General features: G+C 70.9%; 51 protein-coding genes and 1 riboswitch (1 of these 52 running past the window's edge). Of the genes, 31 read left to right on the forward strand and 20 right to left on the reverse strand.

All coding sequences use genetic code 11. The features are described from left to right. The first annotated feature begins 169 nt into the window (after nt 1–169). Nucleotides 170–394, forward strand: coding sequence for a (2Fe-2S)-binding protein (locus F7R91_RS17730; protein ID WP_150949895.1), 225 nt, complete (start codon nt 170–172; stop codon nt 392–394). 6 nt (nt 395–400) lie between these two features. On the opposite strand, the gene bfr is transcribed toward F7R91_RS17730, so the two are convergent. Continuing rightward, nucleotides 401–880, reverse strand: coding sequence for a bacterioferritin (bfr, locus tag F7R91_RS17735; protein WP_150949897.1), 480 nt, complete (start codon nt 878–880; stop codon nt 401–403). A gap of 188 nt (nt 881–1,068) precedes the next feature. On the opposite strand from bfr, the gene F7R91_RS17740 reads away from it, so the two are divergent. Further along, nucleotides 1,069–1,701 (forward strand): sulfite oxidase-like oxidoreductase, encoded by a 633-nt coding sequence (locus tag F7R91_RS17740; RefSeq protein WP_150949899.1) that lies wholly within the window; start codon nt 1,069–1,071, stop codon nt 1,699–1,701. Between the two features lie 18 nt (nt 1,702–1,719). On the opposite strand, the gene F7R91_RS17745 is transcribed toward F7R91_RS17740, so the two are convergent. From F7R91_RS17745 to thiO, 6 genes are all read right to left on the reverse strand, one after another. After that, a complete protein-coding gene (locus F7R91_RS17745; RefSeq protein ID WP_150949901.1) occupies nt 1,720–2,250 on the reverse strand; it encodes a DUF4396 domain-containing protein in 531 nt (176 codons plus the stop codon). 96 nt (nt 2,251–2,346) lie between these two features. Continuing rightward, nucleotides 2,347–3,225, reverse strand: a complete 879-nt coding sequence (locus F7R91_RS17750) for a deoxyribonuclease IV (protein ID WP_150949903.1) — start codon at nt 3,223–3,225, stop codon at nt 2,347–2,349. Nucleotides 3,226–3,259: 34 nt separating this feature from the next. Beyond that, nucleotides 3,260–5,194, reverse strand: a complete 1,935-nt coding sequence (pknB, locus tag F7R91_RS17755; protein ID WP_191971534.1) for a Stk1 family PASTA domain-containing Ser/Thr kinase — start codon at nt 5,192–5,194, stop codon at nt 3,260–3,262. Between the two features lie 112 nt (nt 5,195–5,306). Beyond that, the gene (locus F7R91_RS17760; RefSeq protein WP_150949905.1) at nt 5,307–6,101 is read right to left on the reverse strand and encodes a thiazole synthase; all 795 of its coding nucleotides are present in this window, start codon (nt 6,099–6,101) and stop codon (nt 5,307–5,309) included. Nucleotides 6,102–6,104: 3 nt separating this feature from the next. Next, nucleotides 6,105–6,305, reverse strand: coding sequence for a sulfur carrier protein ThiS (thiS, locus tag F7R91_RS17765; RefSeq protein WP_150949906.1), 201 nt, complete (start codon nt 6,303–6,305; stop codon nt 6,105–6,107). Beyond that, complete coding sequence (gene thiO, locus F7R91_RS17770) at nt 6,302–7,483, reverse strand: glycine oxidase ThiO (RefSeq protein ID WP_150949908.1); 1,182 nt, start codon at nt 7,481–7,483, stop codon at nt 6,302–6,304. The genes thiS and thiO overlap by 4 nt, the downstream gene beginning before the upstream one ends. After that, a riboswitch (TPP riboswitch) is annotated at nt 7,481–7,592 on the reverse strand. It overlaps the preceding gene by 3 nt. A gap of 52 nt (nt 7,593–7,644) precedes the next feature. Between thiO and F7R91_RS17775 the strand changes: the two genes are divergently transcribed. The 6 genes from F7R91_RS17775 (at nt 7,645) to F7R91_RS17800 (ending at nt 12,525) form a co-directional block, all read left to right on the forward strand. After that, complete coding sequence (locus tag F7R91_RS17775) at nt 7,645–7,986, forward strand: hypothetical protein (protein WP_150949910.1); 342 nt, start codon at nt 7,645–7,647, stop codon at nt 7,984–7,986. 45 nt (nt 7,987–8,031) lie between these two features. After that, nucleotides 8,032–9,261 carry an NAD(P)/FAD-dependent oxidoreductase gene (locus F7R91_RS17780; protein WP_150949912.1) on the forward strand — a complete coding sequence of 410 codons (1,230 nt, stop codon included), beginning with the start codon at nt 8,032–8,034 and terminating at the stop codon, nt 9,259–9,261. A gap of 99 nt (nt 9,262–9,360) precedes the next feature. Then, nucleotides 9,361–9,726 (forward strand): Rv2175c family DNA-binding protein, encoded by a 366-nt coding sequence (locus F7R91_RS17785; protein ID WP_150949914.1) that lies wholly within the window; start codon nt 9,361–9,363, stop codon nt 9,724–9,726. Between the two features lie 96 nt (nt 9,727–9,822). After that, entirely contained in the window at nt 9,823–10,476 is a 654-nt protein-coding gene (gene thiE / locus F7R91_RS17790) for a thiamine phosphate synthase (protein WP_150949915.1), read from the forward strand. 142 nt (nt 10,477–10,618) lie between these two features. Next, the gene (gene metF / locus F7R91_RS17795; protein WP_150949917.1) at nt 10,619–11,542 is read left to right on the forward strand and encodes a methylenetetrahydrofolate reductase [NAD(P)H]; all 924 of its coding nucleotides are present in this window, start codon (nt 10,619–10,621) and stop codon (nt 11,540–11,542) included. A gap of 56 nt (nt 11,543–11,598) precedes the next feature. Then, nucleotides 11,599–12,525, forward strand: a complete 927-nt coding sequence (locus F7R91_RS17800; protein ID WP_150949919.1) for an SCO2102 family sporulation regulator — start codon at nt 11,599–11,601, stop codon at nt 12,523–12,525. A gap of 30 nt (nt 12,526–12,555) precedes the next feature. Here F7R91_RS17800 and F7R91_RS17805 read toward each other — a convergent pair whose 3' ends face one another. The 4 genes from F7R91_RS17805 to F7R91_RS17820 form a co-directional block, all read right to left on the reverse strand. Then, a complete protein-coding gene (locus tag F7R91_RS17805) occupies nt 12,556–14,067 on the reverse strand; it encodes a phytoene desaturase family protein (protein WP_191971535.1) in 1,512 nt (503 codons plus the stop codon). A gap of 399 nt (nt 14,068–14,466) precedes the next feature. After that, a complete protein-coding gene (locus tag F7R91_RS17810; protein ID WP_150949921.1) occupies nt 14,467–15,096 on the reverse strand; it encodes a TetR/AcrR family transcriptional regulator in 630 nt (209 codons plus the stop codon). 62 nt (nt 15,097–15,158) lie between these two features. Next, on the reverse strand, nt 15,159–17,243 hold the full coding sequence (locus F7R91_RS17815; protein WP_150949924.1) for a YhgE/Pip domain-containing protein: 2,085 nt from the start codon (nt 17,241–17,243) through the stop codon (nt 15,159–15,161). Then, nucleotides 17,215–17,973 (reverse strand): ATP-binding cassette domain-containing protein, encoded by a 759-nt coding sequence (locus tag F7R91_RS17820; protein ID WP_225320686.1) that lies wholly within the window; start codon nt 17,971–17,973, stop codon nt 17,215–17,217. Before F7R91_RS17820 ends, F7R91_RS17815 begins: the two co-directional genes overlap by 29 nt. A gap of 201 nt (nt 17,974–18,174) precedes the next feature. On the opposite strand from F7R91_RS17820, the gene F7R91_RS17825 reads away from it, so the two are divergent. The 3 genes from F7R91_RS17825 (at nt 18,175) to F7R91_RS17835 (ending at nt 20,376) form a co-directional block, all read left to right on the forward strand. Beyond that, nucleotides 18,175–18,738 (forward strand): SAV_6107 family HEPN domain-containing protein, encoded by a 564-nt coding sequence (locus F7R91_RS17825; RefSeq protein ID WP_150949927.1) that lies wholly within the window; start codon nt 18,175–18,177, stop codon nt 18,736–18,738. Between the two features lie 159 nt (nt 18,739–18,897). After that, nucleotides 18,898–19,662 (forward strand): methyltransferase, encoded by a 765-nt coding sequence (locus F7R91_RS17830; protein ID WP_150949929.1) that lies wholly within the window; start codon nt 18,898–18,900, stop codon nt 19,660–19,662. Between the two features lie 318 nt (nt 19,663–19,980). Next, nucleotides 19,981–20,376, forward strand: coding sequence for a DUF3040 domain-containing protein (locus F7R91_RS17835; RefSeq protein ID WP_150949931.1), 396 nt, complete (start codon nt 19,981–19,983; stop codon nt 20,374–20,376). A gap of 104 nt (nt 20,377–20,480) precedes the next feature. On the opposite strand, the gene F7R91_RS17840 is transcribed toward F7R91_RS17835, so the two are convergent. The 4 genes from F7R91_RS17840 to F7R91_RS17855 all read right to left on the reverse strand — a co-directional run bounded on the left by F7R91_RS17840 (nt 20,481) and on the right by F7R91_RS17855 (nt 26,094). Continuing rightward, nucleotides 20,481–22,868, reverse strand: coding sequence for a transglutaminase TgpA family protein (locus tag F7R91_RS17840; RefSeq protein WP_150949933.1), 2,388 nt, complete (start codon nt 22,866–22,868; stop codon nt 20,481–20,483). Further along, nucleotides 22,865–24,265 carry a DUF58 domain-containing protein gene (locus F7R91_RS17845; RefSeq protein WP_150949935.1) on the reverse strand — a complete coding sequence of 467 codons (1,401 nt, stop codon included), beginning with the start codon at nt 24,263–24,265 and terminating at the stop codon, nt 22,865–22,867. The genes F7R91_RS17840 and F7R91_RS17845 overlap by 4 nt, the downstream gene beginning before the upstream one ends. Beyond that, nucleotides 24,265–25,308: an AAA family ATPase gene (locus tag F7R91_RS17850; RefSeq protein ID WP_150949937.1), complete on the reverse strand. Its 1,044-nt coding sequence runs from the start codon at nt 25,306–25,308 to the stop codon at nt 24,265–24,267. Before F7R91_RS17850 ends, F7R91_RS17845 begins: the two co-directional genes overlap by 1 nt. A gap of 237 nt (nt 25,309–25,545) precedes the next feature. After that, nucleotides 25,546–26,094 carry a beta-class carbonic anhydrase gene (locus F7R91_RS17855; RefSeq protein ID WP_150949939.1) on the reverse strand — a complete coding sequence of 183 codons (549 nt, stop codon included), beginning with the start codon at nt 26,092–26,094 and terminating at the stop codon, nt 25,546–25,548. A 420-nt stretch (nt 26,095–26,514) separates the two neighbouring features. On the opposite strand from F7R91_RS17855, the gene rsmH reads away from it, so the two are divergent. The 16 genes from rsmH (at nt 26,515) to F7R91_RS17935 (ending at nt 44,213) form a co-directional block, all read left to right on the forward strand. Next, nucleotides 26,515–27,471 carry a 16S rRNA (cytosine(1402)-N(4))-methyltransferase RsmH gene (rsmH, locus tag F7R91_RS17860; RefSeq protein ID WP_150949941.1) on the forward strand — a complete coding sequence of 319 codons (957 nt, stop codon included), beginning with the start codon at nt 26,515–26,517 and terminating at the stop codon, nt 27,469–27,471. A 42-nt stretch (nt 27,472–27,513) separates the two neighbouring features. Beyond that, complete coding sequence (locus F7R91_RS17865) at nt 27,514–28,077, forward strand: FtsB family cell division protein (protein ID WP_191971536.1); 564 nt, start codon at nt 27,514–27,516, stop codon at nt 28,075–28,077. Nucleotides 28,078–28,082: 5 nt separating this feature from the next. Further along, entirely contained in the window at nt 28,083–30,032 is a 1,950-nt protein-coding gene (locus F7R91_RS17870; RefSeq protein ID WP_331000570.1) for a peptidoglycan D,D-transpeptidase FtsI family protein, read from the forward strand. Nucleotides 30,033–30,193: 161 nt separating this feature from the next. After that, nucleotides 30,194–31,723, forward strand: coding sequence for a UDP-N-acetylmuramoyl-L-alanyl-D-glutamate--2,6-diaminopimelate ligase (locus tag F7R91_RS17875; protein ID WP_150950178.1), 1,530 nt, complete (start codon nt 30,194–30,196; stop codon nt 31,721–31,723). Nucleotides 31,724–31,727: 4 nt separating this feature from the next. After that, nucleotides 31,728–33,158: a UDP-N-acetylmuramoyl-tripeptide--D-alanyl-D-alanine ligase gene (locus tag F7R91_RS17880; protein ID WP_150949945.1), complete on the forward strand. Its 1,431-nt coding sequence runs from the start codon at nt 31,728–31,730 to the stop codon at nt 33,156–33,158. Then, on the forward strand, nt 33,155–34,228 hold the full coding sequence (mraY, locus tag F7R91_RS17885) for a phospho-N-acetylmuramoyl-pentapeptide-transferase (protein WP_150949947.1): 1,074 nt from the start codon (nt 33,155–33,157) through the stop codon (nt 34,226–34,228). Before F7R91_RS17880 ends, mraY begins: the two co-directional genes overlap by 4 nt. After that, entirely contained in the window at nt 34,210–35,643 is a 1,434-nt protein-coding gene (gene murD, locus F7R91_RS17890) for a UDP-N-acetylmuramoyl-L-alanine--D-glutamate ligase (RefSeq protein ID WP_150949949.1), read from the forward strand. The genes mraY and murD overlap by 19 nt, the downstream gene beginning before the upstream one ends. Before the next feature lie 75 nt (nt 35,644–35,718). Next, nucleotides 35,719–37,074, forward strand: coding sequence for a putative lipid II flippase FtsW (gene ftsW, locus F7R91_RS17895; protein ID WP_150949951.1), 1,356 nt, complete (start codon nt 35,719–35,721; stop codon nt 37,072–37,074). 6 nt (nt 37,075–37,080) lie between these two features. Continuing rightward, complete coding sequence (murG, locus tag F7R91_RS17900) at nt 37,081–38,178, forward strand: undecaprenyldiphospho-muramoylpentapeptide beta-N-acetylglucosaminyltransferase (protein ID WP_150949953.1); 1,098 nt, start codon at nt 37,081–37,083, stop codon at nt 38,176–38,178. Nucleotides 38,179–38,203: 25 nt separating this feature from the next. Next, complete coding sequence (locus F7R91_RS17905; protein ID WP_150949955.1) at nt 38,204–38,998, forward strand: cell division protein FtsQ/DivIB; 795 nt, start codon at nt 38,204–38,206, stop codon at nt 38,996–38,998. 276 nt (nt 38,999–39,274) lie between these two features. Beyond that, nucleotides 39,275–40,465 (forward strand): cell division protein FtsZ, encoded by a 1,191-nt coding sequence (gene ftsZ, locus F7R91_RS17910; protein WP_150949957.1) that lies wholly within the window; start codon nt 39,275–39,277, stop codon nt 40,463–40,465. A 26-nt stretch (nt 40,466–40,491) separates the two neighbouring features. Next, nucleotides 40,492–41,199: a peptidoglycan editing factor PgeF gene (gene pgeF, locus F7R91_RS17915; RefSeq protein WP_150949959.1), complete on the forward strand. Its 708-nt coding sequence runs from the start codon at nt 40,492–40,494 to the stop codon at nt 41,197–41,199. A gap of 6 nt (nt 41,200–41,205) precedes the next feature. Beyond that, nucleotides 41,206–41,925, forward strand: coding sequence for a YggS family pyridoxal phosphate-dependent enzyme (locus F7R91_RS17920; RefSeq protein WP_150949961.1), 720 nt, complete (start codon nt 41,206–41,208; stop codon nt 41,923–41,925). 128 nt (nt 41,926–42,053) lie between these two features. Continuing rightward, a complete protein-coding gene (locus tag F7R91_RS17925; protein WP_150949964.1) occupies nt 42,054–42,695 on the forward strand; it encodes a cell division protein SepF in 642 nt (213 codons plus the stop codon). A 62-nt stretch (nt 42,696–42,757) separates the two neighbouring features. Beyond that, on the forward strand, nt 42,758–43,042 hold the full coding sequence (locus F7R91_RS17930) for a YggT family protein (protein WP_033318070.1): 285 nt from the start codon (nt 42,758–42,760) through the stop codon (nt 43,040–43,042). Between the two features lie 46 nt (nt 43,043–43,088). Continuing rightward, entirely contained in the window at nt 43,089–44,213 is a 1,125-nt protein-coding gene (locus F7R91_RS17935) for a DivIVA domain-containing protein (RefSeq protein WP_150949966.1), read from the forward strand. A 261-nt stretch (nt 44,214–44,474) separates the two neighbouring features. Here the strand turns inward: F7R91_RS17935 and ileS are convergent, their stop codons facing one another. Then, the gene (ileS, locus tag F7R91_RS17940; RefSeq protein ID WP_150949968.1) at nt 44,475–47,612 is read right to left on the reverse strand and encodes an isoleucine--tRNA ligase; all 3,138 of its coding nucleotides are present in this window, start codon (nt 47,610–47,612) and stop codon (nt 44,475–44,477) included. Nucleotides 47,613–48,204: 592 nt separating this feature from the next. On the opposite strand from ileS, the gene F7R91_RS17950 reads away from it, so the two are divergent. From F7R91_RS17950 to F7R91_RS17960, 3 genes are all read left to right on the forward strand, one after another. After that, nucleotides 48,205–49,821 carry a TraR/DksA family transcriptional regulator gene (locus F7R91_RS17950; protein ID WP_331000572.1) on the forward strand — a complete coding sequence of 539 codons (1,617 nt, stop codon included), beginning with the start codon at nt 48,205–48,207 and terminating at the stop codon, nt 49,819–49,821. A gap of 70 nt (nt 49,822–49,891) precedes the next feature. Next, nucleotides 49,892–50,491: a signal peptidase II gene (gene lspA / locus F7R91_RS17955; RefSeq protein WP_150949970.1), complete on the forward strand. Its 600-nt coding sequence runs from the start codon at nt 49,892–49,894 to the stop codon at nt 50,489–50,491. A gap of 64 nt (nt 50,492–50,555) precedes the next feature. Then, entirely contained in the window at nt 50,556–51,500 is a 945-nt protein-coding gene (locus tag F7R91_RS17960) for an RluA family pseudouridine synthase (protein ID WP_150949972.1), read from the forward strand. 31 nt (nt 51,501–51,531) lie between these two features. Here the strand turns inward: F7R91_RS17960 and F7R91_RS17965 are convergent, their stop codons facing one another. After that, nucleotides 51,532–52,644 (reverse strand): mechanosensitive ion channel family protein, encoded by a 1,113-nt coding sequence (locus F7R91_RS17965; RefSeq protein WP_150949974.1) that lies wholly within the window; start codon nt 52,642–52,644, stop codon nt 51,532–51,534. A 107-nt stretch (nt 52,645–52,751) separates the two neighbouring features. Between F7R91_RS17965 and F7R91_RS17970 the strand changes: the two genes are divergently transcribed. Next, a complete protein-coding gene (locus F7R91_RS17970) occupies nt 52,752–53,321 on the forward strand; it encodes a dienelactone hydrolase family protein (RefSeq protein ID WP_150949976.1) in 570 nt (189 codons plus the stop codon). 33 nt (nt 53,322–53,354) lie between these two features. Here F7R91_RS17970 and F7R91_RS17975 read toward each other — a convergent pair whose 3' ends face one another. From F7R91_RS17975 to F7R91_RS17985, 3 genes are all read right to left on the reverse strand, one after another. Further along, nucleotides 53,355–54,344, reverse strand: coding sequence for a zinc metalloprotease (locus F7R91_RS17975; RefSeq protein ID WP_150949977.1), 990 nt, complete (start codon nt 54,342–54,344; stop codon nt 53,355–53,357). Between the two features lie 267 nt (nt 54,345–54,611). Continuing rightward, complete coding sequence (locus tag F7R91_RS17980; RefSeq protein WP_150949979.1) at nt 54,612–56,291, reverse strand: alkaline phosphatase D family protein; 1,680 nt, start codon at nt 56,289–56,291, stop codon at nt 54,612–54,614. Between the two features lie 91 nt (nt 56,292–56,382). Continuing rightward, nucleotides 56,383–57,088, reverse strand: partial view of a thioredoxin domain-containing protein gene (locus tag F7R91_RS17985; RefSeq protein WP_150949981.1) — the 3' portion only. Its footprint extends 134 nt past the window's final position; the window shows 706 of its 840 coding nt (coding positions 135–840); its start codon lies beyond the right edge, outside the window; the stop codon is at nt 56,383–56,385.

Genomic DNA, 57,088 nt, shown 5'->3' on the forward strand with positions numbered 1-57,088 from the left:
CCCCTTGGGGGGTCTGCCCCACTTTTACCTATGGGGGGGGGGGGCGCCCCACCCCCCCCCCCCCCCCCCCACTCCACTTTTGCGACAGCTGGGTGCCGGGTAAGGTTAGGTTAGCCTCACCGATCATGGGGACGGCACCACTTTTCGATCCCGCCGGGAGGTGAACCGCATGTACATCTGCAGTTGCTTCGGCATCACCGAGCAGCAGGTGAAGCAGCATGCGGAGGGCGGGGCCTGCACGCCTCGCCAGATCGCCTCGGCCTGCAAGGCGGGCACGGACTGCGGATCGTGCGTCCGCCGTATCCAGGCGCTGCTCGGCCGGGGCGAGTGCCCCCGCCGCGAACTGGCGGACCAGGGCAAGCCGGTTCTCGGCGAGCTGGACGAGGCGGCCTAGAGCGGGTCAGCTGTCCGGCTGCTCGATCAGCTGGGCGATGTAGAGCGCCTCGCCGAGCTTCTCCAGCAGTTCCAGCTGGGTGTCCAGATAGTCGATGTGGTGCTCCTCGTCCGCGAGAATCGACTCGAAGATGTTCGCGGACGTGATGTCACCCTTGGTGCGCATCACCTCGATACCGCGCCTGAGCCGGTCGATGGCCTCGACCTCGATCTGCCGGTCGGCCTCGAACATCTCCTGGACGGTCTGGCCCACCCGCACATGAAAAAGCCGCTGGTAGTTCGGCAGCCCTTCGAGGAAGAGGATCCGGTCGGTGAGCACCTCCGCGTGCTTCATCTCGTCGAACGACTCATGTCGCGTGTACTTCGCGAGCTTCGTCCAGCCGAAGTTCTCCTGCATCTTGGCGTGCAGAAAGTACTGGTTGATCGCGGTGAGCTCGGCGGTCAGCTGCTCGTTGAGGAATTCGATGACCTCGGGATCGCCCTGCATCGTTCGGGTTCCTTTCCAAGCGGGTTTCCAAGCGGGGGAAAACTGCCAGATGAAGCGCATGATTCCACCGGCGATGAAGATCGTCCAGTAAGTCTTCACTTAGTAAGTAAGTGTTGGCTTAGTCGGAATTGCCTGTATTGCATGGGGGCTGGTCCAGTGCACCGCCTCGGGTCTGTCAGGATGGAGGCATGGGTCAGTCGGTGGAGAGCGAGTCAGGAGCAGCAGCACACTCCGAGCTCCCGCCGGGGCAGCGCGTGCAGCGCGGCTGGCCGGTCACGCACTACGGTCCGGTCCCCAAGTTCCGGCCCGAGCGCTGGGAGTTCCGGGTCTTCGGCGCCACCGCCGACGGTGAGAAGCACTGCTGGACCCATGAGGAGTTCACGACCCTGCCGTACACCACGGTCGTGTCCGATCTGCACTGCGTCACGAAGTTCAGCATGCTCGGCGCCGAATGGGGCGGTATTCCGGCTCGTACGATCCTTCAGACCGCCCCGCCCGCACCCGGTGTCACCCATGTGATGGTATGGGCGGAGTACGGCTTCAGCTCGAATCTGCGCCTGTCGGACTTCGCCTCCGAGCGCACGATCTTCGCCACCCACAAGGACGGCGAGCTGCTGACCGCGGAGCACGGTTTCCCGCTCCGTCTGGTCGTTCCCCATCTGTACGCCTGGAAGGGTCCCAAGTGGGTCCGCGGCGTGGAGTACATGACCGCCGACCGCCGCGGCTTCTGGGAGGAGCGCGGCTACCACAACATCGGCGACCCGTGGAAGGAGCAGCGCTACTCCTACCAGGAAGAACCCGGGGACGGCCCCGAGTTCTGATCCCGGTGTCCGCGCAGCTCAGTGGTGGTACTGGTGCACCACCGCGTGCCCCTTGCCGCGGCCGATCATCCACTTGTTGACCGGGGTGGTGACCAGGAAGGCCGCCGCGAGCGAGATCGCCAGCGCGCCCCAGAACAGCACGTCGCCCAGCTCCGCGTCCATCGCGCCGGGCCACAGCGCGATCACGCCGTTGTCGATCAGTTCCATCACGGCGATGGACAGGGTGTCCGCGGCCAGGGCCACACGGATGGCGCCGCGCAGGCCGACGCCGGCCTTCAGCACCCCGCGCAGGGTGAGCGCGTAGCCGAAGAAGAAGGCGAGCGTGATCGCCAGGACCAGCGTGGGCGTGTTGCCCCAGCCGAGTGCCGTGCCGATCACCATGCCGAGCACCTCGCCGATGGCACACCCGGTGAGGCAGTGCAGGGTGGCCTGGACGGCCATGGCCCAGCTGGCGGGGCGCCCCGCGTGTCCTGTGTGCCCCGCGTGCCCCTCGTGTCCCGCGTATCCCTCGTGGCGCTGAACGTGCTGCGTGTGCGTCTCGTGCTGCATGGGTGCCCCCAAAGCCAGGTGACGGTTCCTGCGTCCATCACCAGGAACCGTATACCCCCCAGGGGTATTCCTCCATGCATCGGATTGTTCGCGGGGCTATCCGTCCCGCAGCTTCTTCAGCCGTTCCACGTCCGCCGCGTGCCCCTCCTTTCCACCGGGCGTCTCGATGATCAGCGGAACGCCCTCCGTGGCGGGGTGGGTCATCAGCGCCCGGAACGGGTCCTCGCCGATATGGCCCGCGCCGATGTTCTCGTGCCGGTCCCTGCGCGCGCCGACCACGTCCTGGGAGTCATTGGCGTGGATCAGCTTCAGCCGTCCCTCGCCGACCGTTTCCACCAGCAGGTCCAGCGTCCCGTGCATCCCGCTCGGCCCGGTCAGATCGTGCCCGGCCGCGAAGATGTGACAGGTGTCCAGGCATACGCCCAGCTTCGGATGGGCGTCCAGCGCCTCGAAGTACGGCCCGAAGTCCCAGGTCCGCGAGCAGAGCGACGCACCCTGCCCGGCGGTCGACTCCAGGAGCAGACAAGGGTCGTCGTCCCGGGTGAGTTCGTCCAGCAGCGGCAGCATGCGCTCCCGTACCTGCCTCAGGGCCACGGACCGGTCCCGGCCGCCGGTCGCGCTGCCGGTGTGCACGACCACGCCCAGCGCCCCGATCTCGCGCCCGCGCCGCAGCGAGTGCCGCAGCGACCGGACCGAGTTCTCCACCGTCGCCTCGGTGTGCGAGCCGAAGTTGATCAGATACGGGGCATGCACATACGCCGGGATCGACTCGGCCTCGCAGACCGCACGGAACTCCTCGTCCTGCCGCGGGTTCCCGGCGGGCGTGGCCCAGCCGCGCGGGTTCGCGACGAAGACCTGCACGGTCTCGGCCTTGAGGTCGTGGGCGTAGGCGATACCGACGGAGTGCAGTCCGCCGGCCACGGGGACATGACTGCCGACCGGGTTGCGGGAGGGACCGGGGTGCTGGCTCTTCACCCGTTCAGGGTGTCACGCGGCGCGGCGTGTCCCCTCACCGGATCTCGATGGTGATCGTCGATCCCTTCGGGGCCGTGTCCCCGCCCTCCACGGACTGGCTCTTGACAGTGTCGCCGAACAGCCCCAGCAGACCGCGGTCCTCGTCCACCTCGAAGCCGGCGCCCTCCAGCGCCTCCCTCGCGTCGCCGACGCTGTCGCCGACCACGTCCGGGACCTCGACCATCTCCGGTCCCTTGGACAGCGTCAGCGTCACCGTGTCGCCGTCGGCAGCCTGGCTGCCGTCGGCCGGTGTCTGCTGGGCGACCTTGCCCGCGTCGAACTCGGAGTTGACCTGCTCGGCGGCGACCTTCACCTTCAGGCCGGCCTCCTCCAGCTCCGCCTGCGCGTCCTGAAGGTCCTCACCGGTGACGTCGGGGACGTCCACCGGGGAGCCCTTGCTGACCACGAGGGCGATCGCCGACCCCGCGTGCCGGGTGGTCCCCGCCTCGGGGGCGGTGCTGATCACCAAGCCCCTGATGACATCGTCGCTGAACGCCAGGGTCACCATGCCCGGCTCCAGCCCCTCGTTCTTGAGCCGCGCCTTCGCCTTGTCCAGGCGCAGACCGTTCAGTTCGGGCACCTTCACCGTCTCCGGTCCGCGGGAGACGGTCAGCGTCACCGAGTCGTTGTCCCGGATGCGGCTGCCCGGTGCCGGGTCCGTGCTGATCACCGAGCCGCGCTTGACGGTGTCGCTGTACGCCTGCTTCGACCTGCCGGCCTCCAGCCCGGCCGCCTCCAGCCGCGCCGTCGCCTGCGCCTCGGTCTGACCCAGCACGGTCGGGACCCGGGTGAACTGGCCGGCGTTGATGTACCAGACGCCCGCGCCCACACCGAACACCAGCAGGACGGCGGCGACCACCGTGAACAGACCGCGGCGGGGCAGCGGGCCGCGGCGCGGGGGCAGCGGCGGGGGAGTCTCCAGCCGGCTGGTCCGGTTGAACCCGTCCACGGGCTCGTCCTCGTTGACCGGGTTGACCGGCAGCAGCCGCGGCACCGTCAGCGAACGCGGGATCACGCTCGTACGGTCCTCGGCGATGTCGTGCGCCGCGGTGATCGCCTGCGGCGGCATCGCGTCCAGCTGCTCCCCGCCGAGCCGGCCCCGCGCGTCCCGCGCCTGGGCGAGCAGCGCCACCGCGTCCTGCGGACGGACACCGGGGGTGCGCGCGGTCGCGGAGGCGACCAGCTCGTCCAGCTCGTACGCCAGCCCCGGCACGGCGGCCGAGGGCGGCGGCACGTCCTCGTGGAGGTGCTTGTAGAGCACCACCGCGGGGGAGTCGCCGTCGTGCGGCTTCTCGCCGGTCAGCATCTCGTACAGGACGACGCCGCACGCGTACACATCCACCCGGGGGTCGGCGGTGCCGTTCTCGATCTGCTCGGGCGCGAGATACGAGACGGTGCCGAGGACGGCTCCGGTGGTGCTGGTCACGGTGTCCACGGACCGGACGAGCCCGAAGTCGGCGACCTTGACCCGTCCGTCGTCCCCGATCAGCACGTTCTCGGGCTTCATGTCCCGGTGCACGAACCCGGCGCGGTGCGCGGCGCCGAGCGCGGCCAGCACCGGCTCCAGGATGTCCAGGGCGGCGCGCGGCTGCAGCGCCCCGCGCTCGCGCAGCACGTCGCGCAGGGTGCAGCCCGCGACGTACTCCATGGCGAGATAGACGTACGCCCCGTCGGTGCCCTGGTCGAAGACCTGAACCACGTTGGGGTGCGCGAGCCGGGCCACGGACTTGGCCTCGCGGATGAACCGCTCGACGAAGGAGCCGTCGGCCGCGAGTGTGGGGTGCATCACCTTCAGCGCGAGCACGCGGTCCAGCCGGGTGTCCAGGGCCCGGTAGACCGTGGCCATCCCGCCGACCGCGATCCGTGCGTCGACGCGATAACGGCCGTCGAGCACCTGCCCGACGAGGGGGTCCTGAAGGGTCGTATCCACGCAGGTGAGTGTACGAGCCGCCGCCGACAGGACCCCCGATTCCGCCGATCCGGGGACGGAATGCAGCAGACCTGTGACTCTTGCGCGACCAGGGCCGCTTCGCCGACAGCCTCTAGAACGCCGGGCGTTCGGGATCCAGTCGTGCCAGGCCCTCGGACGGGGAGGACGCCTCGGCGAAGTGACGCCGCGGAATCCGCCCCGCAAGCCGGGCGAGTCGCCCCGCTTCCACCCCGCTGCGCATGGCCGCGGCCATCAGCACCGGCTCCTGAGCCCGTGTCACCGCCGAGGCGAGCATCACCCCCGCGCACCCCAGCTCCATGGCCAGCGTCACATCCGACGCCGTACCGGCTCCGGCGTCCAGGATCACCGGTACGCGCGCGTGTTCCACGATCAGCTGGAAGTTGTGCGGATTGCGGATGCCCAGCCCCGATCCGATCGGCGAGCCCAGCGGCATGATCGCTGCACACCCGACGTCCTGAAGCTTCCGTGCCAGCACAGGGTCGTCGTTCGTGTACGGCAGCACGGTGAACCCGTCGTCGACCAGCGTCTCGGCGGCCTCCAGCAGCTCGACCGGGTCCGGCAGCAGAGTGCGTTCGTCGGCGATGACCTCCAGCTTGACCAGCTCCGTGCCCAGCGCCTCCCGCGCCAGCCGGGCCGTCAGCACCGCCTCGCCGGCGGTGAAGCAGCCCGCCGTGTTGGGCAGCACCCGGATGCCCAGCCGCTCCAGCACCGACAGCACGGAGCCCTGCACCGAAGGGTCGATGCGGCGCATCGCGACCGTCGTCAGCTCCGTCCCGGAAGCCACGAGCGCGCGCTCCAGCACATCCAGGCTGGGCGCACCGCCGGTTCCCATGATCAGACGGGACGTGAACGTCGTACCGCCGAGGACAAAGGGATCGTCGGCCATGGGTCAGCCTCCTTGGACGGCCGTGAGGACTTCGACGCGGTCTCCCTCGGCCAGGGGCGTGGCGGACCACTGCGCGCGCGGGACGACGGTTTCGTTGAGCGCGGCGGCCACACCGGAGGGCGCCGCGGTCAGGGAGCGCACGAGCGTGTCGAGCGCCGTGCCCGGTGCGATCTCCCGGCGCTCCCCGTTGACGGAGATGTTCATACGGGCTGCTCCGTGAGCGCGGGCCGCTCCGTCAGGGCGGCGGCGAAGCGCCGGGGCGTGAAGGCGCGGGCCTCGTCCGGGAGTTCACCCGTGGTCAGGGCGTGCGCCAGGGCGTCGCCGGTGACCGGAGTGAGCAGCACGCCGTTGCGGAAATGCCCGGTGGCCAGCAGCAGTCCCGGCAGTTCGGTGGGGCCGAGCAGCGGAGCGTTGTCGGGGGAGCCGGGGCGCAGTCCGGCCTGTGTCTCGGTCAGGGGCAGTTCGGTGATGCCCGGCACCAGTTCGTGCGCGTCGCGCAGCAGCTCGTACACCCCGCCCGCGGTCACCGTGGTGTCCCAGCCCTGCTCCTCGCTGGTCGCGCCGATCACCAGCTCACCGTTCTCCCGCGCCACCATGTAGACATGGCTGCCGCGCACCATGGCCCGCACGGTCCGGCTCAGGAACGGGGCGTACGGCTTCGGCACGCTCAGCCGCACCACCTGCCCCTTCACGGGCCGTACCGGTGGCACAACGTCGTCCGGAACGCCCGCGAGGCGCCCGCTGAGGCTGCCGCCCGCCAGGACCACCTGGGCCGCGCCCAGGGTCTCGCCGTCGCGGGTGACGACACCCGCCGCCCGGTCCCCCACGACGGACAGCCGCTCGGCCCAGACCCGGTGGAAGACCACGCCCGCCCGCTCGCACGCGGTCACCAGGGCGCCTGCCAGCCGCCGCGGGTCGATCTGGTGGTCGTCGCAGGCCAGCAGCCCCCCGCGCACGCCCGGTGCCAGCATCGGCTCCAGGCGCCGGCACTCCCGCCCGGACAGCCACTGCGAGTCGAGCCCCGACTGCCGGTGCAGCGTGTGCAGTTCGCGCAGATGGGCGCGGTCGTCGGCGTCCAGCGCGACGGCGAGCGTGCCGCACTGGCGGTGCCCGACGTCCTGGCCGGTGACCTCGGTGAGCTCGGCCACGAACTCCGGATAGCGACGGGCCGAGGCGAGGTTGAGGCCCAGGAGGGTCTGCTCGCCGTAGTGCAGTTCCGTGACGGCGGCCAGCATGCCGGCCGCCACCTGCGCGGCCCCGCCGCCCGGTTCCGGGTCGACCACGGCCGTGGCGAGCCCGCGCTGCGCGGCCCGCCAGGCCGTGACCAGGCCGATGATTCCGCCCCCGATGACGAGGACGTCTGAGGTACGTGGAGACGACATGGGCGTCCAGCCCCTCCCTTCGCCGGCATGACCCGGATCAGGTTCGTACGGTCGGAGGCCGCCAGCCTCCCTCTCAGCCCGGTGCGTCCGGGCTCCCGCGAGTGCTCTACGGTGGCCACCCTAGCCCCTGGTTCCACGCCTCTGTAAGGGAGCCTCCCGCGATGCCCCGCTCGCTCGACGGCCTCGTCCTCGCCCCGGTCGCCGATCAGGCCCCGGGCCAGGTGGGTCCGCGGACCCGCTTCACGTACCACGAGAAGGACGGCGAGATCTGGGCGCAGTACACGGGCGGGGACGTGGTGCGCGGGCATCTGGTGGGTACCCGGTCGGGAGACCGGCTGGACTTCCGGTACGTGCAGCTCGGGCGGGACGGGACGACGGCCTGCGGGCACTGTGTGTCGACGGTCGTGGAACTGCCGGACGGGCGGGTGCGGCTGGAGGAGACCTGGGAGTGGGAGTCGCGGCCCGGCAGCGGGACGAGCGTTGTGGAGCAGGTCACTGAGTGAGCACGGCCGGTGACTGACTGATTGTCAGTTGTCTATGGTGATCAGGTGAGCGAGCAGACGCAGGAATCCGGCACGTCACGGCCGCGGCGCGTGGTCGTCGTGGGCGCGGGCATGGCCGGCGTGCAGACCGCGGTGGCCCTGCGGGAGCAGGGTTTCCAGGGCGCCGTGACCCTGATCGGCGCGGAGCCCCACCAGCCTTACGACCGGCCGCCGCTGTCCAAGGCCGTGCTGCTCGGCAAGGCCGAGGGCTCCGCCTTCGACGTCGACTTCGAGGCACTCGGCATCGAACTGCGGCTGGGCAGCGAGGTGCTGGGCGTCCGCCCCTACGACCACGAGCTGGACACCGCCGAGGGGCCCGAGCCGTACGACGTGCTGGTCCTCGCCAGCGGTGCCGAACCGATCCGGCTGCCGGGCGTGGAGGGCGTGCCCGGTGTGCATCTGCTGCGCACCCTGGACGACGCCGAACGGCTGCGCCCGGTGCTCGCCCGGCAGCACGACATCGTGGTCGTCGGCGCGGGCTGGATCGGCGCCGAGTTCGCCACGGCCGCGCGTGAGGCGGGCTGCTCGGTGACGGTCGTCGAGGCCGCCGACCGGCCGCTCGCGGGCGCGCTGCCCGCCGAGGTGGCCGCTCCGATGACCGCCTGGTACGCCGACAGCGGTGTGGTCCTGCGCACCCACGCGCGCGTGGAGCGCGTCGAGGCCGGCGCGGTCGTCCTCGACGACGGCTCGCGGCTGCCCGCGGGGGCCGTCGTGGTCGGCATCGGCGCCCGCCCCGCCACGGACTGGCTCACGGGCTCCGGCGTCGAGCTCGGGCCGCGCGGCGACGTGGTGGCCGACGACCATCTGCGCACCTCCGTGCCGGACGTCTACGCGGTCGGCGACTGCGCCTCCTTCCCCTCGGGGCGGTACGGCGAGCGGCTGCTGGTCCACCACTGGGACAACGCCCTGCAGGGCCCGCGCACCGTGGCCGCGAACATCATCGGCGAGACCCCCGGGGTCTACGACCCGGTCCCGTACTTCTGGTCCGAGCAGTTCGGCCGTTTCGTCCAGTACGCCGGTCATCACGAGTCGGCCGACACGACCGTGTGGCGGGGCGATCCCGCCGGTCCGGCCTGGACGGTGTGCTGGCTCCGTGAGGGCCGCCTGGTCGCCCTGCTGGCGGTGGGCCGCCCCCGTGATCTGGCCCAGGGACGGCGGCTGATCGAGGCGGGCACGCGCATGGACCCGGCGCTGCTGGGCGACCCGGCGAGGCCTTTGAAGGCGGCGACGGCGTAGGCCCGCGGCCCTGGTGCGCGCGAGGCCGGAGGGGTGCGAAGCCGCAGGTCGGGCGGGCCTGCCTTCCGACTGTCAGTCCGGGATGGCACGCTTGATGCCGTGACCGAGATTGACGCAAAGACCGATGCTCTCGTCCCCGCCTGGCTCACCCTCCCCGACATCGCGGAAATGCTCGATGTCGAGGTGACACGTGTGCGGCAGCTGGTCAAGGAGGGCCAGCTCATCGCCGTACGCCGTGGTGAGAACCGCGCACTGCACGTCCCCGCCGCCTTCATCGACGGGGACAAGGTCGTCAAGGGCCTGTCCGGGACCCTGACGCTGCTGAGGGACGACGGCTTCACCGACGAAGAGATGCTGGAGTGGCTCTTCACCCCCGACGAGAGCCTGCCCGGCACCCCCGCACAAGCGCTGAGCGAGAATCGCGGCACGGAGGTGAAGCGCCGGGCCCAGGCGCTCGCCGTCTGACCTGAACAGCCACCCTGCGTACGGGCCGCGGCCGGCCATGGCCGCGGTCACGGCTGGCCGCGGCCCGTACACCACCGAGACCGGGGGACCACCCGCATGCCCGACACCGCCACCGCACGCGACCGCCTCGCCGACGCCCGCGTCTACCTCTGCACGGACGCCCGCAGACGCCAGGGCGACCTCGCCGAGTTCCTGGACGCCGTCCTGGCCGGCGGGGTCGACATCGTGCAGCTGCGCGACAAGGGCATGGAGGCGGCCGAGGAGCTGGAGCACCTTGAGATCTTCGCCGACGCCTGCGCCCGCCACGGCAAGCTCCTCGCGGTCAACGACCGCGCGGACGTCGCCCACGCCGCCGGTGCCGACGTCCTGCACCTCGGACAGGGCGACCTCCCGGTCCCCGCGGCCCGCGCGATCCTCGGCGACGACATCCTGATCGGCCGCTCCACCCACGCCGAGCCGGAGGCGGCCGCGGCGGCCGTCCAGGAGGGGGTGGACTACTTCTGCACGGGCCCGTGCTGGCCGACCCCCACCAAACCCGGCCGCCACGCCCCCGGCCTCGGCCTGGTCCGGTACACGGCCGCCCTCGGCACCGACCGCCCCTGGTTCGCCATCGGCGGTATCGACCTGGGCAATCTCGACGAGGTGCTCGCGGCGGGCGCCCGCCGGGTCGTGGTCGTCCGGGCGATCACCGAGGCGGACGACCCGGGCGCGGCGGCGGGCGAGCTCGCCAAGCGGTTGCGGCACGTGTAGCGGGGCACCGGGGTCCGGCGCCCCTCGTGTGGGCGAGCCTGAGTGTCCGCCGAGTGTCCGAAGGGTGGACAAGAAGCCGATAAAACAGGCAAAATTCCCGGATCTGGTTGGGGGACCGCCTCCCCCTGACTAACCTGCGGGTATGGCCCTCGGAACCGCATCGACCAGGACAGACCGCGCACGCACCGTGCGCGACATGCTCGCCGCAGGCACGACGACGTATTCCTTCGAGTTCTGGGCCCCCAAGACGGAGAAGGGCGAGCGCAACCTGTGGAACGCGCTGCGCAGGGTCGAGGCGGTGGCCCCCAGCTTTGTCTCCGTGACCTATGGAGCCGGCGGTTCCACCCGCGCGGGCACCGTGCGGGCGACCGAACAGATCGCCGCCGACACCACACTCACCCCGGTCGCCCACCTCACCGCGGTCAACCACTCCGTCGCGGAGCTGCGCAACATCATCGGCCAGTACGCCGACGCCGGGATCCGTAACATGCTGGCCGTGCGCGGCGACCCGCCCGGCGACCCCATGGGCGACTGGGTACCGCATCCGCGGGGCCTGACCTATGCCGCCGAACTCGTCCAGCTCATCAAGGAGTCGGGCGACTTCTGCGTCGGCGTCGCGGCCTTCCCCGAGATGCACCCGCGCTCCGCCGACTGGGACACCGACGTCACGCACTTCGTCGACAAGTGCCGCGCCGGCGCCGACTACGCCATCACGCAGATGTTCTTCCAGCCGGAGTCCTATCTGCGACTGCGTGACCGAGTCGTCGCGGCCGGTTGTGTGACTCCCGTCATCCCCGAGGTCATGCCCGTGACCAGCGTGAAGATGCTGGAGCGGCTGCCGCAGCTCAGCAATGCCATGATCCCCGCGGCCCTGAAAGAGCGGATCCTCACAGCGAAAGACGATCCGGCCGCTGTACGCTCCATTGGCATCGCATTCGCCACGGAGTTCTGCGCGCGGCTGCTGGCCGAGGGAGTCCCCGGACTGCACTTCATCACGCTCAACAACTCCACGGCGACGCTGGAAATCTACGAAAACCTGGGCCTGCACCACCCACCGCAGGCCTAGACCGGCCGCACCGGTTTACGACACACTGCGTAGCGGCCACTGGGAGAGGGGCGTACATGGGCTGGACGGTCCTCTACATCGCGTTCGGCATCGTCGCGCTGTGGCTGCTGGGCGAGGTGCTGCTGCAGTACAAGGCGCGACTGCGCTGGCGGCTGCTCGCCTTCGTCGGCTTCGTCGGCGTCGTGCTCGGCGTGCTGATCCCGTCGGTGATCGTCATCGGACTGGGCGCCGCCGCCTTCGCGGTCGGCCAGACCTACGTCACGCTGTCGTTCCGCCGTGGCTTCGCGGCAGGCTGGGCGGTCAGCCGCCCGGGCGCCGACGGCAGCACCAAGCGGCGCCGCGGCAGGGCCGAGCACCAGGACCCGACGCTGGAGGTCTCCGACCTCGAGGCGGCGGACGACGGCTTCGAGGGCAAGTACCGCCGCGACACGGCCGATTACGGCCTGGACGACGAGTACGAGCGCGACGACGTGTTCACACCCGCGCCCCCCGCCGAGACCACCGCCGCGTACACACCGCAGCCCATGCCGGACGACACCGGCTCGTACGGCATATACAGCGACTCCGCCTACGCCGCCGCCGGGCAGTCCCAGGACCAGTACGCGACGGCCGCCCAGGGCCCCGACCCGACGTATTCCTACGAGTACTCCGGCTACGACCAGCAGCAGTACGGCTACGGCACGACCGGCCAGCAGCAGTACGCGGCCTACTCCGACCCGTACATCGGCACCCAGACCTACGGCGGGGCCGGGTACGACACCTCCTACGGCGGTCAGCAGTACGGCCAACAGGGCTACGGCCAGGACCAGTACGGCACCGGGACGTACGGCGGCGAGACCCCGGCCGGCGGTGTGTGGGTGCCGCAGCAGCGCAACACCGACGACCAGTACGGCGGCGAACTCCCGCCGGAGCAGTCGTACCCCTATCAGGGCGGCGACGGACGGGCTCAGGGCAACGGGTTCGGCGAGCAGTACCGTTTCTGAGCCCGGCGGTTCAGCGGCCCGGTCCTGAACTCACTGCGAGCCTCTGAACTCCGGCCCCTCCACGATCAGCCCGGCGACCAGCGCGCCCGACATGCCGGCGTGCGGAAGACCCCCGCCGGGGTGCGACCAGCCGCCGACCCGGTACAGCCCCGGCAGCGGGGTGGTGTTCGCCGGGTGGAGGAAGCGGCCGCCGCCGGCAGCGAGAGCGGGGGCGGGTATGCCTCCGAGTGCCGCGCCCGTCTCGGCATCGGCGTGACCGGGAGTGCGCACCTCGCTCCACAGCAGGCGCCCGCGCAGGCCGGGCAGAGCGGTCTCGGCAGCCTGGACGACCAGGTCCGTAAACCGCTCGGCGGTGTCGTCCTCACCCCGTTCCTCGTCCGACGGCAGTACGGCGGACACGACCACGGACTCGTGGTCCTCGTCGGGGCGCAGCGCGGGGTCGTCCGGCCGCAGCACCGTCACCGTGGGCAACGCCGGCCTGCCGGAGCGGCGGCTGAGGAAGTCCAGCTCGGCCGTGCGGTCGGGGGCGTGCACCACGGTGCGGTGGACCGCGCCGGGCTCGCGCGGTCCGCGCAGTGCCAGCAGCACGGTGAGCCGCCCGGGACGCGCCCACTGCCGGGGGTCGGGCCGCACGTCACCCTCGCCGTACAGCCGGTGCTCGGTCATGACGCCCAGCCGGTGGTGGTCCACTCCCGCCACCACATGATCCGCCTCGGCCACCGTCCCGTCGCGGAGCTCCACGCCCGCCGCCCTGCCGTCCTTCTCCAGGATCCGCACCACCTCGGCACCGAAGACGAACTCGACCCGGCGGGCCAGGCACCGTTCGTACACCGCGCGTGCCAACTCGCGCAGCCCGCCGCGCACATACCAGGTGCCGAAGGCGTGCTCCATGTACGGCAGCACGGCCGCGCTCGCCGGGGTCTCACGCGGGTCGAGTCCGTACGCGAGCGCGTGGCTCTCCAGAAGGGCCGCCAGCCGGGGGTCGCGCAGCTCCCAGGCACCGACCTCGGCGAGCGTGCCGGCCCGGCGGGTGCGCAGCACACGCTTGTGGGGGACCGCCGGGTAGGGCTCGCGCTCGGCGAGCACGGACCAGTTCGGCCACAGAGGCTCCTCCAGGAGCGGTCTGCGGGTGCGGTCCCAGGCCTCACGGGCCCGGACCAGGAAGTCGCCCCAGCGCTGTCCGGTCCCCGCCCCGAGCGCCTCGTCCAGGGCGGCGACCACGCCCGCGCGCGAGGCGTTCGGCAGCGACACCTCGCTCCCGTCGGCGAAGAGATGCCGCGACGAGGGGTCGACCTGGACCAGGTCCACGCGGTCCTCCAGCGGCTCCTTGCCGGTCTTGAGGAACAGATCGCGGTAGACCGCGGGCAGGGTCAGCAGTCCGGGGCCCGTGTCGAAGCAGAAACCGTCGCGCTCGTGGCGACGCACCCCTCCGCCGTATGTCTCCGTGTGCTCGTACACCACCACCCGGTGGCCCGCGACGGCCAGCCGGGCGGCGGCCGCCATCGCGCCCATCCCGGCGCCGATCACCGCAATCCGTGCCATGCCTGGGACTTTATCGGCCGCCACCGACAGCCGGGCCGGGGGAGAGGGGCGAGAGGGCCCAGGAACGTCGTGGGGGTGAGTGCGGAGGTCTGAGTACCCGTACCTAGTGAGTGAGTTGAGTACGCGCGCGGATGGGGGTCGACCTGCGCGAACGAGAGAGTGGAGACACGGAGAAGGGCACGGCTCCGGCACCGGCGACACGGGGCGCCGGAACGGAGCGGCCCCGGCTCCGCTCCTTCCGCCGGCCGGTGCCGGCGGGAGCGAGGCACGGGGGCCCGGGGGAACGACCGAACGGGGGCCCAACGGGGGAAACGGGGGAGCACGAGGAGGCGCCGGTTCGAGGCGGCCCGCGGGGGACGCGGCCACATCGGACCGGCGCTTTCGTGTGGGCGCCTGCGGCTACCCGCGCCCGCTCACCCGCCCCTGGAGCAGCCGGGACAGGGCCGCGTGCACATCGTCCAGCGAGCGTTCCGGCTGGAAGGACTGCCAGTCCAGGGCGGCCACCAGGACCATCCCGACCAGCGCGGCCGCGGTCAGCTGGACATCGATCTCGTCGCTGAACTCGCCGCTGGCCACACCGTCGCGCAGCACGTCCTCGATCGCGGCGACGACCTCCCGCCGGACCACCATGAGCGTGGACTGCCATGCCCGGTTGGTGCGCCACAGCTCGGCCACGTACAGCTGGGTGAAGGCCGGGTAGCGGGCGATGAAGCCGAGTCCCGCGCGGATCATCGCGTCCAGGGCGTCCACCTTGCTGCCGCCGTCCCGGGCGGTCTGCTCGGCGGCCTCGCGCAGGGAGGCCGTGAGCAGGCCCACGCCGTGCCGCAGCAGCTCCTCGAAGAGGACGGACTTGCTCGCGAAGTTGTAGTAGACGGTGCCCTTCGCGACTCCGGCCCGCTCGGCGATCTCGTCGACCGTGGTGGCGGAGAAGCCCTGCTCGGCGATGAGCGTCACGGCTGCCTCGTAGAGCTTCTGCCGGGTGGCCTCGCGGCGGGTTCTGCCGCCCGACCGGGTGCTGCTGCTGTCCATGGCCCCGATTGTCACAGGAATAGACCTGGGAGAGGGCACGGGAGGCAGGGTCCGGGGCGGGGTCACAGGCTCAGCTCCGGGTGCAGCCGGTCGAACGTCCACACCTGCCGGCGGCGGGCCGACAGCGCGGTCAGCGCGAGAGCCCCCGCGGTGAAGACCGCCAGCACGGCGCAGGCCTGCCACACCGGCCCGGTGCCGCCGCCCGTGATCAGGCGTCGAAGGGCCTCGACGATGTAGCTCATCGGCAGGAAGGGGTGGATCGCATTGAAGAAGCCCGGACTGGTCTGCACGGGGTAGGTGCCGCCCGCCGAGGTCAGCTGGAGCATCAGCAGGGCGAGGACGAGGATCCGCCCCGCCGCTCCGAAGCGCGCGTTCAGCCACTGCACGATCGCCGCGAAGCACGCCGACACCAGGAACAGGAAGCCCACCGTGCCGGCCGCCCGGGCCATCTCCAGGCCGATCGCCCAGTGCAGCACCGCCATGAGGGCCGCCGTCTGGAGCACGCCGATCGCCACCACCGGCAGCCAGCCCGCCAGGGCGATCCGCCAGGACGAGGCGCCCGCGGCCAGGGCACGCCGGTTCATCGGCGCGATCAGCATGTACGCCACCATCGCGCCCACCCACAGCGACAGTGGGATGAAGTACGGGGCGAACCCGGTGCCGTAGTTGGGCGCCTTGTGCAGGTCCCTGGAGACGAGCTGGACCGGGTCGGCCATGACCTCGGTGCGCCGGTCACGGTCCTGCTTGCCGTAGTCGGGGATCTGCTGTGCGCCGTCGTGCAGTCCGTCCGAGAGCTTCCCGGAGCCGTCGACGAGCTTGTACATGCCCCCGCTCAGGTCCTCCGCGCCCGTCTTCAGGCGGCCCACGCCGGTGTCCAGGTCCGCCGCGCCGGTGCCGGCGGTACCGAGCCCCGAGTGCAGCGTCTTCGCGCCCGCGGCAACCTTCCCGGCGCCCTCGTTCAGCTTGTTGACCTTCGATACGGCGTCGTCGAGGTCCTCGGAGAGGCGGGGCGCGCGGTCGGCGAGCGCCTGGGACTGCTTCTGGAGGGTGGCGAGGTTGTCGTCGAGCTTCTTCAGGGTGCCGTGCTGGTCGGCGATCAGTGCGTTGACGTCGTCGGCGATCCTCGCCACGTCCTGGGCGGCCTGCCTGGCCTTCTTCAGGTCGGTGCAGGCGGGATCCGGCAGCACGGCGCTCTCGCAGCGCGCCCGGTAGACCTCGTCCAGCGTGTCGGCCGCGGCGTGGGCGCCCTTGGCGGCGGCCGGGGCGGTCTTCACCAAGGTGTCGAGGTTGTGGCGGACCGCCTTGGCCGAGTCGGCGACGAGCTGGGCCGTGTCGCCGATCGTCTGCTCGTTGTCCTTCAGGAAGGGGCCGGCCTTCTCCGCGATCCCGTTGACCTTGTCCGCGAGCCGCTGCGTGCCCTCGGCGACCTGCCGTGAGCCGTCCTCCAGATCGCCGGCGCCCGTGGTGAGCTGCGTCAGCCCCTTGGACAGCCTGCCGCTGCCGTCCTTGGCGTCCTTCAGGCCGTCGGCGAGGTCCTTGGAGCCCTTCTCCGCCTTCTTCGTGCCGCCCTCCAGACGGTCGGCCCCGTTCGCGGCCTTCACGGTGGCGCCGTGGATGTCGGAGAACGAGATGAAGATCCGGTCCAGGAAGGACCGTGAGGTCTTCGTGGAGGCGGCCGTCCGCACCTCGCTGAACACCGTGCGGGAGATCTGCCCGACGACGTAGTTGTTCGCGTCGTTCGTCCGCACCTGGAGCGCGCCCGTCTCGGGGTCGTCGCCCGAACTGGAGGCGATCCGCTCGCTGAAACCGGCCGGCATGGTCAGCGACAGGTAGTACGTGCCGTCCTCCACGCCCGCGCGTGCCTCCTCGGCGCTCACCTCGTGCCACTCGAAGGTCTTGCTGTCGCGCAGCCCCTCGGTGATGTCGTCGCCCGCCGTGATCCTCTTCCCGTCGGCACTCGCCCCCTTGTCGTCGTTGACGAGGGCCACGGGGATGCGGTCGAGGCGGCCGTAGGGATCCCAGAACGACCACAGGTACAGGGCGCCGTACAGCAGGGGCAGCACCAGCAGCGCGACCAGGGCGGCACGCGGCAGTTTCCCCCTGCCGAAGCGCCGCAGTTCAAGAGCGGCCAGTTTCGGCGAGCGCATCGGCCTTCTCCTCCGTTTCCTCGGTCTTCCTGGGTTCGTCGGGCTGCTGGTGGGTGGCCACCGTGATCGCGTCCTCGGGTGCCTCGCTGCACACCGCCACGACCGTGGTCCCGGCCTCGGCGAGGGACCTGAGCAGGGCCCACACCTCGGCCCGTTCGGCGTCGGACAGCTTCAGATCCGTGTCGTCGACGCCGAGCAGCCGTGGCCGCCCGATCAGCGCCAGGGCGATGGACAGCCGCAGCGCCTCCAGCCGCTCCAGGTCGCGTACGGCGGTCCGGGAGCCCTTGGGCAGGGTCTTCGGGTCGAGCCCCGCCGCGGCGAGCGCGGTGGAGATGCGAAGCCGCGCCTCGTTCGCCCGCTCGGCACGCGGCCGCAGCAGACCGCGCAGCGAGTCGCCGAAACGGCGCTGAAGCAGCGCCCTCTCGTACAGGTGCTCGCCGACGGTGAGGGCCGGGTCGAGGTCGGTGACGCCGGCCACGTGGGCCAGGGCGCTGACCCGGCGCACCGCCGTCAGGTGCTTCGGCAGCCGTACCCCGCCCACGGTCGCCGCCCCCTCCGTGGCCTTCATCCGCCCGGTGAGCGCGAGCAGCAGACACGTACGGCCGGAGCCGGACGGTCCCTGGACCGCGATCAGCGAACCGGGCTCCGCGTCGACGGTGATCCCGCGGAAGGCCCAGCCGCGCGGGCCCTTGAGCCCGAAGTCCTCGGCTGTGACACCGATTCCGCCCACAGCTCCCACAGCTCCCCCCTGAAGTCGAGTGCAGTCGAGCCGACTGTTTTTGAACTGACTGGTCAGTGCAAAAACTAGCCCGAACTTGCGATCGAAGCAAAAGCGCAGGTCAGAACGGATTGTCAGTGCCATACCCCACGATGGGCACATACGGCAGCCCGTATCAGGGCGTGCCGTCACACAGACGACAGGAGGTTCGTCATGGCCAGCTATCACGCAGCCGCCGCAAGCCGGCGCCGCGCCACCGGCCCTGCCCCCTCACTGACCGGCCCCGCGAGCGATGTGCACCCCGTGCTCCGCCGCACGACGGCCCCGCCCGCCGCCCTCGACCTGCTGGCCCAGGCCCGCGCCGGCCTCGACGAGGCAGCCGTCCTGGAAACACCGAACGAGCGCTATGCGACCGCCCACCTCGCCGCCCTGCGCACCGCGGCCGCCGTCCTCGCCGCGCGAGGCCGCCCGGAACCCGCCGTGCGACGCCGGGCCCGCATCAGGAGCGCCTGGGAAGTGCTCCCCGAGATCGCGCCCGAACTCACCGAGTGGAGCGCGCTGTTCGCCTCCGGGGCCCGGCGCCGCGCCCGGGCCGAGGCCGGCATCCGGGGCGCGGCCAGCCGCCGGGACGCCGACGACCTGATACGCGACGTGGCGATGTTCCTCCGCCTGGTCGAGCGGATGCTGGTGCTCCAGCCGGTCCTGCCGCAGCCGCGCCAGGACCCCGACGATCCGGACGGAGGCGCACCGGACCGCGGCATGCCGGACGCGGGCTGACCGGGGGCGCCCGAGCACGGCACCGCAGTGACCGGGCGGGGCGGCGGAGGCAATAGGGTGGGGGGACGCCTGATGCCCTCCTTTCCCTTACCAAGGGCCGGGAGGCGCCCCGATCGCTCCGCCGTGCACAGGCGGTGCCGCGCCGAGGAGTCAACTGCCGTGTCGGACCCGTTGCGCCCCCGCGCTTCTCTCCGTACCGCCGTGGTCTGGGAGGTCCTGCAGGACGCCCTCGACCGCCGGGTCAAGGCCACGGGGCGTCAGGTGCTGGACGTTCTCGACACCGGAGGCGGCAGCGGCAACTTCGCGGTGCCGCTCGCCCGCCTCGGCCACCGTGTCACCGTCGTCGACCCGAGTCCGAACGCGCTGTTCGCCCTGGAGCGCCGCGCCGCCGAGGCCGGGGTCGCCGACCGGGTGCAGGGCGTCCAGGGCGACGCCCACGGCCTCTTCGACGTGGTCGAGCGCGGCGGCTACGACGTGGTGCTGTGCCATGGCGTCCTGGAGTACGTGGACGACCCGGCCGAGGGCGTCCGCAACGCGGTGGCCGCCCTGCGGTCCGAGGGAGTCCTCAGCCTGCTCGCCGCCGGACTCGGCGGTGCCGTGCTCGCGCGGGCCCTGGCCGGCCACTTCAAGGAGGCCAGGCAGGCGCTCGACGACCCGAACGGCCGCTGGGGCAGCGGCGACCCGGTGCCGCGCCGTTTCACCGCCGAGCAGCTCACCGAGCTGGTCGAGGGCGCGGGTCTCGCCGTGGGCGCCGTGCACGGCGTGCGGGTCTTCGCCGACCTCGTCCCGGGCGTGCTCGTGGACACCGAGCCCGGGGCCCTGGACGCCCTGCTGAAGCTGGAGGAGGCCGCGGCCGAACTCCCCGCTTTCCACTCCGTGGCCACGCAGCTTCATGTGCTCGGCGAGACACCGGGGACGACCTGAGCCTGAGCGGCCCGCCGGCGCCCGGCCGGCCGGAGGGCGCGCCACCGGGGGGCGCACGCCTGATCAGCGGCGCGGCTGCGCATGGAGTACGCCACAGGCCCCCCGATCGGCCGCCGTGCGCCGTATGATCGAGGGAGACCGCCCGGCATGACGGGTCGGCCGCTGGGGAATGGAAGCCTCAGCGAGCCGGTGCGTCCATGGCGGGTTCCGGTTGGCCAATTGGCGTAGAGGGGCGGGTTTCACGGGGTCGATTCCCTGCCTATCCTGAAGGGACCCCCCGGGTCGCCGCCCCGGCGACTGCACGATGAGGAGGACTCCGTGCCGCTCTCGGAGCACGAGCAGCGCATGCTCGAGCAGATGGAGCGAGCGCTGTACGCCGAAGATCCCAAGTTCGCGTCGGCGCTTGAGGGAAGCGGGCTGCGTACGTACACCCGGCGGCGGGTCTACCAGGCGGTCGCCGGCTTCCTCGTAGGTATCGCGCTCCTCATGGCCGGTATGGTCGCCAAGCAGGTCTGGCTCAGCGTGGTGGGCTTCCTCGTCATGCTGGGCTGTGCGGTACTCGCCGTGACCGGCTGGCGCAAGGCCCCCAAGCCGGGTGAACAGCCCGCCGGCGGTCCCTCGCAGGCCCGCCGTCAAGGACGCCAGCGGCGCTCCGTGATGGACCGGATCGAGCAGCGCTGGCAGCGTCGCCGTGACGAACAGGGCGGCCATTAGCCAGTCGGCCGGCTCTCGGAAACGACAGTGAGGGGTGACCACCCGCCGGGTGGTCACCCCTCACGCATGCCACGTTGTGCGCAGGCCTCCGAACCCCGCGGGGTTCAGCTCTGCTGGCCGGACGGCTTGCGCACGGCAGGCCTGGCCGCGGAGACCCGCGCCTTGACGCCGGTCCACCACTCCGACACCGCCCACGCCACCCGGACGGTTGAACGCGGGGCCAGCACCGCGCGCAGCATCGTCCCCCGGCTGACCGTGGCCCGCAGCGCGACGACCGCCCGGCGGACGTCGTCCGCGAGCCCCGCCACCGGGCGCGGCCGTGGGGCGTAGAGGACCTGCTCCACGGCGTCGGCCACCCGGTGCACCGAGGCCGCGGCGGCGGGGTCGAGATGCCCGAGCCGGATGATCCGTGCGGCCGCCTTGCGCGGGGTCTGCGATTCGTCCGGCAGGATCCCGACATCCCATGCCGAGTCCGTCAGCTCCTGCCAGACCGCCAGGGTGTGCAGCGCCGCGCCCGCCTCGGAGCGGCCGTGCCCGCCCAGGCGTACGGCCCGGGTGCGCAACCGCAGCAGCGCCGGCGACAGCGGCAGCGCCAGAAGGGCGAGCCCGCCGAGGGCCCAGGCCAGATAGGCCCACCACCTCGGGCCGTCGTCGTCGTTGGCCAGTGCCGCCGCGGGGGACTCGCTCGTGCACGCCTCGAGCTTCTTCTGCTGCGCCGAGCAGCTCTCGCTCGCCGAGGGCTCGGTGGACGGCGCGGTGGACGTCCCCGTGGACGGCCGCGCCACATCGGGCAGGGAGTTGCCGGTCGCGTCGGGCACGGTGTACGAGGGCACCGAGCCGCGGTTCGGGGTCGGCTCGAAGCGGGTCCAGCCGACTCCCTCGAAGTACAGCTCGGGCCAGGCGTGGGCGTCCTTCAGCATCACCGACACCGAACCGTCGGCCTGCGGGGAACCGGGCGCGAAGCCCACCGCGACCCGGGCCGGTATGCCCAGGGAGCGGGCCATGGCCGCCATCGCGAAGGAGAAGTGGACACAGAAGCCCTGCTTGTCCTTCAGGAAGCGGGCTATCGCCCCGGAGCCGCTGCCGACCTGCACCCGGGTGTCGTACTCGAAGCCGCCGTTCACGGAGAAGTAGTCCTGGAGCGCGACCGCCCGCTCATAGGGGTTCGCGGCGCTCGCCGTGACCTCGCGGGCGGTCGCCGCCACCACCGCCGGCAGCGAGTCCGGCAGCTTCGTGTAGTCACGCTCCAGTGCGGTCGGCGGCCGCGGTGCCGAGGCGAGCTGCTCCGCCGTCGGCTGCACGTCCAGGCTCTTCACCTCGTACGTCGCCCCGCGGGTGTTCTGGCCGTGGTCGCCGACCAGGGTCATGCCCACGGGTTCGTAGCGCCACTTGCCCTTGATCTTCACACCGCTCGGCGGGTACGGCATCGGAAGCCAGTCCTGGGCGTACCAGTTCGCCGCCGAGACGGTGGTCTCGATCTCCGCGCGCTTGGTGTCGGGGGCGAGGCCGGTCGGTGCGGGGAACTCGTCGGGCACGGAGACGATGTGCCGCTTGGAGGGCTTCCAGGTGGTGCCGTCGAAGTCGTCCAGGGAGACGATCCGCAGATACAGGTCCGACAGGTCGGTGGTGCTGGTCCTCAGGGACATGACCTGGCGGTCGTCGTCCACGTTGAGACTGTCGCGCAGTGACACCAGCGGGTTCACCGCGGAGATCGTGCCGCCGCTCCCGTCCCCGGAACCCACGCCTGTCCCGGTGCCGTCCAGAAGTCCGCCCTGCATCGACGGCAGCGCGAGCGGCACCACCAGGGCGAGGCCCAGCGCGACCGCGCCGATGCGCCGCCCGGTGCGGACCGGCGCCACCGCCGGGCCGGACTCCAGGCCCGGAGCACGGGGTCCGCCGCCGAACACGCGCCCCCACTGCGAGAGCCGGTCCCGGCCCTCGGCCAGGAGCAGCATCAGATAGCCGGCCGCCGCGATCAGGAACCACACCCACTCGCCGGCGCCGTCGGACAGCCCGGCGGCAACCGAGTACAGCGCCAGCAGGGGCAGTCCGGCGGGGGCCGCGCTGCGGAAGGTCACCGCGAGCGTGTCCACCGCCAGACCTATCAGCAGCACGCCGCCGACGAGCATCAGCCGGATGCCCTCGGAGGTCAGCGGTGCCGGGATCGCGTACCGCGCGATGTCGTCGGCCCCGGCCCGCAGCAGGTCGGCGAAGTGGCGGAAGGCGTCCGGGCCGGGGACCAGCCCGGCGAGGGCCTGCTCGCGGGCGAACAACAGGGTCAGCATGACCAGCGTGACGAGGGCCTGGGCCGCCAGGGTCAGCGGCCGGGCCAGCGGGATCCGCCGGGTCGCCGCGCCGACGCAGGTCTGGATGCCGAGCAGGAAGGCCGCCTGAAGGATCCAGGTGGCCGGGTCGACCAGCGGCAGCAGGGAGCACGCGGTCATCAGCGTGGCCGCCCAGGCGAACAGCGCCAGTCGTGCCCGTCCGCTCATGCCCTCTCACCCCCCTTGCCCGCGACGCCCGCACCGCTCGCGACGCCCGCACCGCTCGTCGCGCCGATGCCGGTGCGCTCCCGGTCCGCCTGACGCCACATCTCGCCCAGCGACGCACCCCGCGGCACGCTCAGGGCCGTCCAGCCCGCCTCCCGCAGCATCCGCAGCCGCTCCCCGCTTCTGTCCAGCGCACCGGCGGCCTCGGCCGGTTCCCGCACCCAGTCCTCGCTGTCCAGCAGGAAGGCGACCGCGCCCCCGCTGCGCTGACGCATCTTCGCGACGACCGCCGCCTCCTCCTCGTCGAGGTTCCCGAAGAACGCCAGCAACAGCCCCTCGTTCCCGCCGCGCAGCACGTCGTACGCCCGGGACAGACCCGTGCCGTCCGAGTGGTCGATCACCGCGAGGGTGTCCATCATCAGCCCGGCCGCGTCCGCCGTCTCCTGGCTCGCGCCCGCGAAGCCGTCGGCGCCCTCGCCGGGCACGGAGTTGCCGGTGTCGGTCAACAGCCGCACGGAAAAGCCCCGTTCGAGCATGTGGACCAGGGCGGAGGCGGCGCCCGACACGGCCCACTCGAAGGCCGAGTCGGGGCCCGCGCCCCGGAAGGCGATGCCCCGGGTGTCCAGGAGCACCGTGCAGCGGGAGCGCTGCGGCTGTTCCTCGCGGCGCACCATCAGCTCGCCGTAGCGCGCGGTGGAGCGCCAGTGGACCCGGCGAAGGTCGTCGCCGTAGCGGTACCCGCGCGGGATCACGTCGTCCTCGCCGGCCAGGGCGAGCGAACGCTGCCGCCCGTCGCCGTACCCCTTGGCCTCGCCGCTCAGCCGCACCGGTGGGAGCTCCTCCACGCGCGGGATCACCGTCAGGGTGTCGTACGTGGAGAAGGACCTGGTCAGTTCGCACATGCCGAAGGGGTCGGACAGACGCAGCTGGAGCGGGCCCAGCGGATAGCGGCCGCGCAGGTCGGAGCGGACCCGGTAGGACACCTCGCGGCGGCCGCCCGGCTCCACCCGGTCGAGCACGAAGCGGGGGCGGGGGCCGAGGACGTACGGCACCCGGTCCTGGAGCATCAGCAGGCCGGTGGGCAGCCGTGAGACGTTGTCCATCCGCAGATGGACGCGGGCCTCGCTGCCGGCGGGCACACGCCCGGGGGAGAGCCTGCGGCTGCCGGCGACCCGGTAGCGGGTGCGGTAGAGCACCGTGGCGCACACCAGGGGCAGCACCGCGAGCAGCAGTCCCACCCGGAGCAGGTCGCTCTGCCCGAGCACATAGGCGCAGATCGCCGCCGCTATGCCGGCGGCGAAGAAGGAGCGGCCGCGGGTGGTCAGACCGGCCAGTGCCGTGCGCACTCCGCCCTTGTCGCCCCGGTCGGACTCCGCCTGACCCGTCCCCGCGGTGGTCATCACAGCCTCCGCGGCGGCTGCTGGCCGTATGCCGTGGCGCCGCGGCCCAGGCCGCCGAAGCCGCCCTGCTGGGGCTGGGGATTCGCCGGAACCGGGATGCGCTGGAGGATCTCCTGCACGACCTGCTCGGCGGTACGCCGGTTCAGCTGGGCCTGCGCGGTCGGCAGCAGACGGTGGGCCAGGACGGCCACGGCGAGCGCCTGCACATCGTCCGGCAGCGCGAACTCGCGGCCGCTGAGGGCCGCGGCCGCCTTGGCCGCGCGCAGCAGGTGCAGCGTGGCGCGCGGGGAGGCACCGAGTCTGAGGTCGGGGTGGGTGCGGGTGGCGGCGACCAGGTCGACCGCGTACCGCCGGACCGTTTCGGCTACGTGGACGCCGCGGACGGCGTCGATCAGCTTCAGGATCTCGTGCGCGTGGGCCACCGGCTGGAGGTCGTCGAGGGGGTTGACCCCGCCGTGGACGTCCAGCATCTGGAGTTCGGCGTCGGCGCTCGGGTAGCCGATGGAGACACGGGCCATGAAGCGGTCGCGCTGGGCCTCCGGCAGCGGATAGGTGCCCTCCATCTCCACCGGGTTCTGCGTGGCCACCACCATGAAGGGGCTGGGCAGCTCATAGGTCTGCCCGTCGATGGTGACCTGGCGCTCCTCCATCGACTCCAGCAGCGCGGACTGGGTCTTGGGCGAGGCGCGGTTGATCTCGTCGCCGATCACGATCTGCGCGAAGATCGCTCCCGGTTTGAACTCGAAGTCCCGGCGCTGCTGGTCCCAGATGGACACACCGGTGATGTCCGAGGGCAGCAGATCCGGGGTGAACTGGATGCGGCGCACCGAGCAGTCGATGGACCGCGCCAGCGCCTTGGCCAGCATCGTCTTGCCCACGCCGGGGACATCCTCGATCAGAAGATGGCCCTCGGCGAGAAGTACGGTCAGCGAGAGCTGTACGACCTCGGGCTTCCCCTCGATCACGCCCTCCACTGAACTGCGCACCCGCTCGACCACAGCGGTCAGATCAGTGAGGCTCGCTCGATCGTCATAGGTCGTCACCCGGCCCTCCTCGGCCCGTTCTTTCCGGGCCGACGCGCTGATGTGCGAAACCGGCCCACCCCGAAACACGGACACCACGCATGGAAAGTTCCGCGTGACGCCACACCCCGCATTCTTGCTGCCGTTACCGATTCGTGTCACTCGCCTGTGGACAACTGTCCGCGATATGTCGGTCTTACGGCTATTTGGGGCCTCGTGGCGGTGAAAAGTTTCGGAGTGGGCCGACTGTCCGGACGGTCAGGCGGGATCGATCTCGCGCAGCAGACCCGCCTTCACGTCGAAGACAAAACCCCGCACATCGTCGGTGTGCAGCAGGAACGGCGAGGTGCGCACCCGCTGCATGGACTGCCGTACGTCCTGCTCGACGTCCCGGAAGGCCTCCACCGCCCACGCCGGACGCTGGCCGACCTCCATCTCCAGGTCATGCCGGAAGTCCTCGGTGAGGGACTCCAGGCCGCAGCCCGTGTGATGGATGAGGACGACGCTGCGCGTGCCGAGCGCGCGCTGGCTGATGGTCAGCGAGCGGATCACGTCGTCGGTGACCACGCCGCCCGCGTTGCGGATGGTGTGGCAGTCGCCGAGCTCGAGGCCGAGCGCGGCGTGCAGGTCCAGACGGGCGTCCATGCAGGCCACGACGGCGACCTGCAGTATGGGATGCGCGTCCATCCCCGGGTCGGTGAATTCGGCGGCGTACCGCTCGTTGGCCTCGACGAGGCGGTCGGTGACAGTGCCGCCGGCGGATATGGCGCCTCCGGGCCCAGCGGGAACCGATGCAGAAGTCGTCATAGCTATGACCGTACTGGTCACGTCCGACCCTGGCCTGCTGTGAGAGGGGACAAAGAACGTCATTGACCCTTGTTGTGAGTTAACCCACAAGGCCGATCTGCGTCACTCCATGTGAGTGAAGCGGCATGATCCACACCTTCGCGCGCAGCGGCGCTCGCGACGCGCAGGCTGGTTGATTGACCGGGACACACGGTGGACTAAAGTGACGCGGAGCGGGAGACGAGGTCTCCCTGCTGGACTGCTTCTTCCGGAGACCCTGGCGATTCCTCCAGGGATCTCCCCACGTGCGCGGCGCGTACGTATGGCTCGGCCTCCTCCCGCTCCCGGTCGGCTGACGCTTCCGGCGCCGGCAGGCCTCCCCTTCACGAGCGGGCGGGGACCCGGCGGTGCGTGCGGCCGCGCCGGACCTGAGAGGGCCCCTTGAGCCAGAGTCGACACGTCCCGGTGATGCTCCAGCGGTGCCTGGACCTGTTGGCCCCCGCCCTTCAGCGGCCGGGAGCGGTGGTCGTCGACTGCACCCTCGGCCTCGGCGGTCACAGCGAGGCTCTGCTCACGCAGTTCCCCGAGGCCCGGCTCGTCGCCCTCGACCGCGACAAGGAGGCCCTGCGCCTGTCCGGGGAGCGGCTCGCCCCCTTCGGCGAGCGGGTCGACCTCGTGCACGCCGTGTACGACGAGCTGCCCGGGGTGCTCCACCGGCTCGGCATCCCGCGCGTGCAGGGCGTCCTCTTCGACCTCGGCGTCTCGTCCATGCAGCTCGACGAGGCCGACCGCGGCTTCGCCTACGCCCAGGACGCCCCCCTCGACATGCGCATGGACCAGACGAGCGGCATCAGCGCCGCCGAGGTCCTCAACACCTACCCGGCCGGCGAGCTCGTCAGGATCCTGCGTGCGTACGGCGAGGAGAAGCAGGCCAAGCGGATCGTCGCCGCCATCGTGCGCGAGCGCGAGAAGGAGCCGTTCAGCAACAGCGCGCGGCTGGTGGAGCTGATCAGGGACGCGCTGCCGCAGGCCGCCAAGCGCACCGGCGGCAACCCGGCCAAACGCACCTTCCAGGCCCTGCGTATCGAGGTCAACGGCGAGCTCTCCGTGCTGGAGCGGGCGATCCCGGCCGCGGTGAAGGCGCTCGATGTGGGCGGCCGGATCGCCGTCCTGTCGTACCACTCGCTGGAGGACCGGCTGGTCAAGCAGGTGTTCGCGGCCGGTGCCGCCACCACCGCGCCACCCGGGCTGCCGGTCGTCCCCGAGCGCTATCAGCCGCGGCTCAAGCTGCTCACGCGCGGTGCCGAACTTCCCACCGAGGAAGAGGTCGCCGAGAACCGGCGCGCGGCACCGGCGCGACTGCGGGGCGCCCAGCGCATCAGGGAGGACGTCGAGTGAGGCAGGCGCAGGGGTCCGGAAACCGGACTCACGGGAGGGTGCGTGGGTAGGAAACCCGAACTGAGGGGCCGGGCCGCCCGGCTCGCGCGGCTCTTCCCGGCGGGGCAGGGGCAGGCCGCCCGTACGCCCTTCGTCCTCCTCGTCGTGCTCCTGCTCGGCGGCGGTCTCATCGGACTCCTGGTGCTGAACTCGGCCCTCAGCGAAGGAGCGTTCCAACTCGACGACCTCAAGCGGGAGACCAAGAACCTCACCGACGAGGAACAGGCCCTGCAACGGGACATCGACGCCTACTCCGCCCCGGACGCCCTCCAGCGCCGTGCCCGTGAGCTCGGCATGGTGCCCGGCGGCGACCCCGCCTTCCTCGGCCCCGACGGCACCGTCAAGGGCGTGCCCAGCCCGGCCGCCGCCGGCGGCCGCAAGCCCTCCGTGCTCGATCCCCTCGCCCTCGCGCCGGAGGCGGCTGCCACCCGGTCGCCCGCCACGACGGCCACGCCCGCGGTCCCGGCCGCTTCCCCGACGCCGGGCGAGGGCGACAGCGGACTGCCCGCCGTCGGCGCCGGCGCGGCGTCGGGCCGGCCCTCCACCACCACGACCCCCGGCAGGTGACGGAAGTGTCCGACAGGGAACCGCCGCGCCGCCGGGTGCCCGGACCCGCACGGCCCGCCCGGCCCGGCAGCCGGCCGCGCCCGGGACCCGGCGCCCGCCCGGCCCGCCGCCCCACGGGGCCCCGGTCCCCGGCCGCCCGCGTCATCCGGCTGGGCAGTCCCCGCCCACGGCTGCGCCTGGTCGGCCTCGCGCTGACCCTGGTGCTGATCGCCTTCGTCGTGCGCCTGCTCCAGGTGCAGGCCGTCGACGCGAGCACCTACGCCGCCAAGGCGGAGAGGAACCGCTATGTCGGCTACACCCTGGCCGCCGAGCGCGGCGGAATCACCGACCGCAACGGCGTGGCCCTCGCGGCCAGCCTGGACGCCTACGACATCACCGCCGACCCCACGCTGTTCAGCCGCAAGCAGCTGAAGATCGACGACGGGCCGGAGCAGGCGGCCGCGCTCCTCGCACCGATCCTCGACCAGGAACAGGAGACCCTGACCAGGAAGCTCAGGACCAAGGGCCTGTACGTCAAGCTCGCCGGCCGCCGGACCCCGCAGGTCTGGAAGCAGATCAAGGACCTGAAGAACGCGCTGGCCACCAAGGCGGAGAGCGACCCGTCCACCGTCAACGTGCTGGCGGGTGTCTTCGCGGTCGCCAGCAGCAAGCGCGTCTATCCGAACGGCGACCTCGCCGCCGGGATACTGGGCTGGGTCAACTACGACGGCAAGGGCGGCGGCGGCATCGAGCAGCAGCTCAACAGCGTGCTCGCCGGCAAGGACGGCAAGATCCGCTACGCCCAGTCCGGCGGCCGCCAGGTCCCGACCGCGGGCTCGGCCGAGACACCCGCCGTGCCGGGCAGCGACGTCGAGCTCACCATCGACCGCGACATCCAGTGGGCGGCCCAGAACGCGATCACCGAGCAGGTCAGGAAGTCCAGGGCGGACCGCGGCTATGTGATAGTGCAGGACACCCGGACCGGCGAGATCCTCGCCATGGCCAACTCGCCCGGCTTCGACCCGAACGATCTCTCCGAAGCCGATCCGGGCGCCCTGCACAACTGGGCCGTCGAGGACGCCTACGAGCCCGGCTCCACAGCCAAGATCATGTCGATGGCCGCCGTGCTCGAGGAGAACGCCGCGACCCCGATGACGCATGTCGTCGTGCCCAACCGGCTGCACCGCGGTGACCGGCTCTTCAAGGACGACATCGACCACCCGACCTGGAACCTGACGCTCAACGGCGTGCTGGCCAAGTCCAGCAACATCGGCACGATCCTGGCGACCGGCCAGCTCGGCAGGACACAGGCGCAGGCCAACCAGGTCCTCTACTCGTACTTGCGCAAGTTCGGCCTCGGCAGCTACTCGGGGCTCGGCCTCCCCGGCGAGACCAAGGGCATCCTCGCCACGCCCGCCTCATGGTCGACTTCGCAGCAGTACACGATTCCTTTCGGCCAGGGCGTGTCCATCAACGCGATGCAGGCGGCGTCCGTCTACTCGACCATCGCCAACGGCGGCATCCGCGTGGAGCCCACGCTCGTGCGCGGCACACAGGGCCCCGACGGGCGCTTCACACCCGCCTCGAAGCCCGGGCAGACACGGGTCGTCAGCGCGAAGACGGCCAAAACCCTGGCCCGGATGCTGGAGTCGGTCGTGGACGATGTGGAAGGCACCGGCACCAAGGCCCGCATCCCCGGCTACCGGGTCGCGGGCAAGACCGGCACGGCCAACCGAGTCGATCCGGCCACCGGCAAGTACCACGGATACACGTCGTCGTTCGCCGGATTCGCACCCGCCGACAACCCCCGTGTCACCGTCTACTGCGCCATCCAGAACGCCACCAAGGGCAGCTACTTCGGCGGCCAGATCTGCGGCCCCATCTACAAGCAGGTGATGGAGTTCGCCCTGAAGACCCTCCAGGTCCCGCCCACGGGGGCGAAGGCCGCGAATCTGCCCGTCACCTTCACCCCCTGATCAGCGCAACCAGTCAGGAACGCTCCGTGACCATGCTCACCCCCGACGCCGGGAACCACGTCTCCTCCTCGCCCTCACTTCGCCCGCAAGTGGGTGCGCCCGGTACGCTCACCGCCGTGCCACACGCTGATCAGTCCCAAACCACCCAGAAGGGCGCACCCGTGACATATCCGGGACCGCCCAGGCCGGTTCAGGGCTCCGCGACACCCCTCGCGGAGCTCGCCGATCAGCTGGGTGCCGACACGCCGCAGAGTCCGCAGAGCGCCGCGGAGGTCACGGGCATCACCCACGACTCCCGTGCCGTCCGCCCCGGCGATCTGTACGCCGCGCTCCCGGGCGCCCGTCTGCACGGCGCCGACTTCGTCACCCAGGCCGCCGGCCTCGGCGCGGTCGCCGTGCTGACCGACCCGACAGGGGCCGAGCGGGCCGCCGCGACCGGGCTTCCGGTTCTGGTCGTGGACGACCCGCGCGCGCGGATGGGACAGCTGGCGGCCACGATCTACGGCGACCCGGGCAGCGATCTGCTCCAGATCGGCATCACCGGCACCTCCGGGAAGACCACCACCGCCTACCTCGTCGAGGGCGGCCTGAAGTCCGTCCGTGCCACCGGGCTGATCGGCACGGTGGAGATGCGCATCGGCGAGGAGCGCATCAAGTCCGAGCGCACCACCCCGGAGGCCACCGACCTGCAGGCCCTGTTCGCCGTCATGCGCGAACGCGGCGTCGAGGCGGTCGCCATGGAGGTCTCCAGCCACGCGCTGGTCCTCGGCCGGGTCGACGGCTGCGTCTTCGACATCGCGGTCTTCACCAACCTCAGCCCGGAGCACATGGAGTTCCACTCCGGCATGGAGGACTACTTCCAGGCCAAGGCGCAGTTGTTCACGCCGAAACGCAGCAGGCTCGGCGTGGTCAACGTCGACGACGAGCACGGGCGCAGGCTGGCCAAGGAGGCCACCGTCCCGGTCGTCACCTTCTCCGCCGAGGGCCACCCCGACGCCGACTGGCGCGCCGAGGACGTCCAGGTCGGCCCGATGGACTCGACGTTCACCGTGATCGGCCCCAAGGGCGACCGGATCGCCGCCAGGTCGCCGCTGCCGGGCCCCTTCAACGTGGCCAACACCCTCGCCGCGATCGTCGCCCTCGCCGAGGCCGGCCTCGACGCGCAGGCCGCCGCCGACGGCGTCGCCGCCGTGCCGGGTGTGCCGGGCCGCCTGGAGCGCGTGGACGCCGGACAGCCGTATCTCGCGGTCGTCGACTACGCCCACAAGACCGACGCCGTCGAGTCCGTGCTGCGCGCCCTGCGCAAGGTCACCGAGGGGAAGCTGCACGTCGTGCTCGGCTGCGGCGGGGACCGGGACAGGACCAAGCGCGCGCCGATGGGCGCCGCCGCGGCCCGGCTCGCCGACACCGCCGTACTGACCTCCGACAACCCCCGCTCCGAAGACCCCCTCGCGATCCTCGCAACCATGCTCGAGGGCGCGGCGTCCGTGCCAGTACACGAGCGTGGCGAGGTCCAGGTCTTCGAGGACCGGGCCGCCGCCATCGCCGCCGCCGTCGCCCGCGCCCGGCCCGGGGACACCGTGCTCGTCGCGGGCAAGGGTCACGAGCAGGGCCAGGACATCGCCGGAGTGGTCCGTCCCTTCGACGACCGCCAGGTGCTTCGCGAAGCTATCCAGAAGACCCAGGGATGAACTTGTGATCGCCCTCTCCCTCGCCGAGATCGCAGAAGTCGTCGGCGGGCAGACGCACGACATACCGGATCCGTCCGTCCAGGTCACCGGACCGGTCGTCCGGGACTCCCGTGAGGTGGAGCCGGGCAGCCTCTTCGTCGCCTTCGCCGGTGAGCGCGTGGACGGCCACGACTTCGCCCACGCCGTGGTGAAAACCGGCGCGGTCGCCGTCCTGGCGTCCCGCCCCGTCGGGGTCCCCGCGATCGTCGTCGCGGACGTCCAGACGGCGCTCGGCGCGCTCGCCCGCCATGTCGTGTCACGGCTCGGCGCGACCCTCGTCGCCCTCACCGGCTCCGCCGGCAAGACCAGCACCAAGGACCTGATCGCGCAGGTGCTCCAGCGCAAGGCGCCCACGGTGTGGACTCCCGGCTCCCTCAACAACGAGATCGGACTGCCGCTCACCGCGCTCGCCGCCACCGACGAGACGAGGTTCCTCGTCCTGGAGATGGGCGCCCGCGGACTCGGCCACATCCGCTACCTCACCGGCCTGACCCCGCCGAAGGTCGGCCTCGTCCTCAACGTCGGCACCGCCCACATCGGCGAGTTCGGCGGCCGCGAGCAGATCGCACAGGCGAAGGGCGAACTCGTCGAGAGCCTGCCTCCCGCCGCGGACGGCGGCACCGCGATCCTCAACGCGGACGATCCCCTCGTACGGGCCATGGCCTCCCGTACGAAGGCGAAGGTGATCCTTTTCGGAGAGTCCGGCGAAGCGGACGTACGCGCCGAGAACGTACGACTCACGGACAGCGGACAGCCCGCGTTCCGGCTTCACACACCCTCCGGTGCAAGCGAAGTGACCATGCGCCTGTACGGTGAGCACCACGTGTCGAACGCGCTCGCCGCGGCCGCCGTCGCCCACGAGCTGGGCATGTCCGCGGAAGAGATCGCCACCGCGCTCTCCGAGGCGGGCTCCCTCTCCCGCTGGCGGATGGAGGTCACCGAGCGCCCGGACGGCGTGACGGTCGTCAACGACGCCTACAACGCGAACCCCGAGTCCATGCGAGCCGCCTTGCGCGCGCTCGCGGCCATGGGCGAAGCCTCACGGGCTAAAGGGGGTCGGACGTGGGCGGTGCTCGGCAAGATGGCCGAGCTCGGGGACGAGGCGCTCGCCGAGCACGACGCGGTCGGACGGCTCGCCGTCCGGCTCAACGTCAGCAAGCTCGTCGCGGTCGGGGGCAGGGAAGCGTCCTGGTTGCAACTGGGCGCATATAACGAGGGTTCGTGGGGTGAGGAGTCGGTGCACGTGTCCGACGCACAGGCGGCGGTCGACCTGTTGCGCAGCGAGCTGCGCCCGGGAGACGTCGTACTCGTGAAGGCGTCCCGGTCGGTCGGCCTCGAGAGCGTGGCGCAGGCGCTCATCGGGACCGGTGCCGAGGGTGAGGTTGCCGCCCGATGATGAAGCAGATCCTGTTCGCAGGAGTCATTGGTCTCTTTCTCACCCTGATCGGCACCCCGCTGCTGATCAAGCTCCTGGCCCGCAAGGGGTACGGCCAGTACATCCGTGACGACGGCCCCCGCGAGCACGCCAGCAAGCGCGGTACGCCGACGATGGGCGGTATCGCCTTCATCTTCGCCACGGTCGCCGCGTACTTCCTGTCCAAGGTGATCACGGGCAAGCCGCCGACCTACTCCGGTGTGCTGGTCCTCGGCCTGATGGTCGGCATGGGCCTGGTCGGCTTCCTCGACGACTACATCAAGATCGTCAAGCGGCGCTCGCTGGGTCTGCGGGCCAAGGCGAAGATGGCCGGGCAGCTGCTCGGCGGCATCGCCTTCGCCGTGCTCTCGCTCCAGTTCGCGGACGCCCGCGGCAACACCCCGGCCTCCACCAAGCTGTCGTTCATCACGGACTTCGGCTGGACGATCGGCCCCGTGCTGTTCGTCGTCTGGGCGCTGTTCATGATCCTCGCGATGTCCAACGGCGTGAACCTGACGGACGGTCTGGACGGCCTCGCCACCGGCGCCTCCGTGCTGGTCTTCGGCGCCTACACCTTCATTGGCGTCTGGCAGTACCAGGAGTCCTGCGCCAACGGCGAGACCCTGACCAACCCCGGCGCCTGCTACGAGGTGCGCGACCCGCTCGACCTCGCGGTCGTCTCCGCCGCGCTGATGGGGGCCTGCCTCGGCTTCCTGTGGTGGAACACCTCACCCGCCAAGATCTTCATGGGCGACACCGGTTCGCTGGCGCTCGGCGGTGTGCTTGCGGGTCTCGCGATCTGCTCCCGCACCGAGCTGCTGCTCGCGCTCCTCGGCGGTCTGTTCGTCCTCATCACCATGTCGGTGGTCATCCAGGTCGGCTCCTTCCGGCTCACCGGCAAGCGCGTCTTCCGGATGGCGCCACTCCAGCACCACTTCGAACTCAAGGGCTGGTCGGAAGTGCTCGTGGTGGTCCGTTTCTGGATCATCCAGGGCATCTGTGTCATCGTCGGCCTGGGGCTCTTCTACGCGGGATGGGCAGCAGAAAAGTGACCGACCGGCAGGGCAGCGACTGGACGGGCAGGCACGTCACCGTCGCCGGGCTCGGCGTCTCCGGCATCCCGGCGGCCAAGGTGCTGCACGGCCTCGGAGCCGTCGTCACGGTCGTCAACGACGGCGACGACGAGCGGGCCCGCGCCCAAGCGGCCGACCTGGAGGCGCTCGGCATCACCGTGCGCCTCGGCGACGGCGCGACCCTGCCGGAGGGCACCGAGCTCATCGTCACCGCACCCGGCTGGAAGCCGGACAAGCCGCTGTTCACGGCCGCCGAGCAGGCCGGTGTTCCCATCTGGGGCGACGTGGAGCTCGCCTGGCGGCTGCGCGGCCCCGACGCCGCTCCCTGGCTGGCCGTCACCGGCACCAACGGCAAGACCACCACCGTCCAGATGCTCGCCTCCATCCTCGAGGCGGCGGGCCTGCGCACGGCCGCGGTCGGCAACATCGGCGTCTCGCTGCTGGACGCGGTGCTGGGGGAGGAGAAATACGACGTCCTCGCCGTGGAGCTGTCCAGCTACCAGCTCCACTGGGCGCCCTCCCTGCGCGCCCACTCGGCCGCCGTGCTGAACCTGGCGCCCGACCACCTCGACTGGCACGGCTCCATGGAGGCGTACGCCGCCGACAAGGGCCGCATCTACGAGGGCAATCGCATCGCCTGCGTCTACAACGCCGCCGACAGGGCCACCGAGGACCTGGTGCGCGAGGCCGACGTCGAGGAGGGCTGCCGTGCCATCGGCTTCACCCTCGGCACACCGGGGCCCTCCCAACTCGGTGTCGTGGACGGCATCCTGGTCGACCGCGCCTTCGTCGAGAACCGGCAGCAGAACGCCCAGGAGCTCGCCGAGGTCTGCGACGTGAACCCGCCGGCCCCGCACAACATCGCCAACGCCCTTGCGGCGGCGGCCCTCGCCCGCGCCTTCGGGGTGCCCGCCAAGGCCGTACGGGACGGCCTGCGGGCCTTCACCCCGGACGCCCACCGCATCGCGCACGTCGCCGACTTGGACGGCGTCGCCTACGTCGACGACTCCAAGGCCACCAACACCCACGCGGCTCAGGCCTCGTTGGCGGCGTACGACTCGATCGTCTGGATCGCCGGCGGACTCGCCAAGGGCGCGACCTTCGACGAGCTGGTCGCCGAGTCGGCGAAGCGGCTGCGCGGGGCCGTGCTCATCGGCGCGGACCGTGCCCTGATCCGTGAAGCCCTGGCGCGACACGCCCCGGAAGTACCCGTCGTCGACCTCGACCGGACCGACACTGGGGCGATGCTCGCGGCTGTCCAGGAGGCCCGGCGGCTGGCGCGGCCCGGCGACACGGTGCTCCTCGCCCCCGCCTGTGCCTCGATGGACATGTTCGCCAACTACAACAAGCGCGGTGACGCGTTCGCTCAGGCGGTTCGCGAACTCGGAACCTGACCCGGCCGCCTGCCGGGCGGACCCCTAGGGAGGGACGCGTGGGACCGTCGAGGCAGACGTTCAGCGGGGGCAGCGATGCCCGGTAGCCGTACCGGGCGTCCGCCCGTGCAGCGGGCCGTCCGGCGCCCCGCCGCCCCCCGGCCGTCGCGCGACAACCCCGTACTGCGTCCGTACATCCGCCTGCGCAAGGCCTGGGACCGGCCGCTGACCGCGTACTACCTGATCCTCGGCGGCAGCCTGCTGATCACCGTGCTCGGTCTGGTGATGGTCTACTCGGCCTCCCAGATCACGGCGCTGCAGATGTCCCTGCCGGGCTCGTACTTCTTCCGCAAGCAGCTCCTGGCCGCCGCCATCGGCACCGGCCTGCTGCTGATCGCCTCCCGGATGCCGGTGAAGCTGCACCGGGCGCTGGCCTACCCGATCCTGGCCGGCGCAGTCTTCCTGATGGTCCTGGTGCAGGTGCCGGGGATAGGGATGGCGGTCAACGGCAACCAGAACTGGATCTCGCTCGGCGGCTCCTTCCAGATCCAGCCCAGCGAGTTCGGCAAGCTCGCGCTGGTGCTCTGGGGCGCCGACCTGCTCGCCCGCAAGCAGGACAAGAAGCTGCTCACCCAGTGGAAGCACATGCTGGTGCCGCTCGTGCCCGCCGCCTTCATGCTGCTCGGGCTGATCATGCTCGGTGGCGACATGGGGACGGCGATCATCCTCACGGCGATCCTGTTCGGCCTGCTGTGGCTGGCGGGCGCGCCCACCCGGCTGTTCGTCGGCGTGCTGTCCGTGGCCGCGGTCATCGGTGTGATCCTGATCAAGACCAGCCCGAACCGCATGGCCCGGCTCGCCTGCATCGGCGCCACCGAGCCCCGCTCGGGAGCGGCCGACTGCTGGCAGGCCGTGCACGGCATCTACGCCCTGGCCTCCGGCGGAATTTTCGGTTCCGGGCTGGGTGCGAGTGTGGAGAAATGGGGCCAACTACCCGAAGCCCACACCGACTTCATCTTCGCCGTCACCGGTGAGGAACTGGGCCTCGCGGGGACGCTGTCGGTCCTCGCCCTCTTCGCGGCTCTAGGCTATGCGGGTATCCGCGTGGCCGGACGCACGGAGGACCCCTTCGTGAGGTATGCCGCGGGAGGCGTGACCACCTGGATCACCGCTCAGGCAGTGATCAACATCGGTGCGGTGCTCGGTCTGCTGCCGATCGCCGGCGTCCCCCTCCCGCTGTTCTCCTACGGAGGATCCGCCCTGCTGCCGACCATGTTCGCCATCGGGCTGCTGATCGCCTTCGCACGCGACGAGCCCGCTGCGCGGGCGGCGCTTTCGATGCGGCAACCCCGCTTTGGTAGAAAGCGGGCGGGAGGCCCTGTGCGGGGGCCTCGGAGATGGAACACGATGCGACGGCGTGCCTCGGTGGCGCGCTCGTCCGGAGAGCGGTGAATTTCGGTGCATGTCGTACTCGCCGGTGGGGGGACCGCCGGCCACATCGAGCCCGCGCTCGCCCTCGCGGACGCCCTGCGCAGGCAGGACCCGACCGTGGGAATCACGGCCCTGGGCACGGAGCGCGGCCTGGAGACACGTCTCGTACCCGAGCGCGGCTACGAACTCGCGCTGATCCCCGCCGTACCGCTGCCGCGCAAGCCCACACCCGAGCTGATCACCGTGCCGGGCCGGCTGCGCGGCACGATCAAGGCGGCCGAGCAGATCCTGGAGCGCACCAAGGCGGACGCGGTCGTCGGCTTCGGCGGCTATGTCGCCCTGCCCGGCTATCTGGCCGCCAAGCGCCTCGGCGTGCCGATCGTCATCCACGAGGCCAACGCCCGCCCCGGCCTCGCCAACAAGATCGGCTCGCGGTACGCGGCCCGGGTCGCCGTCTCCACCCCGGACAGCAAGCTGCGCGACGCCCGCTACATCGGCATCCCGCTGCGCCGCTCCATCGCGACCCTCGACCGGGCCGCCGTACGGTGGGAGGCCCGCGCCGCCTTCGGGCTCGACCCGAACCTGCCGACGCTGCTGGTCTCCGGCGGTTCGCAGGGTGCCCGCAGGCTCAACGAGGTGGTGCAGCGGGTCGCTCCCTGGCTCCAGCAGGCCGGGATCCAGATCCTGCACGCCGTCGGCCCGAAGAACGAACTGCCGCAGGTGCATCAGATGCCGGGGATGCCCCCGTACATCCCGGTACCGTACGTGGACCGGATGGATCTCGCGTACGCCGCGGCGGACATGATGCTCTGCCGCGCCGGCGCGATGACCGTCGCCGAACTCTCCGCCGTCGGGCTCCCGGCCGCCTATGTCCCGCTGCCCATCGGCAACGGCGAACAGCGGCTGAACGCCCAGCCGGTGGTCAAGGCGGGCGGCGGCCTCCTCGTCGACGACGCGGAGCTCACGCCCGAGTGGGTGCAGCACAACGTCCTGCCCGTGCTCGCCGACCCGCACCGGCTGTACGAGATGTCCCGCGCCGCCGCCGAGTTCGGCCGCCGGGACGCCGACGACCTGCTCGTCGGCATGGTGTACGAGGCGATCGCCGCCGGTCGTGCACACCGCTAGGACCATATGACGGGAGGCAGGCAGCGTGGCCGGATCGACGACCGCCGAGCGCGGTGAACGCCAGCAGGAGTCGTCCGGCCCGCCGCCCGCCGGGCGGTTCAGGCCGCCACGCCTTCGTACGATCGTCGTCCTGGCCGTGGCCCTGGTGGTCGCGGGAGCCGGAACCGTCTGGCTGTTGTACGGCTCGCACTGGCTGCGGGTGGGACAGGTGTCCGTGTCCGGGACCCGGGTCCTGACGCCCGAGCAGGTGCGGGAGGCCGCCGAGGTACCGGTCGGGGCACCGCTGATTTCCGTGGACACCGACGCGATTGCGTCACGTCTGCGCCAGAAATTGCCCCGAATTGATGTGGTTGACGTCGAGCGTTCCTGGCCCCGTGGAATCGACCTGAAAGTGACCGAGCGTACTCCGGTTCTGCTTGTGCAAAAGGGCGGAAAGTTTGTCGAAGTGGACGATGAAGGTGTCCGTTTCGCCGTGGTTTCACAGGCTCCGAAAGGGGTGCCCGCACTGGAATTGTCACTGTCCCGGGCGGACTCGCGCGCTGCGAGCCTGCGCCGCTTCGGCGAGGACCGGCTGGTGCGGGAGGCGGTCACGGTCGCCGGTGACATTCCGGCCGCCGTCGCCCGCGTCACCCGGACCGTCAAGGTGCGCTCGTACGACGACATCTCGCTGGAGTTGAGCGGTGGCCGGACCGTCGTCTGGGGAAGCAGCGAGGCCGGCGCCGCGAAGGCCCGTGCACTCACCGCACTCATGAAAGCGGCCCCGGGAGCGCGGCACTTCGACGTCAGCGTTCCCACCGCCCCCGCGTCATCAACGAGTTGACGCACATCAGCGCAGGTCAACACCCTGGTTGGGCGCTGCTACGGCTGATCACATAGGGTGAAAAGAAAAACGGGAGGTTCGGCGTGTTCGTTGAACGTGCGCCACTTGTCGACTTAGTGTCCTGTTCAGAAGATTCCAGGGAACAGACACACTGGTAACCCTAAACTTCAACGTTAGGGTTCGGGTCGGCGTTCGGACCGTCCCATTCGGCATCAGTCGCCGGTTCGCACGACCCGCGAGACGGCGACACGTAACTCGAGGCGAGAGGCCTTCGACGTGGCAGCACCGCAGAACTACCTCGCAGTCATCAAAGTCATCGGTGTCGGCGGCGGTGGTGTCAATGCCATCAACCGGATGATCGAGGTCGGTCTCAAGGGCGTCGAGTTCATCGCCATCAACACCGACGCTCAGGCGCTGTTGATGAGCGACGCCGACGTCAAGCTCGACGTCGGCCGTGAACTGACCCGCGGACTCGGCGCCGGAGCCAACCCGGCCGTCGGCCGCAAGGCCGCCGAGGACCACCGCGAGGAGATCGAGGAGGTCCTCAAGGGGGCCGACATGGTCTTCGTGACGGCCGGTGAAGGCGGCGGCACCGGCACCGGCGGCGCTCCCGTGGTGGCGAACATCGCCCGCTCCCTCGGCGCCCTCACCATCGGCGTGGTCACGCGCCCGTTCACCTTCGAGGGACGGCGCCGTGCCAACCAGGCCGAGGACGGCATCGCGGAGCTCCGTGAAGAGGTCGACACCCTGATCGTCATCCCGAACGACCGGCTGCTGTCCATCTCGGACCGCCAGGTCTCGGTGCTCGACGCCTTCAAGTCGGCCGACCAGGTCCTGCTCTCCGGTGTCCAGGGCATCACCGACCTCATCACCACCCCCGGTCTGATCAACCTGGACTTCGCCGACGTCAAGTCGGTCATGTCCGAGGCCGGTTCGGCGCTCATGGGCATCGGCTCGGCCCGCGGCGACGACCGTGCGGTGGCCGCGGCCGAGATGGCGATCTCCTCGCCGCTCCTCGAGGCGTCCATCGACGGCGCCCGGGGCGTGCTGCTGTCCATCTCCGGCGGCTCCGACCTCGGTCTGTTCGAGATCAACGAGGCGGCCCAGCTGGTCAGCGAGGCCGCGCACCCCGAGGCCAACATCATCTTCGGTGCGGTGATCGACGACGCCCTCGGCGACGAGGTCCGGGTCACCGTGATCGCGGCCGGCTTCGACGGCGGCCAGCCCCCGGCCCGCCGGGACAATGTCCTCGGCTCGTCCTCGGCCCGCCGCGAGGAGCCCGCTCCGGCACGGCAGACCGAGAGCCGTCCGAGCTTCGGCTCGCTCGGCAGTGTCACACCGAAGGAGGAGCCGGAGCCCGCGCCCGAGCCGGTGGCCGACATCCCGGTCGCCCCGCCGGTCCCGCCGTCGCGGAGCTACTCGGACAGCGCGGCCGAGGAGCTGGACGTGCCGGACTTCCTGAAGTGATAGGACACCGCTCACAGACGAGCACCGTGAACGGCGCGCACTTCGCCTTCACCGACAGGTGGGGCGGGGTGAGCGCCGTTCCGTACGAGGAGCTCAACCTCGGCGGCGCGGTCGGCGACGACACCGGCGCCGTACGGACCAACCGTGAACTGGCCGCCAAGTCCCTCGGCCTCGACCCCGCCCGGGTGGTCTGGATGAACCAGGTGCACGGGGCGGACACGGCGGTGATCGACGGGCCCTGGGGGACCGGGCCGGTGCCGGAGGTCGACGCGATCGTCACCGCCCGCCGCGGACTCGCCCTCGCCGTGCTCACCGCCGACTGCACACCCGTCCTGCTCGCCGACCCCGTCGCCGGGGTTGCCGCCGCGGTCCATGCCGGGCGGCCCGGCATGGTCGCCGGAGTCGTCCCCGCCGCCGTACGGGCCATGATGGAAGTGGGTGCCGAGCCGTCCCGGATCGTCGCCCGCACCGGGCCGGCCGTCTGCGGCCGGTGCTACGAGGTGCCGGAGTCCATGCGCGCCGAGGTGGCCGCCGTCGAACCGGCGGCGTACGCCGAGACGAGCTGGGGCACGCCGGCGGTCGATGTGACCGCCGGAGTGCACGCGCAGCTCGACAGGCTCGGGGTGTGCGACCGGGAGCAGTCGCCGGTGTGCACGCTCGAGTCGGGCGACCACTTCTCGTACCGCCGCGACCGCACCACGGGCCGGCTCGCGGCCTATGTGTGGCTGGACTGATGGGGCATGACGGACCGTAGGGACGAACTCGCCGGAAATCTGGCGAAGGTGGAGGAGCGCATCACCGCCGCGTGCGTGGCCGCGGGGCGCAAGCGTGAAGAGGTGACCCTGATCGTGGTCACCAAGACCTATCCCGCGAGCGATGTGAGAGTCCTGTCGGAACTCGGTGTGCGCCATGTCGCCGAGAACCGCGACCAGGACGCCGCACCCAAGGCCGCCGAATGCTCGGATCTGCCCCTTGTATGGCATTTTGTCGGGCAGTTGCAGACCAACAAGGTGCGATCCGTGGTCGGTTATGCGGATCTCGTGCAGTCCGTCGATCGTTCCAGGCTGGTGACGGCTCTCTCGAAGGAGGCCGTACGGGCCGGGCGCGAGGTGGGGTGTCTCCTCCAGGTCGCGCTCGATGCGGGAGAGAGCGCGAGGGGCGAACGGGGAGGCGTGGCACCGGGCGGAATCGAAGAGTTGGCCGACCTCGTCGCCGAGGCTCCGGGGCTGCGGCTCGACGGGCTGATGACCGTCGCGCCGCTGACCGGGGAGTACGCGGGGCGTCAACGGGTGGCGTTCGAGCGGTTGATGGATTTGTCGACTGACCTGCGCCGAGCTCATCCGGCTGCGAACATGGTCTCAGCAGGGATGAGTGCGGACCTCGAGGAGGCCGTGGCCGCCGGGGCGACACATGTGCGCGTCGGTACCGCGGTACTCGGAGTCCGCCCCGGGCTCGGGTAACGTCGCCAGGAAGTCGGACCACAGCAGAAAATATGGTCAATGTCGCTGAAAGCGGGCATAACGACCTCGTGGATCGCGGGCACTTGGCAGTAGTCAGTCGATCCACCACAGAGCGGAGGACTCAGAGCATGGCCGGCGCGATGCGCAAGATGGCGGTCTACCTCGGCCTCGTGGAGGACGATGGGTATGACGGCCGCGGTTTCGACCCCGACGACGACTTCGAACCCGAACTGGACCCGGAGCCCGAGCGGGACCACCGGCGGCACGAGCCGTCGCACCAGTCGCACCAGTCCCATCAGCTTCAAAGGGACGAATCGGTACGAGTGGTGCAGCCCTCGGCGCCGCGCGACCCGGTGCCGCATTCCGCTTCGTCGGTCGCGGAATCCGGGCGTCCGGCGCGTATCGCGCCCGTGGCGTCCATCACACAAGAACGCGCAAGCCTGGAGAAGAACGCACCGGTGATCATGCCCAAGGTCGTGTCGGAACGAGAGCCTTACCGGATCACCACACTTCACCCCCGGACCTACAACGAGGCCCGTACCATCGGGGAACACTTCCGTGAGGGCACCCCGGTGATCATGAATCTGACTGAGATGGATGACACAGACGCGAAGCGACTTGTCGACTTTGCGGCGGGTTTGGTGTTTGGTCTTCACGGCAGCATCGAGCGGGTGACGCAGAAGGTGTTCCTGTTGTCGCCTGCTAACGTCGATGTCACGGCGGAGGACAAGGCCCGCATCGCAGAGGGCGGGTTCTTCAACCAGAGCTGAGACGCACCACCGGAAACAGCAGTACCCAGCAGCACGAAACAGGGGAGAGGGAAGCACAAGCAATGAGCGTGGTCCTGGATGTCGTCTACATCGCGCTGATGTGCTTCCTCATCGTGCTCATCTTCCGGTTGGTCATGGACTACGTCTTCCAGTTCGCCCGCTCGTGGCAACCCGGCAAGGCGATGGTGGTCGTTCTGGAGGCCACCTACACTGTCACTGATCCACCGCTCAAGCTTCTGCGGCGGTTCATCCCGCCGCTGCGTCTCGGGGGCGTGGCGCTCGACCTGTCCTTCTTCGTACTGATGATCATCGTCTACATCCTGATCTCCGTCGTGAGCCGGCTGTGAACGATACGGTCTTGCCGAATGCCGACGACTACGTTGAGGTGAAGAGATGCCGTTGACCCCCGAGGATGTGCGGAACAAGCAGTTCACGACCGTCCGCCTCCGAGAAGGCTATGACGAGGACGAGGTCGATGCCTTCCTCGACGAGGTCGAAGCCGAACTGACCCGCTTGCTCCGCGAGAACGAGGACCTGCGCGCCAAACTGGCCGCGGCCACGCGTGCTGCTGCCCAGAACCAGCAGAACATGCGCAAGCCTCCGGAACCGCAGGATCAGCAGGGCATGCCCCCGGGCATGCAGCCCGGCATGCCGCAGCAGGGCATGCGCGGTCCCGGCGCTCCCGTCCCCGCCGGGATATCGGGCCCGCCGCAGCAGCCGATGGGTGGCCCCATGGGTGGTCCGCCCCAGCTGCCGAGCGGTGCCCCGCAGCTGCCCGCCGGCCCCGGCGGTCAGGGTGGTCCGCAGGGTCCCGGCCCGATGGGTCAGGGTCCGATGGGCCAGCCCCCGATGCAGCAGATGGGCGGCCCGATGGGCGGCCCCATGGGCGGTCCGATGGGCGGCCCCGGTCAGGCCCCTGGCGGCGACAGCGCCGCCCGTGTCCTCTCGCTGGCCCAGCAGACCGCCGACCAGGCGATCGCCGAGGCCCGCTCCGAAGCCAACAAGATCGTCGGCGAGGCCCGCAGCCGCGCCGAGGGTCTCGAGCGTGACGCCCGTGCCAAGGCAGATGCACTGGAGCGGGACGCGCAGGAGAAGCACCGTGTCGCGATGGGCTCCCTGGAGTCCGCCCGCGCCACGCTGGAGCGCAAGGTCGAGGACCTGCGCGGCTTCGAGCGCGAGTACCGCACGCGGCTGAAGTCGTACCTGGAGTCGCAGCTGCGTCAGCTGGAGACCCAGGCCGACGACTCGCTGGCCCCGCCGCGCACTCCGGCGACCGCGTCGCTGCCGCCGTCCCCGGCGCCCTCCATGGCTCCGGCCGGCGCGAGCGCGCCGTCGTACGGCGGCAACCAGGGCATGGGCGGTGGCCCGGCCCCTGCCGGCCCGTCCTACGGCGGTCAGCAGCAGATGTCCCCGGCGATGACCCAGCCGATGGCGCCGGTGCGTCCGCAGGGCCCCGGTCCGATGGGGCAGGCTCCCTCGCCGATGCGCGGGTTTCTCATCGACGAGGACGACAACTGACGGTTGGTAGTACGCCGTAGGCGTCGGCAGCGTTCAGGGCGAGGCCCCGGAATTTGATACGGGGCCTCGCCCTTTTGCTGCCCGCGGTCGGGGAGTTGTTCGGGTGGGGGTGCGTTTGTACAGGGGGACGCAACGCCGAAGGCCTGGGACACGGAAGAAATTTCCGCGCCCCAGGCCTTGTTGGTTGCCCACCCGTGCCGCCCCAGCGGCACGACGGCCCGCGGACTGACGGCCCGCAGTGGGGAGACCCCTCGGTGCGAGCTACGCCTTGTGGAGGCGGAACGTCAGGGACAGGCCCTCGTCGGTGAACGGGGTGCCGTACGCCTCGTCCGCCTCGCCCTCGGCGAAGTCCGTCGCGAGGACCTCCTCCGCGATCAGCTCCGCGTGCCCGGTCAGCGCCGCGACGACCGCCGGGTCCGTGGAGGTCCAGCGGAGCGCGATGCGGTCGGCCACATCGAGGCCGCTGTTCTTGCGGGCCTCCTGGATCAGCCGGATCGCGTCACGGGCGAGGCCCGCCCGGCGAAGCTCCTCCGTGATCTCCAGGTCGAGCGCGACCGTCGCGCCCGAGTCGGAGGCGACCGACCAGCCTTCGCGCGGGGTCTCCGTGATGATGACCTCGTCCGGGGCGAGGGTGATCGTCTCGCCGTCGACCTCCACCGACGCCGTGCCCTCGCGCAGCGCCAGGGACAGGGCGGCGGCGTCCGCGTCGGCGACGGCCCTGGCGACGTCCTGGACGCGTTTGCCGAACCGCTTGCCCAGGGCACGGAAGTTGGCCTTGGCCGTGGTGTCCACCAGGGAGCCGCCTACGTCCGACAGCGAGGCCAGGGACTCGACGTTCAGCTCCTCCGTGATCTGCGCGTGCAGTTCCGGGTTCAGCGCCTCGAAGCCCGCCGCCGCGACCAGCGCGCGCTGCAGCGGCTGGCGTGTCTTCACGCCCGACTCCGCGCGCGTGGCACGGCCCAGCTCCACCAGCCGGCGCACCAGCACCATCTGCTTCGACAGCTCCGGGTCGATCGCGGTGAGGTCCGCCTCCGGCCAGGACGCCAGGTGCACCGACTCCGGGGCGCCGGGTGTGACCGGCACGACCAGGTCCTGCCAGACCCGCTCGGTGATGAACGGGGTCAGCGGGGCCATCAGCTTCGTGACCGTCTCGACGACCTCGTGCAGGGTGCGCAGCGCCGCCTTGTCACCCTGCCAGAAGCGGCGGCGGGACCGGCGGACGTACCAGTTCGACAGGTCGTCGACGAACGCCGACAGGAGCTTGCCGGCGCGCTGCGTGTCGTACGCCTCCAGGGCCTGTGTCACCTGGTCGGTGAGCGCGTGGAGTTCGGACAGCAGCCAGCGGTCGAGGACGGGCCGGTCCGCGGGGGCCGGGTCCGCCTCGCTGGGCGCCCAGTCGGACGTACGCGCGTACAGGGCCTGGAAGGCGACCGTGTTCCAGTACGTGAGGAGCGTCTTGCGGACGACCTCCTGGATGGTGCCGTGGCCCACCCGGCGGGCCGCCCAGGGGGAGCCGCCGGCCGCCATGAACCAGCGGACCGCGTCCGCCCCGTGCTGGTCCATGAGCGGGATCGGCTGGAGGATGTTGCCCAGGTGCTTGGACATCTTGCGGCCGTCCTCGGCGAGGATGTGGCCGAGGCAGACGACGTTCTCGTACGACGACTTGTCGAAGACCAGCGTGCCGACCGCCATCAGCGTGTAGAACCAGCCGCGGGTCTGGTCGATGGCCTCGCTGATGAACTGCGCCGGGTAGCGGGACTCGAACAGCTCCTTGTTCTTGTACGGGTAGCCCCACTGCGCGAACGGCATCGAACCCGAGTCGTACCAGGCGTCGATGACCTCCGGCACGCGCGTGGCCGTCTTCTCGCACTGCGGGCACGCGAAGGTGACGTCGTCGATGTACGGGCGGTGCGGGTCGAGGGCGGACTGGTCGGTGCCGGTCAGCTCGGTCAGCTCCGCGCGGGAGCCGACGACGGTGAGGTGGTCGTCCTCGCAGCGCCAGATCGGCAGCGGGGTTCCCCAGTAGCGGTTGCGGGACAGCGCCCAGTCGATGTTGTTGTTCAGCCAGTCGCCGTACCGGCCGTGCTTGACGGTGTCCGGGTACCAGTTGGTGTTCTCGTTCTCCTGGAGGAGACGGTCCTTGATCGCGGTGGTGCGGATGTACCAGGACGGCTGCGCGTAGTAGAGGAGCGCGGTGTGGCAGCGCCAGCAGTGCGGGTAGCTGTGCTCGTACGGGATGTGCCGGAACAGCAGACCACGGCTGTGGAGGTCCTCGGTGAGCCGTTCGTCCGCCTTCTTGAAGAAGACACCGCCGACGAGGGGGACGTCCTCCTCGAAGGTGCCGTCGGGGCGGACCGGGTTCACGACCGGCAGGCCGTAGGCCCGGCAGACCTTGAGGTCGTCCTCACCGAAAGCGGGGGACTGGTGGACCAGACCCGTACCGTCCTCGGTCGTGACGTACTCGGCGTTGACCACGAAATGGGCCGGCTCCGGGAACTCCACGAGCTCGAACGGACGTTGATACGTCCAGCGCTCCATCTCGGCGCCGGTGAAGGTCCGGCCGGTCGTCTCCCAGCCCTCGCCGAGCGCCTTGGCGACCAGCGGCTCGGCGACGACGAGCTGCTCCTCGCCGTTCGTCGCCACCACATAGGTGACCTCGGGGTGGGCGGCGACCGCGGTGTTGGAGACCAAGGTCCAAGGGGTCGTCGTCCACACCAGGAGCGCGGCCTGGCCGGCGAGCGGACCGGAGGTGAGGGGGAAACGGACGTACACGGACGGGTCGACGACCGTCTCGTAGCCCTGCGCCAGCTCGTGGTCCGACAGGCCCGTGCCGCAGCGCGGACACCAGGGGGCGACGCGGTGGTCCTGGACCAGCAGGCCCTTCTTGAAGATCTCCTTCAGCGACCACCACACGGACTCGATGTACTCGGGCTCCATCGTGACGTACGCGTCGTCGAGGTCGACCCAGTAGCCCATGCGGGTCGTCAGGTCGGAGAACGCGTCGGTGTGGCGGAGCACGGACTCACGGCACCTGGCGTTGAACTCGGCGATGCCGTACGCCTCGATGTCCTGCTTGCCGCTGAAGCCGAGCTCCTTCTCCACCGCCAGCTCCACCGGCAGGCCGTGGCAGTCCCAGCCGGCCTTGCGGGCCACGTGGTAGCCGCGCATGGTGCGGAAGCGGGGGAAGACGTCCTTGAAGACGCGCGCCTCGATGTGGTGGGCGCCCGGCATGCCGTTGGCGGTGGGCGGGCCCTCGTAGAACACCCACTCGGGGCGGCCCTCGGACTGCTCCAGGCTCTTGGCGAAGATCTTCTGCTCGCGCCAGAAGTCGAGCACCGCGTGCTCGAGCGCGGGCAGGTCGACCTGGGCGGGCACCTGGCGGTACGTCGGCGTTGTCATCAGCGGGCTTCCTCCGGCGGACTTGCTGCCTTCCGTCCGGAGGGACGAGAGCTACGTCTGTGCGTACGCCGTCTGCGGCGCGCTCCCGCGGTACCACCCTCCTTGGCTCCCCGGTGCACCGTGCACACCGGCGAGCCCCCTCATTGGGGTCGCGATGCCGGTTCTACCGCCCCTCACGGGGTTTCTTCCGGCGGCTCCGGGGTGATCTTCACATCGCGCTCGCCCCCGGGCTTCCACCGTCCCCGGGTCGCTCTGGGCTGCGTACGTCGCTACTCGTCCCCATCCATGCTTTTCGCTCCGCCCAGTGTACGGCGCGACGGCGACAGCGGCCGACCGCTTTTCCGCTCCGGGGAGTGAGGTGGCGCTATGCCGTTTATGACCCGAATGGCGAGGGTACGAGTGTTCGGATTCCGGGAGGCCGAGCTTGGCGGATTACCCCGCGGGGAGCTGGGCACAACGCATGCAGGCTGCCGCGCGGCATGCGCGAGGCGGGCGAATCGGGCGGTGTGCCCCGTTGCCGCGGGACTCAAGTCGATTTATCGTCCCAGCACGATTCGCGAGCAAGATCACAATATGTGAAGGGGCCGCGGCCATGGTGGCGAAGAAGACCGCCGTACAGCAGTCGGCATCCGGCAGACCCACGAGTGCCAGGGTCTCCGGCAGTGCGGCCAAGGAGCTCGGCGGGAAGAAGAGCACGCAGGGGGGGGCCGCCGGGCGTGAGGGCAAGACCGTGAAGACGGTGGGCACGGGTGCGCAGGGGGCGCAGAGGGCTGCGCCGGAACGGTCGGCTGCCGAGACGGCGCCCGAGAGGGCGGCGGCGGGGAAGCCGGCGTCTGAGGGGGCGGTGCCTGCGCGGACCGCGGCGAGGAAGACGGCCTCTGAGAAGGCCGTGGCGAAGAAGGCGGTGCCTGGGAAGGCGGGGGCGGAGCAGACAGGGCCCGAGAAGGCGGCGGCGAGGAAGACGGCGCCCGGGAAGGGCGCGGCCAAGAAGGCAGCCGCTGAGACGGGGGCTGCCGGCAAGCGGGCGTCCGGGAAAGCGGCCGCCCCCGAGAAGGCGGCCGTCAAGAAGCCGGGGCCTGAGAAGACGGCTGTGGAGAAGGCGGCCACGGCGAAGAAGACCGCTGGGAAAAAGGCCGCCGAGAAGAAGAGCGCCGCTGCGACGGCCGCCACCAGGAAGGCGGCGGCTGCTTCCAAGGCGGCTCCTTCGAAGAAGGCAGCCGAGGGGGCGGGGCCCGAGAGAGCGGCGGTCCAGGAGGGGGCGGCCGGAAGGAAGGCGATGACCACCAAGGCCGCGAAGAAGGAGCCGGGCAAGAAGGCCGTGGCCAAGGAGGCAGTGGCCAAGAGGGCGGCCGTGAAGAAGGCGGTGGCGGAGAGGGCCGTCGAGTCGGCGGCCGAGGAGCAGGCGACCGCGAGGAAGGTCGTGGCCAAGGAGGCAGCGGCAAGGAAGGCCGCCGTGAAGAAGGCGGTCACGGAGACGGCCGGGGGGACGGCGGCCACCAAGAAGCCGACCGCGAAGAAGCCGAGCGCGAAGAAGAGGGCCGCGGAGAAGTCGGCCGCGACGAAGACGACCGCGAAGAAGGCGGCACCGAAGAAGACGGCCGCCGAGCGGGCCACCGCCCGTCCGGGTGCCGTCGTGCAGGGGGGCGTCGCCCCGAAGAGTGCGGCCAAGAAGAGCAGGGCCAAGAAGGCGGGCGCGGCCGAGGCCGCGGAGCAGACGGGAGCCACGACAGTGGTTGCGAAGAAGACTCCTGGCACGGCCGCAGCGGCGAAGACCGCCGTACCGAAGGCACGGGTCGCCGCGGCGGTGGAGCCGGGCGAGCTCGCGGTGCGCCCCGGTGAGGACCCCTGGACCCCGGAAGAGGTCGAGGAGGCCCGCGCCGAGCTGCTGTCCGAGGAGCAGCGGCTGCGCGACGAGATCACCTCGTCCGAGAACGCCGTCGCCGGTCTGATGCGGGACTCCGGGGACGGCGCGGGCGACGACCAGGCGGACACCGGCACCAAGAACATCACCCGCGAGCACGAGCTGGCCCTGGCGGCCAACGCGCGGGAGATGCTCGTCCAGACCGACCGTGCCCTCCAGCGGCTCGACGCGGGCACCTACGGCCTGTGCGAGAACTGCGGCAACCCCATCGGCAAGGCCCGGATGCAGGCCTTCCCGCGGGCCACCCTGTGCGTGGAGTGCAAGCAGAAGCAGGAGCGACGGTACTGAGGGGTGGCTGGGCGGCTGCGGGTGTGCCGTACCCTCGTCCTCAGTCAGGTACCTAGGTTGAGGGACTCACGTGGCAGAGGCGGAGCGCATCATCGGTACGCCGGATTCCCCGGAGGGGGACGGGGCCGAGCCGGGGCAGTCGTCGCGTCCGGACGGGCAGGTCGGCGATGGCGCGCGGCCCAGGGGCAAGCGGCGTGTCGCCGTCCTGTTCGCGGTCGCTGTATTCGCGTATGTCATCGACCTGGTCAGCAAGTTGATCGTGGTCGCGAAGCTGGAGCACCACGCACCGATCGAGATCATCGGGGACTGGCTGAAGTTCGAGGCGATCCGCAACGCGGGTGCCGCCTTCGGCTTCGGTGAGGCGTTCACCGTGATCTTCACGCTGATCGCCGCGGCCGTGATCGTGGTGATCGCCCGGCTTGCCCGCAAGCTCTACAGCCTGCCCTGGGCGATCGCGCTCGGTCTGCTCCTCGGGGGCGCGCTCGGCAACCTCACCGACCGGATCTTCCGCTCTCCGGGCGTCTTCGAGGGCGCGGTCGTCGACTTCATCGCGCCCAAGCACTTCGCCGTCTTCAACCTCGCCGACTCGGCGATCGTGTGCGGCGGCATCCTGATCGTGTTGCTGTCGTTCAAGGGGCTCGACCCGGACGGGACCGTTCACAAGGACTGATTTCGCCGGGGGTGGCCACAGGCTGCCGTACGGCCGTGTCTCACCCGTCCGGCATACTCGACGGGTGAGCACCCTTCCCGAGATCCGTACCCTGCCCGTGCCCGACGGTCTGGAGGGCGAGCGCGTCGACGCCGCCATCTCCCGCATGTTCGGCTTCTCCCGCACGAAGGCCGCCGAACTTGCCGCGGCGGGGAAGGTCACGGTCGACGGCTCGGTGGCCGGGAAGTCCGAGCGGGTGCGCGGCGGGGCCTGGCTCGAGGTGGAGATGCCGCAGGCGCCCGCTCCGGTGCAGGTCGTCGCGGAGCCGGTCGAGGGCATGGAGATCGTGCACGACGACGATGACGTGGTCGTGATCGTCAAGCCGGTCGGCGTCGCCGCGCATCCCAGCCCCGGCTGGACCGGGCCCACGGTCATCGGCGGGCTCGCCGCCGCCGGGTACCGCATCTCGACCTCCGGCGCCGCGGAGCGCCAGGGCATCGTGCACCGCCTCGACGTGGGCACGTCGGGCCTGATGGTGGTGGCCAAGTCCGAGTACGCGTACACGTCGCTCAAGCGCCAGTTCAAGGAGCGCACGGTCGACAAGCGCTACCACACGCTCGTCCAGGGCCACCCCGACCCGACCAGCGGCACCATCGACGCGCCCATCGGCCGCCACCCGCACCACGACTACAAGTGGGCGGTCACCGCCGACGGCAAGCCCTCCGTCACGCACTACGACCTGATCGAGGCGTTCCGCGCGGCCTCCCTGCTCGACGTCAAGCTGGAGACCGGCCGCACGCACCAGATCCGCGTTCACATGGCCGCCCACCGCCACCCGTGCGTCGGTGACCTGACGTACGGCGCCGACCCGACGCTCGCCAAGCGGCTGCGCCTGACCCGCCAGTGGCTGCACGCGGTACGGCTCGGCTTCGAGCACCCCGGTGACGCGCAGTGGGTGGAGTTCGCCTGTGACTACCCGGCCGACCTGCAGAAGGCACTGGACCAGGTCCGCGAGGAGACGTACGCCTGAGGGCTGTGTGCCGTCTGCGGGTGCGGCCCCGTCAGCGGCCCGTCCGTGGTGGCTCGTGGACGCGGCGTGACGTGGCGCCGTCGTGGGAGGACCTGCCGTTCGAACGGCCGGGGGGCAGCAGCGCGTCCGCCGTGTTGACCCTGGGCAGGGCGTACGGGTGTTCCTCGGAGAGCCAGCGGATCATCTGTTCGCGGACCGTGACCCGTACCGTCCAGATGTCGTCGGCGTCCTTCGCCGTCACCAGGGCCCTGACCTGCATGGTGTTCGGGGTGGTGTCCGTGACGTCGAGGCCGTGGGCGCGGCCGTCCCAGGCCGGGCACTCGCGCAGGATGTCGCGCAGCCTCTCGCGCATCGCGTCCAGCGGTGCCGAGTGGTCGACGTGCCAGTGGACGATGCCGGTCATCTGGGGCGTGCCGCGCGACCAGTTCTCGAAGGGCTTGGACGTGAAGTACGAGACGGGCATGGTGATCCGGCGCTCGTCCCAGGTCCGTACGGTCAGGAACGTCAGGGTGATCTCCTCGACGGTGCCCCACTCGCCGTCGACCACGACCGTGTCGCCGAGGCGCACCATGTCGCCGAAGGCGATCTGCAGCCCCGCGAACATATTGCTGAGCGTGGACTGGGCGGCGACACCCGCGACGATGCCGAGGATGCCGGCCGAGGCCAGCAGTGAGGCGCCCGCCGCACGCATCGCCGGGAACGTCAGCAGCATGGCGGCGACGGCCACCACACCGACGACCGCGGACACCACCCGCATGATCAGCGAGACCTGGGTGCGCACGCGCCGCAGCCGGGCCGCGTCGCGGTGGGCGCGCGCGTAGCGGCTGTAGGACGTCTCGACGACCGCGGCGGCGATCCGGACCACCAGCCAGGCGGCGGCCCCGATCAGCACCAGGGTGAGCGCCCGGCCGATGCCGACCCGGTGCTCGTCCAGCAGCCTCGCCTCGTCGTACGACCCTCTGAGCATCGCCGCGCACAGCACGAGCTGGTACGGGATGCGGCCGCGGCGCAGCAGCCCCCACAGCGGTGTCTCGTTGTGCCGTTCGTCGGCCTTGCGCAGCAGACGGTCGGTCACCCAGCCGATGAGCAGGGTGAGCACGACCGAGCCGCCGATCACGATCAACGGGCGGAGTATGTTCTCCATGCCCTCGAACGTAACCGGCCCCGGCGGGTGACGAACATGTGATCTCGGCGCCATTGTGGGTACGGGCGGCTCCCGGCGCTGTCGTACCCGACTGGCACCATGGCCTCATGAACATCATGCTCTTTCACTCGACCCATGGCCTCAGGCCCGCGGTGCGCGACGCAGCGGACCGGCTGCGCGCCGCCGGGCACGAGGTGTGGACGCCGGACCTCTTCGAGGGGCGTACGTTCGAGACGGTCGAGGAGGGCATGGCCTTCAAGGACGAGATCGGCAAGGACGAACTGCTCAAGCGGGCGGTCCTGGCCGCCGCGCCCTACTCGGAACGGGGGCTGGTCTACGCGGGGTTCTCGCTCGGCGCCTCGATCGCGCAGACCCTCGCGCTCGGCGACGAGAGGGCGCGCGGGCTGCTGCTCCTGCACGGCACCTCGGACATCGCCCCGAACGTCCACTTGGACGAGCTGCCGGTGCAGCTGCACGTGGCCGAGCCGGACCCCTTCGAGACCGACGACTGGCTCAGCGCCTGGTACCTGCAGATGGGCCGGACGGGCGCCGATGTCGAGGTGTACAGATACGCCGGGGCCGGTCACTTGTACACCGACCCCGGCCTTCCGGACTACGACGAGGAGGCCGCCGAGGCCACCTGGCGGGTGGCGCTCGGCTTCCTGGAAACGCTCTAGTCCGCTACGACGTCCTCCGGTCCGTCACGACGTTCAGCCGGCGGCCCGGTAGGCCGCCCAGCTCTGCTGCATGCGCGTCACCTGGCCCGCGGTGAACTGGTACATGCAGGCGTCGTACGTGTAGTCCATGAAGTTGTGGATCGGGTCCGCCCCGGCCTTGCGGGTGCAGGTGTCGCGGCCGGTCGGGCACTCGAACGCAGCGCTCTTCTCGGCCGGGGTGTCGACGACGTAGTCGCCGTTGCCGTTACAGCCGCCCTGGAACGTGTGGTACAGGCCCATCCAGTGGCCGACCTCGTGGGTGGCGGTGTCGCCCTCGTCGTAGTGCGTGGCCGAGCCGCCCGGCAGCGAGGCGTCCAGGAGGACGACACCGTCCATCGACGGGCTGGACTTGTAGGAGCTGGGGAAGGTGGCCCAGCCGAGGAGGTCGTCGCCGAGGTTGGCGCTGTAGATGTTGAGGGCGTTCGCGCCGCCCCTGCGGAGGGCGGACTTCATCGCCTTCTCCTCCGCCGAGCCGCTGCTGACGTTGTACCAGGCCGCGTTGTCCGTGTAGTCGGTGCCGGCCAGGGTGAACTGGTAGCCCGAGTCGGTGTTGCCGGCGCCCTGGCCTGCGTAGGCCGCGTTGAGCACGTTCAGCTGGGCGGTGATGTCGGCCGAGCCGAGCTGCCCGGTGGCGCCGTCGTGGATGACGTGGAAGTACACGGGGATGGTGGTGGAGGCGGCGGCAGCGGACAGGCGCTGCCGGCTCAGGCCCAGCTTGTCGAGCTTCTGGTGCAGATCGGCGTCCATCGCCTGGGCCTTGGTGGCGCTGATCTCGTTGGGCTCGGCGGTGTGGTGCCCCGCCTTGGGCCGGGCCTCACGGGCCACGGCGTTGGTTTCGTCGGCGCAGTCGGAGGCGGCCGGGCTCTTGGCCGCGGCGACGCTCGGGGGTGCCGAGAGGGGAGAGAGCATCAGGGTTCCGGCCACGACGGCCGTGCCGATGAGGCGTCTGCGCGTCAGGGGAGATATCCGGGCGGGCGCACGCATGCTGGGGCTCCTAGCGGATGCGGTGGGGAGAGTGGCCAGGGATCTTCCTGGCCGCCGCCCGGAGATTACGTGGACATGCCCAGAGTCGGAGAGAAAAGATTCGGCCAATCGGCCACCCGGCAAAGAGGGGTGAATGCCGCCGCAGGGGCGGGTGGTGTGTCCGAATTCGGAACGTGGCTCGCACCACCCGCCGTCCTGGCGTGATGTCCGGTCAACGGGATTCCCGTCAGCCACCGTTGGCCGAAAATCGCCCTTCGCACACAGGTTTTACACAGGGTCGTACGTCCGCTCGACCTTCTGCGTGCCGCTGCGCGTGCGGTACGAACGGCTCCAGGAGGAGGTCGCGGCGGCCTTCGTGCGGTCGGACAGGACGTAGTAGTCCATCTGCGCGCGGTCGGCCGTGATGTCCAGGACGCCGTAGCCGTGACGGTCGGTGTCGACCCAGCGCACATGCCGGTTGGCGGCCCTGATGATCGGTGAGGCGATCGCGGAGACCGTGCCCTCGGGGACCTTCACGATGTCGTCGAGGTTGTCGGAGGTGACCGAGGTGACGACGAACTCCGTGGCGGCCGACGCGGACAGCGGGTACGTACCGGCGTCCACCGGCACGTCGTTGGCCCACGCCATGTGGATGTCGCCGGTCAGGAACACCGTGTTGCGGATCGCGTTCGCGCGCAGATGGGCCAGCAGCTCCCGGCGGTCGTCCGTGTAGCCGTCCCACTGGTCGGTGTTGACGGCGAGGCCCTCCTGCGGCAGACCCAGCAGCTTGGCCAGCGGCTTCAGCAGGTCCGCGGAGAGCGAGCCGATGGCGAACGGCGAGATCATCACCGAGTTGCCGACCAGCCGCCAGGTGGTGTCGGACGTCTTCAGGCCCGCCTTCAGCCAGTCGAGCTGGGCCCGGCCGGTGAGCGTACGGTCCGGGTCGTCGACCGAGCCGTTGCCGATCTTGACCTGCTGCGAGCGGAAGGAGCGCAGGTCCAGCAGCGAGAGGTCGACGAGCTTGCCGAAGCGCAGCCGGCGGTAGGTGGTGCCCGCGATCGCCGGGCGCACCGGCATCCACTCGAAGTAGGCCTGCTTGGCGGCCGCCTGACGCGCGGACCAGACGCCCTCGGCACCCTCGGTGTGGTTCTCGGCGCCGCCCGACCAGGTGTCGTTGGCGAACTCGTGGTCGTCCCAGATGGCGATGACCGGGGCCGCGGCGTGCAGGGCCTGGAGGTCGGCGTCGGTCTTGTAGCGCCCGTGCCGGGTGCGGTAGTCGGCGAGCGTGAGGATCTCATGGGTGGGCGCGTGCGGCCGTACGACGGTGCCGCGGGTCCCGTACGCGCCGGTGCCGTACTCGTAGATGTAGTCGCCCAGGTGCAGCCAGGCGTCGAGGTCGCCGCGGGCGGCGAGATGACGGTACGCCGAGAAGTAGCCGGCCTCCCAGTTGGCGCAGGAGACCACGCCGAAGCGCAGGCCGGACACGGCCGCGCCCGCGGCCGGCGCGGTGCGGGTGCGGGCGACGGGGGAGTCGGTGCCCCCGGCGGAGAAGCGGAACCAGTAGTCGGTCGCCGGTGCGAGGCCCCGGATGTCCGCCTTGACGGTGTGGTCGGAGGCGGCGGTCGCGGTGAGCGAGCCCTTGGCGACGACGTTCGTGAACGCCTTGTCCCTCGCGACGGTCCAGCCGACCTGGATGTCCGGGCCGAGCCCGGAGCCGGGTATCGCCTCGGGGGTGGGCGTCACCCGTGTCCACAGCAGGATGCCGTCGGGCAGCGGGTCACCGGAGGCGACGCCGTGCAGGAAGGCGGGTGCGTCGGCGGCACGGGCGGGCATCGCCGCGGCGAGCGGTCCGGCCAGGGCCGCGGTGGCGGCAGCTGCCTTGACGACCGTACGGCGGCGCGGGGACAGCGAGTTGGCGCTGTCGGAAGCGGAGAATGTGCTCTCGGATGATCTGTATCGACTGGTCACGACCGATCAGGCTACTGATGGGTACGCGCGAGAGCGGGCGAACTCGCAAAAGTTCGCCCGCTCTTCTTCCGGCCGTTCTCCTGGCGGCCCGTCAGGCCTTGAGCGCCGCGTCGACCAGAGAGGTGAAGTCCGCCACCGTCAGGGGCGGGTTGCCGTCGGGGGTGCTGAGCATCTTGCCGTCCATGACGAAGCTCGGCGTGCCCGTCACCTTGTCCTTGTTGGTGTCGAAGGTCTTCGACATCGCCAGGGCCCAGGCGTCGAACTTGCCGCTGGTGACGGCGTTCTGGAACGTCTTGTTGTTCTTCAGCGCGGGGATCGTGTCGGCGACCTCGATGAGGTAGTCGTCGCTCTTGAACTTGTCGTCCGACTCCTCGGGGTGGTGCTTCGCCGAGTAGAGCGCGGCCTTGTAGTCGAGGAAGGCCTCGGGGCTCACGTTCAGCGCGGCGCCCATGGCGCTCATCGCGTTCTTGGAGCCCTCGCCGTTGGTGCCCACCTTGTCCTTGCCCAGCGCGTCGCCGTCGAGGAACGTGCCGCCGATGAACTGGACCTTGAACTTGCCCTCGTCGAGGTACTTGTCCACGGTCGAGCCGACCGTCTGCTCGAAGGTGGCGCAGACCGGGCAGCGCGGGTCCTCGTACACCTTGAGGGTCTTCTTGGCGGTGCTCTTGCCGATGACGACGGCCGTGCCGTCCGTGCCCGTGGTGTTGGCCGGGGCGACGATCTTCTCGTCCTTCACGGCCTCCCAGTGGCCGGGCTTGTTGGCCTGGACGACGGCGTAACCGATGCCGCCGGCCAGC

This window comes from Streptomyces luteolifulvus (assembly GCF_008806595.1).
Taxonomy (GTDB): Bacteria; Actinomycetota; Actinomycetes; order Streptomycetales; family Streptomycetaceae; genus Streptomyces; species Streptomyces luteolifulvus.

Excerpts from the sequence above, each read along its gene's own strand:
- F7R91_RS17815 (WP_150949924.1), bottom strand. The coding sequence starts at position 17,243 with ATGCGCTCGCCGAAACTGGCCGCTCTTGAACTGCGGCGCTTCGGCAGG.
- ileS (WP_150949968.1), bottom strand. The coding sequence starts at position 47,612 with ATGACAACGCCGACGTACCGCCAGGTGCCCGCCCAGGTCGACCTGCCC.
- F7R91_RS17800 (WP_150949919.1), top strand. The coding sequence starts at position 11,599 with ATGGGCTGGACGGTCCTCTACATCGCGTTCGGCATCGTCGCGCTGTGG.
- F7R91_RS17805 (WP_191971535.1), bottom strand. The coding sequence starts at position 14,067 with ATGGCACGGATTGCGGTGATCGGCGCCGGGATGGGCGCGATGGCGGCC.
- metF (WP_150949917.1), top strand. The coding sequence starts at position 10,619 with ATGGCCCTCGGAACCGCATCGACCAGGACAGACCGCGCACGCACCGTG.
- F7R91_RS17925 (WP_150949964.1), top strand. The coding sequence starts at position 42,054 with ATGGCCGGCGCGATGCGCAAGATGGCGGTCTACCTCGGCCTCGTGGAG.
- F7R91_RS17975 (WP_150949977.1), bottom strand. The coding sequence starts at position 54,344 with ATGCGTGCGCCCGCCCGGATATCTCCCCTGACGCGCAGACGCCTCATC.
- thiS (WP_150949906.1), bottom strand. The coding sequence starts at position 6,305 with ATGAACATCTCCGTCAACGGGGAGCGCCGGGAGATCGCACCGGGCACG.
- F7R91_RS17730 (WP_150949895.1), top strand. The coding sequence starts at position 170 with ATGTACATCTGCAGTTGCTTCGGCATCACCGAGCAGCAGGTGAAGCAG.
- ftsW (WP_150949951.1), top strand. The coding sequence starts at position 35,719 with ATGCCCGGTAGCCGTACCGGGCGTCCGCCCGTGCAGCGGGCCGTCCGG.
- F7R91_RS17845 (WP_150949935.1), bottom strand. The coding sequence starts at position 24,265 with ATGACCACCGCGGGGACGGGTCAGGCGGAGTCCGACCGGGGCGACAAG.
- F7R91_RS17840 (WP_150949933.1), bottom strand. The coding sequence starts at position 22,868 with ATGAGCGGACGGGCACGACTGGCGCTGTTCGCCTGGGCGGCCACGCTG.
- F7R91_RS17745 (WP_150949901.1), bottom strand. The coding sequence starts at position 2,250 with ATGCAGCACGAGACGCACACGCAGCACGTTCAGCGCCACGAGGGATAC.
- mraY (WP_150949947.1), top strand. The coding sequence starts at position 33,155 with ATGATGAAGCAGATCCTGTTCGCAGGAGTCATTGGTCTCTTTCTCACC.
- F7R91_RS17950 (WP_331000572.1), top strand. The coding sequence starts at position 48,205 with ATGGTGGCGAAGAAGACCGCCGTACAGCAGTCGGCATCCGGCAGACCC.
- F7R91_RS17855 (WP_150949939.1), bottom strand. The coding sequence starts at position 26,094 with ATGACGACTTCTGCATCGGTTCCCGCTGGGCCCGGAGGCGCCATATCC.
- F7R91_RS17775 (WP_150949910.1), top strand. The coding sequence starts at position 7,645 with ATGCCCCGCTCGCTCGACGGCCTCGTCCTCGCCCCGGTCGCCGATCAG.
- murD (WP_150949949.1), top strand. The coding sequence starts at position 34,210 with ATGGGCAGCAGAAAAGTGACCGACCGGCAGGGCAGCGACTGGACGGGC.
- F7R91_RS17965 (WP_150949974.1), bottom strand. The coding sequence starts at position 52,644 with ATGGAGAACATACTCCGCCCGTTGATCGTGATCGGCGGCTCGGTCGTG.
- F7R91_RS17920 (WP_150949961.1), top strand. The coding sequence starts at position 41,206 with ATGACGGACCGTAGGGACGAACTCGCCGGAAATCTGGCGAAGGTGGAG.
- bfr (WP_150949897.1), bottom strand. The coding sequence starts at position 880 with ATGCAGGGCGATCCCGAGGTCATCGAATTCCTCAACGAGCAGCTGACC.
- thiE (WP_150949915.1), top strand. The coding sequence starts at position 9,823 with ATGCCCGACACCGCCACCGCACGCGACCGCCTCGCCGACGCCCGCGTC.
- F7R91_RS17825 (WP_150949927.1), top strand. The coding sequence starts at position 18,175 with ATGGCCAGCTATCACGCAGCCGCCGCAAGCCGGCGCCGCGCCACCGGC.
- F7R91_RS17970 (WP_150949976.1), top strand. The coding sequence starts at position 52,752 with ATGAACATCATGCTCTTTCACTCGACCCATGGCCTCAGGCCCGCGGTG.
- F7R91_RS17760 (WP_150949905.1), bottom strand. The coding sequence starts at position 6,101 with ATGGCCGACGATCCCTTTGTCCTCGGCGGTACGACGTTCACGTCCCGT.
- F7R91_RS17930 (WP_033318070.1), top strand. The coding sequence starts at position 42,758 with ATGAGCGTGGTCCTGGATGTCGTCTACATCGCGCTGATGTGCTTCCTC.
- thiO (WP_150949908.1), bottom strand. The coding sequence starts at position 7,483 with ATGTCGTCTCCACGTACCTCAGACGTCCTCGTCATCGGGGGCGGAATC.
- F7R91_RS17935 (WP_150949966.1), top strand. The coding sequence starts at position 43,089 with ATGCCGTTGACCCCCGAGGATGTGCGGAACAAGCAGTTCACGACCGTC.
- F7R91_RS17740 (WP_150949899.1), top strand. The coding sequence starts at position 1,069 with ATGGGTCAGTCGGTGGAGAGCGAGTCAGGAGCAGCAGCACACTCCGAG.
- F7R91_RS17810 (WP_150949921.1), bottom strand. The coding sequence starts at position 15,096 with ATGGACAGCAGCAGCACCCGGTCGGGCGGCAGAACCCGCCGCGAGGCC.